This window comes from Streptomyces sp. NPDC001822 (assembly GCF_042892135.1).
GTDB lineage: Bacteria > Actinomycetota > Actinomycetes > Streptomycetales > Streptomycetaceae > Streptomyces.
Genome location: NZ_JBIATW010000006.1, coordinates 169,608 through 227,278, shown reverse-complemented (window position 1 = coordinate 227,278; position 57,671 = coordinate 169,608). Strand labels below are relative to the sequence as shown.

Here is a 57,671-nt window from a genome sequence, read left to right as displayed (position 1 = left end):
TCACCCGGTCCAGTCCCACCGCGCTGCTGGAGGTGAGCGGGCTCGGGGTGTCCAAGGCCAACACCCTCGCCGCCTGTTGTGCGCAGCGAGGCATCTCGGCGGACGAGGTGGTCGCGTTCGGGGACATGCCGAACGACGTGGAGATGCTCGGCTGGGCCGGAGCCTCGTTCGCCATGGGCAACGCGCACCCGGCCGCCCGTGAGGCCGCGACCGGCGTGACCCTGACCAACAACGAGGACGGCGTGGCCGTCGTCATCGAGCGGATCCTCGCCACTCGGTAACGGCCCCCGGAAACCGCGCGTCGGATCCTCAGAGCGGAACCTGCCAGATCACCGTCGTGCCGCCGGCCTCGCCCGGCCCGGCCTCGAACCAGCTCGCGCCGCCCAGGGACTCCGCGCGCCTGGCGAGGTTCCGCAGACCGCTGCGCCGTCCGCCCTCCGGAATGCCCACCCCGTCGTCGGCGACGGACAGCCTGACGGCCTCCCGCCCGCCGGGCAGCACCGCGGTCGCGTCCACGGTCACGTCGACGCGTGAGGCACGCGCGTGCCGGAAGGTGTTGGACAGCGCCTCCCGCAGGGCCGCGATGAGGTTCTTCCCGGCCAGCTCTCCCACGAGGGAGTCGACGGGGCCGAGGAACCGGTGCGTGGGCTCGAAGCCCAGCGGCACCGCCGCCATGTTGATCTCCCTCAGCACACGGGTCCGCAGACCCGACGGCGCCTCGGCCGCCTCCTGCTGCAGGGCGAAGATGGCGGTGCGGATCTCCTGGATGGTCACGTCCAGTTCGTCGACCGCCCGCCCTACGCCCTCCCGCACGGCGGGGACCCGTGACCGCCGCTGCGCTTCCTCCAGCACGATCCCCGTGGCGAACAGCCGCTGGATGACCAGGTCGTGGAGGTCCCGGGCGATCCGGTCCCGGTCCTCGTACACCGCGAGCCGCTGCCGGTCCCTCTGGGCCTCGGCCAGCTTCAGCGCGAGGGCGGCCTGCGCCGCGAAGTGGCTGGCCAGCGTCCGTTCGGTCGGCGAGAAGGCCCGGCCTCCCCGGCCCCTCGGGACGGCGAGCGCGCCGAGCACCCGCCCACCGCTCCGCAGGGGCAGCAGCATGTGGGGGCCGTACTGGTCGGCCAGCCCGGTGATCATGCGCGGGTCGGTGGCGGGGTCGCTGACGAAGACCTCCTCGCCTCGCAGGAGCGCGGCCACCACCGGGCTCTGCGGCGGAATGATCACCCCGAGGGAGGCGGACGGCTTGTTCCCCGCGACCGCCGCGATCTCCAGGCCACCGCCCTCGGCCGGCAGCAGGACGATGCCCGCTTCGGCGTCGGCCAGACGGCGTGCCTGTTCGGCGACGACGGTGAGCGCCTCGTCGGCGTCCCCGCCGGAGAGCAGGGCGGTGGTGACCGCGACCGAGCCGTCGATCCACCGCTCGCGCTGCCGGGCGGCTTCGTAGGTCCGCGCGTGGGCGATGGCGATCCCGGCCTCCGTCGCGAGCACGCGCAGCACGTGCAGTTCGTCGCGGCCGAACGCCTCACCGCCCCGCTTGTCCATCACGTAGAGATTGCCGAAGATCTCGCCCTGCACCCGGATGGGGACGCCGAGGAACGTCCGCGCCCTCGGGTGGCCCGGCGGGAAGCCCTCGAAACGCGGGTCGGCCTCCAGGTCCTCCAGCCGGATGGAGACCCCCTCCCGGATCAGGACGCCCAGCAGACCGGTGTGTCCGTCGGGCGGCCGCCCGACGGCCCGGGCCGTCTCCTCGGACACCCCGTGGGTGATGAAGTCGCAGAGGCTCTCGCCCGGCTTGTCGACGACTCCGAGGGCCGCGTAGCGGGCGTGTGCGAGCTCGGCCGCGGTCTCACAGATGCGTTCGAGGGTGGAGTGGAGTTCGAGGCCCGTCCCCACGGACCGGGTGGCCTCCAGCAACTGCGGCACGCGCGCGGTCAGCTCCGCGGAGAGCCCTTGCAGGCTGTCGGGCGTCCTCCGCGCGGCTTCGGTGGAGTCCTTCGGATCCGGCTCGGGCATGCTCTGAGCCTAATAACCGACGAATAGTCCGGAAAGTCGGATAAGGAGAGCGGGCGCGGGAGGGAGAGCGGATGCAGGCGGAGGGAGGGCGGGCGCGGGAGGGAGAGCGGGCGCGGGAGGGAGAGCGGATGCAGGCGGGGGAAGAGCGCGTGCGGCCCTCAGCTCCGTACGGACACCGCCTCCCGCGTCCGGGACTGCTCCGGCCCGGCCGCCGCCGGCCGCTCTTCGCGTTCGATCATGCGGCGCAGCGGCCCGTCCTGGGCGGCCAGCGCGGCGTACGCGCCCTGCTGCACCACCCGCCCGGCATCCAGCACCAGGACCTCGTCCACCTCGTCCAGCCCTGCCAGCCGGTGCGTGATGAGCACGGTCGTCCGGCCCTCCGTCGCCGCCAGCAGGTCCGCCGTCAGCGCGTCCGCCGTCTCCAGGTCGAGGTGCTCGGCGGGCTCGTCGAGCACGAGCACGGGGAAGTCCGCGAGCAGGGCGCGGGCCAGGGCCAGCCGTTGCCGCTGTCCCCCGGAGAGCCGCGCCCCGTGTTCACCCACCAGGGTGTCGAGACCGTCGGGGAGCGACCCGGCCCAGTCCAGCAGCCGGGCCCCGGCCAGCGCCTCCCGCAGCTGACCGTCCGTCGCCCCGGGACGGGCGAGCCGCAGGTTCTCGCGGATGGAACTGTCGAAGACATGGGCGTCCTGGGCGCACAGCCCGACGAACGACCGCACCGTGTCGCCGTCCAGCGCCGTCGCCTCGACCCCGCCGAGGCTGTACGTCCCCTCCCTGGCGTCCAGGAAGCGGAGCAGCACCTGGGCGAGCGTCGTCTTCCCGGAACCGGAAGGACCCACGACGGCCACCCGCTTGCCGGGGAACAGCGTCAGGCCGACCGAATCGAGGGCATCGCGCTCCGCACCCTCGTAGCGGGCCGACAGCCCCCGGACCACGAGCGGGTACGGAGTCGCGGGCGCCTGCGCGGCCTCGGCCGGCTCCACGACCGGCACGGGAGCGTCGAGCACCTCGAAGACGCGCTCCGCACTCCGCTCGACACGTCGGCGGTACTGCACGGCGAGCGGCAGCCCCGCCACCGCCTCGAAGGCGGCGAGCGGGGTGAGGACGACGACGGCGAGCTCGACACCCGCAAGGCGCCCGTCCCGGACCGCGGGCAGCGCCACGACCGCCGACGCCACGACGGTCAGTCCGCAGATCAGCGCGGACAGCCCAGCGCCGAGCGCGGTCGCGGTGGCGGCCCGCGAGGTGAGCCGGGTGAGCAGCGCATCAGCCCCGCGCACCTGCCGCCTGCGGCCGGGCAGCGCGCCCGCGACGGCCAGTTCCGCCGTCCCGCCGAGCAGGTCGGCGACACGGACGGCCAGCGCGGCCCGGGCGGGCGCCAGTTGGTTCTCGGCCCGCCTGGCGCACACACCGCTCAGCCACGGCACGCCCACACCGGCGAGGAGCAGCCCCGCCGCGAGGACGGCACCCGCCCCGGGAAGCAGCCACCCGGTGAACCCGACGGCGGCGGCCCCCACCGCGAGGGCGGTACCCACCGGCAGCAGCCAGCGGAGCCAGTAGTCCTGCAGCGTGTCCACGTCGGCGACCAGGCGGGAGAGCAGGTCGCCCCGCCTGGTCGTCCCGAGCCCGGCGGGCGCGACGCGCTCCAGTCCGCGGTACACGGCGACCCGCAGCTCCGCGAGCATCCTGAGGACCGCGTCGTGCGAGACGAGCCGCTCGGCATAGCGGAAGACGGCACGCCCGATGCCGAACGCCCGGGTCGCGGTGACGGCGACCATCAGATAGAGCACCGGCGGCTGCTCGGAGGCACGGGATATCAGCCACCCGGAGACGGCCATGAGCCCCACCGACGAGCCCACCGCGAGGCTGCCCAGCAGTGCCGCCAGTCCGAGCTTCCGGTACTGGGAACCGGCTGCCTCACGCACCCGCGCGAGCACCCGGCCGCCGGTGACCGGGGCCGTGTCCTTCAGCAGGACGGGATCCCCCGGCCGTCCCGCGCCGGCCGGGGCCTGCGGACCGGCGGGACCGGAAGCCGCGGACGGCGTACCGCCGGGACCCGGCTCCCTGTCGGCCGATCGCGGCCTCGGGGTCAGCGACACCACACGGTCCGCCACCGAGAGCAGCGCCGGCCGGTGGACGACCAGCAGTACCGTGCGCCCCGCCGCGAGCCTCCGTACCGCGTCGACGATGCCCGCCTCGGTGTCGCCGTCCAGGCTCGCGGTCGGCTCGTCGAGCAGCAGCAGCGGCCTGTCGGCGAGGAACGCCCGTGCCAGGGCCAGGCGTTGCCGCTGGCCCGCCGAGAGTCCGGAGCCGTCCTCGCCCAGCAGCGTCTTCCGGCCGTCGGGCAGCGCCTCGACGAAGTCGTACGCGCCCGCGTCACGCAACGCCGCCGTGACCGCGTCGTCGTCCGCGTCCGGGCGGGCGAGCCGTACGTTCTCGGCGATCGTCCCGGCGAACAGGTGCGGGCGCTGGGGGACCCAGGCGATCTGTTCGCGCCAGCGCTCGGCGGAAAGGGAGCGGAGGTCGGTTCCGCCGACCTCCACCCGGCCCTCGTCGGGGTGCGTAAAACCGAGCACGACGTTGAGGAGCGTGGACTTGCCGACGCCGCTGGGACCGACCAGGGCGACCGTCTCCCCCGGCTCGACGACGAGCGACGCGGCGTCCAGCGAGGGCTCGGTACGGCCCGGGTGCCGGACCGTCACCTCATCCAGTTCCAGCCGCAGCACCCCCGGGACATCCTGCGTGCCACCGGCCGCGGGCTCCGTCTCCAGAACCGCGAAGATCTCCTCCGCCGCCGAGAGCCCCTCCGCCGCCGCGTGGTACTGCGCGCCCACCTGCCGGATCGGCAGATAGGCCTCCGGCGCCAGGATGAGGATCACCAGCCCCGTGTAGAGGTCGAGATCCCCGTGGACGAGCCGCATTCCGATCGTCACCGCGACCAGCGCGACCGACAGAGTGGCCAGCAGTTCCAGGGCGAAGGAGGACAGGAACGCGATCCGGAGGGTCTTGAGCGTCGCGGTGCGGTACTGCGCGGTGATCGTGCGGATCGACTCGGCCTGCGCCTTGGCCCGGCCGAAGACCTTGAGCGTCGGCAGTCCGGCGACCACGTCGAGGAAGTGTCCGGAGAGCCTGGACAGGAGCCGCCACTGGCGGTCCATCCGGGACTGTGTGGCCCATCCGATCAGAACCATGAAGAGCGGAATGAGCGGCAGCGTCACCACGATGATCGCCGCCGAGACCCAGTCCTCGGTGACGATCCTGGCCAGAACCGCCACCGGCACCACGACCGCCAGCCCGAGCTGCGGGAGGTAGCGCGAGAAGTAGTCGTCGAGGGCATCGACCCCTCGGGTGGCCAGCGCCACCAGCGAGCCGGTCCGCTGCCCGCCGAGCCAGTCCGGTCCCAGTTCCGTCGCCCGGTCCATGAGCCGGCCCCGCAGCTCCGACTTGACCGCGGCGCTCGCCCGGTGGGCGGCCAGCTCGGTCAGCCAGGCGACGAACGCCCGCCCCAGCGCGACCGCGGCCAGCAGAAGCAGGGGAGTCCGGAGTCCGGCCGCGGTCAGCCCGTCCTCGAAGCCACCCACCACCACGTCGGCCACGAGCATGGCCTGGGCGATCACCAATGCCGCTCCGACCAGTCCGAGTGCCACCGCGGCCGCCAGGAAGAAGCGGGTGGCACGGGCGTAGCGGAGAAGGCGAGGGTCGATCGGTTTCACGTGAAACAGCTCCCCAGTGAGCTCATGTCGTCGGCATCAACGGGTTCGGCGCGCGGGTGGACCTTTGCGCACGGGCGGCGGCGCGGGGTGCGGGACCCGGTGCCCGCACCGGCGGCGGTGCGGGCACCCGGTTCAGTGCGCGTCGGCGATGTGGTGCGTACCGATGCGCTTGCGGAACACCCAGTACGTCCAGCCCTGGTACAGCAGCACCAGGGGAGTCGCGATACCCGCGCACCAGGTCATGATCCTGAGGGTGTACGGGGTGGACGAGGCGTTGGTGACCGTCAGGTTCCAGGCGTCGTTCAGCGAGGAGGGCATGACGTTCGGGAAGAGCGTCAGGAAGAGCATGGCCACCGCGGCCGCGATGGTCACCCCGGAGAAGGCGAAGGACCAGCCCTCCCGTCCTGCCGCGATGGCCGCGATACCGGCGGCCAGGGCCACCACGGCGACGATCATCGCCGTCAGGCTCCGGCCGTTGCCGTTCTCCGCCTGCGTCCACACGAGGAAGCTCAGCGCGAGTACCGCGGTGACGAGACCCAGCTTGAGCGCCAGTCCCCGGGCCCGGGCCCGGATGTCCCCGACGGTCTTGAGCGCGGCGAACACCGCCCCGTGGAAGGTGAAGAGGAACAGCGTGACCAGTCCGCCCAGGAGTGCGTACGGGTTGAGCAGGTCGAAGAGGTTTCCGACGTACTCCATGTCGGCGTCGATCTTCACGCCCCGGACGATGTTGCCGAAGGCCACGCCCCAGAGCACGGCCGGGATCAGCGAGGTCCAGAAGATCGCGTGCTCCCAGTTGGTCTGCCAGCGCTCCTCGGGGCGCTTCGCCCGGTACTCGAAGGCCACGCCCCGCACGATCAGGCAGAGCAGGATGACCAGAAGGGGCAGGTAGAAACCGGAGAACAGGGTGGCGTACCACTCCGGGAACGCCGCGAAGGTCGCGCCGCCCGCGCTGAGCAGCCACACCTCGTTCCCGTCCCAGACCGGTCCGATCGTGTTGATCAGGACACGACGTTCCTTGCGGTCGCGGGCCAGCAGTTTGGTGAGGACCCCGATGCCGAAGTCGAACCCCTCCAGGAAGAAGTAGCCGGTCCACAGGACGGCTATGAGCACGAACCAGATGTCGTGGAGTTCCATCTCTCAGCTCCGCTTGGGTCTCAGTAGGAGAAGGCCATCGGCCGGTCGGCGTCCTGGTCGTGGCCGCCGATCCGGGTGGGCGCGTCGAGGTCGGCCTCGGTGAGCTCGGGCGGCCCGGCCTTGACGTACTTCAGGAGCAGCTTGACCTCGATGACGGCGAGGACCGCGTAGAGCGCCGTGAAGACGATCAGCGAGGTGATGACCTCGCCCTGCGATACGCCGGGGGAGACCGCGTCGCGGGTCTGGAACACCCCGTAGACCACCCAGGGCTGGCGTCCCGTCTCGGTGAAGATCCAGCCCCAGCTGTTGGCGATCAGCGGGAAGAGCATGGTCCACAGGGCCGTGATCCAGTACAGGCGGGCGAGCTTCGGGCTCAGCACCCGGTTCTTGAAGAGCACCAGATTCGGCACCTCGTCCTCGCCGGTGCGCAGCGCCTCCGGGAGCATGAACCGCCTCCGTGTCAGCCACAGCCCCAGCAGTCCGAGGCCGAAGGAGGCCATGCCGAAGCCGATCATCCAGCGGAAGCTCCAGAAGGCCACCGGGATGTTGGGCCGGTAGTCCCCCGGGCCGTACTTCTCCTGCTCGGCCTTGTTGATGTCGTTGATGCCGGGGACGTACGAGGTGAAGGTGTCGTCCGCGAGGAAGGACAGGACCCCGGGGATCGAGACCTCGACGTCGTTGTGACCCTCCGCGACGTCCCCCACCGCGAAGAGCGAGAAGGGCGCGCTGTTCTGCCCCTCCCACAGGGCTTCGGCCGCCGCCATCTTCATGGGCTGCTGCTTGAACATCACCTTGCCGAGCACGTCTCCGCTCACGGAGGTGAGGAGGCCGGCGACCACCACGGTGACCAGTCCGACCCGCAGCGAGGTGCGCATCACCGGGATGTGCCGCTTGCGCAGCAGGTGGAAGGCGGCGATACCGACCATGAAGGCACCCCCCACGAGGAAGGCCGCCGTGATCGTGTGGAAGAACTGGGCCAGCGCGGTGTTCTGCGTGAGCACGTGCCAGAAGTCGGTGAGTTCGGCGCGGCCGCGTTCCTTGTTGATGCGGTAACCGACGGGGTGCTGCATCCAGGAGTTGGCCGCCAGGATGAAGAACGTGGAGAGGACGGTGCCGAGGGAGACCATCCATATGCAGGCGAGATGGATCTTCTTCGGCAGCTTGTCCCAGCCGAAGATCCACAGCCCGACGAAGGTGGACTCGAAGAAGAAGGCGATCAGCGCCTCGAAGGCCAGCGGGGCGCCGAAGACGTCACCGACGAACCGTGAGTAGTCGGACCAGTTCATGCCGAACTGGAACTCCTGGACGATGCCGGTGACCACGCCCATCGCGATGTTGATCAGGAAGAGCTTGCCCCAGAACTTCGTCGCCCTGAGGTACTTCTCGTTGTCCGTGCGCACCCAGGCGGTCTGCAGGCCGGCCGTGAGCGCGGCGAGAGAGATCGTCAGAGGGACGAACAGGAAGTGGTAGACGGTGGTGATGCCGAACTGCCATCGCGCCAGAGTCTCCGGTGCCAGAGCCATGTCCACGCCGCTTCTCCTTACGTCGCCGCGATCACAGCCGTCCTTCCGTCCCGGCGATCCACCCGATCACGGGAGGAAACGGGATGCGCTTGTGAACGCGTTCACATTCACAAGCCAGTATGGCGCACACGTCTTCGAGTCCTTTGCCCGGGGGGTGCTTTCCGGCCGCACCGGCCGGACCGGCCGAAACCGGACAGACCTGCCACCGCGTACGGCCCCGCCCCCGGCGGGAAACGCCGGTGGCCCCGGACCTCGACGATCGAGGTCCGGGGCCACCGGGGGCCGAGCGGCGAGCCCGCGGCCGCTACTGCGGGCTGTAGGACTCCGTCACCTTCAGGAAGACGTCGTTCGCCTCCGCCTCCCCGATCGTGACGCGCACACCCTCACCGGCGAACGGCCGCACGACCACTCCCGCCCGCTCGCAGACGGACGCGAAGTCGAGCGTCCGCTCACCGAGCCGCAGCCAGACGAAGTTGGCGTGGGACTCCGGCACGGTCCAGCCCTGCCGGACGAGCCCGTCGTACACGCGGGACCGCTCGCCCACGAGCGCTCCGACCCGGCCCAGCAGCTCACCCTCGGCACGCAGCGAAGCGACCGCGGCGTCCTGCGCGACCTGGCTCACGCCGAAGGGGACGGCCGTCTTGCGGAGCGCCGCCGCCACCGGCTCGTGGGCCACGGCGAAGCCGACCCGGAGCCCCGCGAGGCCGTAGGCCTTGGAGAAGGTCCGCAGCACGGCGACGTTGGGGCGGTCCCGGTAGATCTCTATGCCGTCCGGCACCTCGGCGTCCCGGATGAACTCCTTGTACGCCTCGTCGAGCACCACCAGCACGTCGCTCGGAACCCGGTCGAGGAATCGTTCCAGCTCGGCCCTGCGCACCACGGTGCCGGTCGGGTTGTTCGGGTTGCAGACGAAGATCATGCGCGTGCGGTCGGTGACGGCCCCGGCCATGGCGTCCAGATCGTGCACGTCGCCGGTGGTCAGCGGCACCTTGACCGACGTCGCCCCGCTGATCTGCGTGATGATCGGGTACGCCTCGAACGACCGCCAGGCGTAGATGACCTCGTCACCCGGGCCCGACGTGGCCTGGAGCAGCTGCTGGGCGACGCCCACCGAACCGGTGCCGGTGGCCAGGTGCGAGACCGGAACGCCGTGGCGGTCGGCCAGCTCGTTCACCAGGCGCGTGCACGCCATGTCCGGGTACCTGTTGAAACCGGCGGCGGCCGCGAGCACCGACTCCATCACCCCGGGCAGCGGCGGATAGGGGTTCTCGTTGGAGGACAGCTTGAAGGCGACCGGTCCGTCGGCGGCCGCCGGCTTGCCCGGCACGTACGCAGGGACGCCGTCCAACTCGGCGCGCAGCTTGGGGCTCGTCTCGCTCACCGCAGGTCCTCCTCGACCGTCCGTACACATCAATACTGCTCACCTTATGAGGATTGGGCATCCGTGCGAATGGCTCTGATGCGAAATCTCCGCGGGCGGCAGAACGGACCCCACTCGCACCCTCCCGACAGGCCCTGCCCCGGGGGAGCACTCGGCAACCTGGCGCACGCCCATCGCTCACTCCGTGGCGCGCATCCCTCGAACAGGTGAGTTGAGACCTCTTCGAGACCTGGACCACTGGCCAGGTTCATGCCCGTCGATGCATGACACATTGACCAAACGGGCCCCAACGCCCTTACATCACAAGGCATTTACTGTTCTATGATCATGCAGAAACGTGCCTGTCAACGCGTGCATATGCGACCGGCCCAACCCGGCGTCCGAGCCCTACTATCGGCTCGCCATGACAGCAGCAGGGAAGCACCAGGTGAGCCGGACAGAGACGCCCCGGCGCAGCGGCCGGCCGGGACGGGCGGGTATCCGGGACGTAGCCGCGGCGGCCGGAGTCTCCATCACGACCGTGTCCGATGCGCTCAACGGCAAGGGCAGGCTTCCGGATGCCACCCGCCGCCATGTCCGCGAGGTCGCCGAACGGCTGGGCTACCGCCCGTCGGCCGCGGCCCGCACCCTCCGTACCGGCAGATCGGGGCTCATCGGCCTGACCGTGACCACGTACGGGGATGAACCTTTCACCTTCACCGAGTTCGCCTACTTCGCGGAGATGGCGAGAGCCGCGACGTCGGCCGCGCTCGCCCGCGGCTACGCGCTGGTGATCCTGCCGGCGACCTCACGCCACGACGTCTGGTCGAACGTCGCCCTCGACGGCACGGTCGTCATCGACCCCTCCGACCAGGACCCGGTGGTCACCGAGCTCGTGCGCCAGGGCCTCCCCGTCGTCTCCGACGGGCGCCCGGCCGGAACGCTCCCCGTCACGGCCTGGGTCGACAACGACCACAGGGCTGCCGTGCTCGATCTCCTCGACCACCTCGCGGCCGCCGGAGCGCGCCGCATCGGTCTGCTCACCGGCACGACCACCGACACCTACACCCGGCTGTCCACCACCGCCTATCTCCACTGGTGCGAGCGCGTCGGGCAGGATCCGGTCTACGAGTCCTACCCGGCCCACGACCCGTGCGCCGGGGCCGTCGCCGCCGACCGCCTCCTGGCCCGCCCGGACCGGCCCGACGCCGTCTACGGACTGTTCGACCCGAACGGGACCGACCTGCTCGCCGCCGCACGCCGCTACGGGCTGCGCGTCCCCGAGGACCTCCTGCTGGTGTGCTGCAGCGAGTCCACCGTGTACGCCTCGACCGAGCCCCCCATCACCACGCTCTCCCTGAAACCCCGCAGGATCGGCACCGCGGTCGTCCAGCTCCTCATCGACGCCATCGAAGGGGTCGAGCACGACGGTCCGGTCGAGCAGGTGATACCGACGGAACTCATCGTCCGGACCTCCTCGCAACGGCGGCCACCCCGCACCACGGTCAGCCCACCGCGCTCACCCGCCGGGGACTGATCGGATTAATCCGGACCAAATGGTCGGTGAACCGCGAGTGCGTCCGGATTCACCACCCCTGGTGCGTCACAGAGCACGATCCGCATTCCTATGATGGGCGCACGACACCGCGGACCACCTCTACCAGGCACGGCCCGTCAGGTGTACGGCGGCGCGACGGTGGTGGAGGGGTCGATGACTCAGGGGGCCGGTCAGGAACCCGTGGTGCGGACAGCGACGTTGCGCGACTTCCGCGTACCGCCGTATGCACAGGCGCAGGCGCCTCTGCCGCATCCCGGTCACGCCGTGGTGGGCGACGAGCCGCCGGAGGGGTACACCCCCACCGAGCGCGATCTTCCCGTGATCACCCGCGGCGACACCCTCCAGGTCCCGGACGCCCGCCCGGCCCCGGAAGCGGGGCTCGGCCCCCTGTTCGTGGTCGGCGACGTCCACGGCTACCTCGACGAACTCATGGCGGCCCTGGGCGAGCAGGGACTGATCGACGCCGACGGCCGGTGGGCCGCCGGCAACGCCAGGCTGTGGTTCCTCGGTGACTTCACGGACCGCGGCCCGGACGGCATCGGTGTCATCGACCTCGTCATGCGCCTCTCGGCGGAGGCCGCAGCGGCAGGCGGGTACTGCAAGGCACTCATGGGCAATCACGAACTGCTGCTGATCGGCGCGAAGAGGTTCGGCGACACCCCCGTGAACTCCGGCGCCGGCACCGCGACCTTCCAGGCGGCCTGGCTGCTCAACGGCGGCCAGAAGACGGACATGGAGCGGCTCCAGGACGTCCATCTCCAGTGGATGGCCCGGCTCGACGCGGTCGTCGAGGAGGACGGGCACCTGCTGATGCACTCCGACACCACGGCCTACCTCGACTACGGGTCCACCATCGAGGACGTCAACGACACCGTCCACGCCATCCTCACGCAGAACGACGCGGACGAGTGCTGGGACCTCTTCCGCAAGCTGACCAAGCGCTTCGCCTTCCGCGACGAGGGCGGTGCGCAGGCCGTCCGGGAACTCATGACGACGTACGGCGGGCAGCGCGTCGTCCACGGTCACAGCCCCATCCCGTACCTTCTCGGCGAGGTCGGGTCGGAGGACGGCGAGGAGGCCCCCCGCCCGGTGGTCGACGGGCCGCACGTCTACGCGGAGGGGCTGGCCATCGCCATGGACGGCGGTGTGACCATGGCCGGAAAGCTGCTGGTCGTGCAACTCCCCCTGCACGGGTGACCTTTCGCGGGGGCAGACGCGCCACCACCTGACTCCGTCGACGGCCGGGCAATTTCTGGAAACCCTCTGTCACCGCACGCCGTATGCGCTCTACCATCGGCGTATCAGTAGCAGGCTCTCCTCCGTTTTCGCCCGATCACCCGGCCCACGCGGCGGTCAGGCCCTACGGAGCATCGGGGGATGCAGATGAAAAGCGCTCCGCACCTGCTGGCCGAGGACCGCCCCGAATACGAGCGGATCCTCGCCGACGCGCTGCGTCATGCTCACGAACGCCCCGATCTGGACGGTGTCGGCGACCGCCTCAACACGGAACAGCTCCGGACGATGGCGTTCGACGCCACAGCCCTGATCACGACCGCGGCCGCCACCGAGTACGACCACTACGTCAAGGTCCGCGGTGAACTGCGGGGCCCCGTCGACCCGGCGGACACCGACGCCGTCCTCGGGCCCGCCATGGACGACGACCCCGAGGGCGCGGGAACCCTCGCCGTGATAGCGGCGCTCGCCCCGGTCCTCGCGGGCACGGCGGCCCTGATATTCCTGCTGATCGGCTACCTCCTGAAGGCGGTCAGCTCAGCCTCGTTCGCAGGCCCGATGGTCACGGCGGGCTGGTTCTTCGCGGCCGTCGCGGCCGCGGCCATCCTCGTCGCCGCGATCGGGCTGCTCGTCACCGCGCTGCGCAACGGCGCCACCGCCCTGCCCGCCGTGGACGACGAGGAGGAGGAACTGCCCGAGGAGGTGGCACGCGCCCGGGAGGCCTGGCGCCACGCCCTTCTGGAGCGCGGCATCCTTCCCTTCCTGCGGGACGCGCTGGCCGACCCGACGGCCGGACCGGCCTCCCGTACACCGCACCGCTCGGCCCACCGCATGCCGAAGATCGGCTACAGCCGGCCGGACTTCACCGGGCCGGAGGACGGCCCGTCCGCCGGCCCGCGCCCCACGTTCACGAGCCCGGACTTCACCAGCCCCGACTTCGGCGGCCCCGAGCACCGGCCGGAGTGATCCGGCTCCCCGGCCGCTCCGTCGAGCCCCGGGGCCGCACACGGCAGAGGCCGGGGCGGCTCGCTGCCGCCCCGGCCTCTCTCATCCGCTGTGCGGGTGTGACCGGATCAACCGGCACGACCCGCGGTCCGCGAAGCTCAGACGCCCTGCGGGGCCAGCTTCGGGTTCGCACCGTACTCGTTGACCTCGTTCGAGCCCTCGAGGCACGAGAAGACGAGCAGGACGATGCCGCCGAAGGGGACCACGCCGAGGAGGATCCACCAGCCGGAGCGCCCCGTGTCGTGCAGACGGCGGACCAGGACGGCCAGGGACGGGATGATCACTGCCACGACGTAGATGAGGTAAGGGATCGTCGTGTCGACGGCGACGCTTATGCCCAGCAGGACCGCGAGCGCGATGATGTTGAACAGCGTGTACATCCAGTACTCCTTGCGGCGCGCTCGTCCGCTGAAGCCCGCGTAGTTCTTGAGTACAGCCAGGTACCAGCTCATGGTGCATTCCCTCCCCTGGCGCCCCCCGTTCGGGACGCACACTTTTTCGGCCAAGCACAGCGGAAGGTAAGGCACAGATAAGGACACGGTCAAGCACAGGCGTACTTCCGCCGAAACGTACATCCACCTGCCGCATTACCGTGTCCTTATCGACTCCGAACACCTGGTGAAACAGCGCCAGTTGGTGCTCAAGCGAAACAAATAGGCCACAGGGACCGCTTTCGCCATCTATCCGCTCAAGGCGAGACGCGGCTCGGCGGCGCCGCCGAGGGACCGGAACGGCCCAGGACGACACCGCCGAATCACCACAGAACCCACCCGCCAGGAAGCCCGCCGGGCGGGACCCGGCTCAGTCCGCGAGGGGCAGGTAGACCCTGTTGCCGGCGGCGGCGAACTCCCTGGACTTCTCCGCCATCCCCGCCTCGATCTCGGCCTGCTGGTCCCCGTGCTCACGCCGGATGTCGTGCGAGATCTTCATCGAGCAGAACTTGGGACCGCACATCGAGCAGAAGTGGGCGGTCTTCGCCGGCTCGGCCGGCAGCGTCTCGTCGTGGAACTCCCGTGCCGTGTCGGGGTCGAGAGCGAGGTTGAACTGGTCCTCCCAGCGGAACTCGAACCGGGCGTCCGACAGTGCGTCGTCCCACTCCTGGGCCCCGGGATGCCCCTTGGCCAGGTCCGCCGCGTGCGCCGCGATCTTGTAGGTGATGACGCCGGTCTTCACGTCGTCCCGGTTCGGCAGCCCCAGGTGCTCCTTGGGCGTGACGTAACAGAGCATCGCCGTCCCCCACCACGCGATCATCGCGGCACCGATGCCCGAGGTGATGTGGTCGTACGCCGGCGCGACGTCGGTGGTCAGGGGGCCCAGCGTGTAGAAGGGGGCCTCCTCGCAGATCTCCTGCTGGAGGTCGATGTTCTCCTTGATCTTGTGCATCGGGACGTGCCCCGGGCCCTCGATCATGGTCTGCACGCCGAACCGCTTGGCGACGGTGTTGAGTTCGCCCAGCGTCCGGAGTTCGGCGAACTGCGCCTCGTCGTTGGCGTCCGCGATGGAACCGGGGCGCAGGCCGTCACCGAGCGAGTACGTCACGTCGTACGCCGCGAGGATCTCGCAGAGGTCCTCGAAGTGCTCGTAGAGGAACGACTCCTTGTGGTGCGCCAGACACCAGGCAGCCATGATCGAACCGCCGCGGGAGACGATGCCGGTCTTGCGGCGGGCCGTCAGGGGGACGTACGGCAGCCGGACACCGGCGTGCACCGTCATGTAGTCGACGCCCTGTTCGGCCTGCTCGATGACCGTGTCCTTGTAGATCTCCCAGGTCAGCTCCTCGGCCCGGCCGTCCACCTTCTCCAGGGCCTGGTAGAGCGGCACGGTGCCGATCGGGACCGGACTGTTGCGCAGCACCCACTCGCGGGTCGTGTGGATGTTCCGCCCGGTGGAGAGGTCCATGACCGTGTCGGCCCCCCACTTCGTGGCCCAGGTCATCTTGTCCACCTCCTCCTCGATGGAGGAGGTGACCGCGGAGTTGCCGATGTTGGCGTTGACCTTCACGAGGAACCGCTTGCCGATGATCATCGGCTCGATCTCCGGATGGTTGACGTTGGCCGGAAGCACGGCCCGGCCCGCCGCGATCTCGTCCCGTACGACCTCGGGGGCGACGTTCTCGCGGATCGCGACGTACTCCATCTCCGGAGTGATCTCGCCCCGGCGCGCATAGGCGAGCTGGGTCACCGGGCTGCCGTCGCGGCTCCGCCGGGGCTGTCGCGGCCGGCCGGGGAAGACGGCGTCGAGATTCCGCAGGCCGCCGCGTGGCGACGTGTGCTTCAGCCCGTCGTCCTCGGGGCGCGCGGGGCGTCCCGCGTACTCCTCGGTGTCGCCGCGCGCGATGATCCAGTTCTCCCGGAGAGGGGAGAGCCCGCGCCGGACGTCGGTCTCGGTGGTGGGGTCGGTGTACGGCCCGGACGTGTCGTAGAGCGTCACGTCCTTGCCGTTGGTGAGGTGCACCTGACGGACCGGCACCCGGAGATCCGGGCGCGAGCCCTGGACGTATCCCTTGTGCCAGCCGATGGACTTCCCGGCCTCGGTGCTCTCGGTGCTCTCGGTGCTCTCGGTGCTCTCCGCGTATCGCGCTTGCTGCGCGTTCCGCTCCGAGGCAGGCGTGCGTGCGTCCGCTGTGGTCATCAGACCTACTCCCTACGCCGGCATTACCCGGTAACAGGTTCGGCGGTCGGCGCAGCTGTCCCGTACGGATATACGGAGGTCAGCGCCCTCTCAGCCCGGTGCTCCGAGCTCCCGCGTGTGCAAATGTGCCTCCACGCTAGCGGCCCGGCTGGCGTGCTGGCCAGAGGGCCTCCACCGTTCTTGGGATGATCGGCGTGTGACGTCCCCCGGAAGCGCTCCCGAACCGCACGGCCCCGCGTCAGGCAGCACGCAGAGTCATGCCCACGCCCACACGCACAGCCACGGCCCCGCCGCACCCGTCTCGAAGCACCTGCGCAAGGTCATCGCGGCCGTCGTGATCCCCTTCGCCACGGCCGTCCTGGTCGGCCTCGTCGCGTTCTGGCCGGGCGGGGCGCCCGCCCACGAACGCACGGGTGTCGGTTTCGACCGGCAGACCCAGGAGGGCAGGGTCGTCGAGGTCGTCAGGGTCGACTGCTCGGACGTCAACGCCGGGCAGGTCCCCCCGACCGGAGACACCTCCACGCTCTCGGGCAGGGAGGCCGTCAACGAGCAGTCGGGGCAGTGCAAGAAGGCGACCGTCGAAGTGACGACCGGCGAGGACGCGGGCCGCAGGTTCGTCGAGATCATCCAGCCCGACGCCACCCGGCAACTGGAGGAAGGGCAGGGCGTGATCGTGGCCTACGCCCCGGACGCGCCCCGCGATCTGCAGTACTCGGTGACGGACGTGGACCGCACGGTCCCCATGGCCCTGCTGGCGGGGATCTTCGCCCTCGCGGTGGTCGTGGTGGGGAGGATGCGCGGGCTGATGGCGCTGATCGCGCTCGCGGTTTCCTTCGCCGTGCTGACGCTGTTCATCCTGCCGGCGATCCTGCAGGGCTCGAATCCGCTCGTCGTCGCGGTGATCGGGGCCAGCGCCATCATGCTGATCGCCCTCTACACCTGCCACGGGCTGACGGCGCGTACGTCGGTGGCCGTCATCGGCACCCTCATCTCGCTGGTGCTGATCGGTCTGCTGGGCTCGCTCTTCATCGGCTGGGCGCACCTGTCGGGCAACACGGACGACAACACCGGCCTCATTCACGGTCTGTACCCGGAGATCGACATGAGCGGCCTCCTCCTGGCCGGTGTGATCATCGGTTCGCTGGGTGTACTCGACGACGTGACCGTCACGCAGACGTCCGCGGTGTGGGAACTGCACCAGGCGGACCCCACGATGGGCGTACGGCGGCTCTACCGCGCCGGCATCCGGATCGGGCGCGACCACATCGCCTCGGTCGTCAACACCCTCGTACTCGCCTACGCGGGCGCGGCCCTTCCCCTGCTCCTGCTCTTCTCGATCGCCCAGAGCAGTGTGGGCACCGTCGCCAACAGCGAACTCGTCGCGGAGGAGATCGTCCGGACACTGGTCGGCTCGATCGGGCTGGTCGCCTCGGTGCCGGTGACGACGGTGCTCGCGGCCCTGGTGGTCTCCGCGGACCGCACGGGGCTCGGCGCGGAAGCCGGAGTTCCGGCCCCCGCGCGGACCGGGAGGGGACGACGCCGCAAGGCGTGATCCGGGGGCGCCGGACACGTGGCCCCCGGGCGGCCGGTGTTCGATGACCGGCCGGGTTTTCCGGCTCAGCCGGCGTTCTGTTCCTTCGCCAGGATGCGCCCGAGTGCCTCTTCCAGATTGCCGTCGAAGTCACTCAGCGTGTGCTCCTGTCCCAAAGGCACCAGCTTGTCCGTCCGGTCGAGAAAGGCCACAAGGGGTGCGGTACCGGCCCGGAACAGCGCGCGGTCGGCGCCGACCTGCAGCCGGATGTGGACGTCCGAGAGCCCTTCGGGCTCGGTCGGGCCGATGTGCACATCGCCGTCACCGCTGGGGCTGTTGAGCCCGTCGAGCAGCAGCTCACGGCCGAACGCCCAGGTGACGGGGGCGTCACCGGGCAGGTGGAAGGTCATCCGGATCGCGTACGGATCGCTGACCTCGTATCGAAGCTCCACCGGAATACGGAAGGAAAGCTCCTCGGAGACGAGGAAGCTCATCATGACCTCTGCCTGAACCGACTCGCGCATCGTTCAACCCCGCAGTAGATGAATCTGGCCAGGAATGATCCCCCATGGCCCTATTGACGCCATCGTGGTGCACGCGCTAGCAGATCACAAGGAGTGATTTTTCAGATACTGATAGAGAACACGAACGAGCGCAAGAGCGCGGTCACTTCGCAGCGTAGTTGTTCGATTGCGGCGAGCAACCGTTCTTCTTGCTGCAGGGGGAGAGATACAGCCATGGCCGCCACGGCGGAGCCGACGGTGATCGGGATGGCGGCGCACACCGTTCCGATGGCGTACTCCTGGCGTTCGACGACCGGTTCCGAATGTTTCATCGCCCTGAGCCGGGCCAGGAGTGTCTGACGGTCCCTCACGGAGTAACGCGTCAGCGGCCTGACGGGATAGCGGTCGAGATGGTCCTCCCGCGCACGCTCGTCGAGCTGGCCGAGCAGACACTGTCCGATCGCGTGGGCGTGGCCGGCCTCACGGAACGCCACCCACTCCCGCACCGCGGGAGCGGCGGGCGAGTCGGCGACCGCGATCATCTCGATCTCGCCCTCCCGGTACAGGCCGCAGTACACGGGTGCGCCGACGACCTCCGCCCAGTGCGCGAGGGAGTCGACGATCACCCCGGGACGCGGGGTGGCGGGGCCACCGCCCAGCCGCTCGGCGGCCGCGCCGAAGAGGAAGACGCCGTTCTCCCGGCGGAGGTATCCCTCATGGGTCAGGGTGCGCAGCAGGTGATAGGCCGTGGGGAGGGGAAGACCGGCCTCCCGGGCGAGCTGCTTGGCCGGCGCCCCGTCCCGATGGGTGCCCACGGCCTCCATAAGTCGCAACGCCCGCTGGACCGAACCGATCAATGTCGGTACAGCGGTGCTCGATGCCGTGGTCACAGGTCGCCCCCAGGCATGGTGACGGGCTGTCAGCCCTCCCGTGGGGGCCGCCCCCACGGGCCCGCCGCGAGACTGGGGTCCTGAGACCGGACGGTCGCACAAACCACTGGGCAGGATGGTGACGAGCCGTCATTTCCCAGCTGGCGGCAGCGGTACGTCACTGTATCGGCACGATCTGCCACGGGAAGGTTTTCGTCCAGGACTTAGCTCCGCTGGGCTAACGCCCGGCCCATGACCGCCCGCCGGCCCTCGGAGCCGCCGCCCGGCGGGGCTCGGCGGACGACCGCCCGGGGCCTTCTACCAGTCGCTGCGGGAGGACGAGCCCGTGAACTTCCGCACGACGAAGACCAGGCCGCCCACCAGGACGACGAAGACCAACGCCTTGAACAGCAGACCGATGACGAACCCGACCACGCTGGCGATCAGGCCCCCGAACACGACGATCGCGATGAGAGGCACCGCGACCCACTTCACCCACCAGGGCATCCCCGCGAAAATCTCCCGCACCGCCATCGCCGCTACCTCGTCTCCGTGAGTTCCTGCCTCGATGCTAGAGGCGCCGGAGCGGCCGGCGGGGGGCCGGGAGCCCTTGGAGTCCCCTGAACGATCCCCTAGGGAATCGCGGTGGCCCGGGCCGGCGTTCCCTGGGGGGACGCGGCCGGGAGAGCCTCGGAGCAGGGAGCGCCGCTCAGGCTTCCGGGGGCGAGAAAACCACCATCACCCGCAGGTCCTCCGTGATGTGGTGGAACTTGTGGGCCGTCCCCGCCGGTACGTACACCACGCTTCCCCTCCCCACCTGTGTCGTCTCCATGCCGACGGTGATCGAGGCGCGACCGCTCACGACGAGGTACACCTCGTCCTGCTTGTGCGGCTGCTGGGGGTCGAGCGCTCCGGCGTCCAGGGCGTAGAGACCCACGGACATGTTGCGTTCCCGGACGAACTGCAGGTAGGCACCGTCGTTGGCGGCGCGTTCCGCCTCCAGCTCGTCCAGCCTGAATGCCTTCATCGTGCGTCCGCCCCTCGTGCCCGTACTCGTCTGTCCCGCCGGTGCCCGTCACCGATCACGTCTGCCACGATCAGACACATGAAGAATTTCGTAGTCAAGACGATCGCCAACGCGGGTGCGCTGGCCGTGGCCATCTGGCTGCTCCAGGACATCACGCTGACCGGCGACGACACCGGGCGCGAAGTGCTCACCCTGCTGCTCGTGGCCCTGCTCTTCGGCCTGGTGAACTTCATCGTCAAGCCGGTGGTGAAGCTGCTCACCCTGCCCCTGTTCGTCCTGACGCTCGGGCTGCTCACTCTGGTCGTCAACGCCCTCATGCTGATGCTGACCTCATGGCTGGCCGGCGGCGTCGACCTGAACTTCCATGTCGACGGCTTCTGGACCGCCGTCCTGGGCGGTCTGATCATCTCGGTCGTGTCGTGGGCGCTCAATGTGGTCCTCCCCGACGAGGACTGAGCCCTCGCCTGATGGCACAGTGCGGAGCGGACCGGTGGACACCGGTGGACTCCGGGGAGAGCAGAGGAACGAGCATGAGCACCATGGGCGACGGAACACGGGCCGTACGAGCGGGCCTGCCCGAACCGGAACAGTACGAACCCACACTCCCGGGTCCCGTCTTCGCCGCGCACTTCCACCTGTCCGGAGAGCCCGTCGGCCCCTACACGTACGGCCGGGACACGAACCCGACCTGGACTCATCTCGAACGGGCCATCGGCGAGCTGGAGGCCCCGGGGGAGCGGGTCGAGACCACCGTCTTCGCCTCGGGCATGGCCGCCGTCTCGGCGGTACTGCTGTCCCAGGCGCGCGCGGGAGACGTGGTGGTCCTGCCCGACGACGGCTACCAGGCGCTCCCCCTGGTGAGGGAGCAGCTCGAGGCGTACGGCGTCGAGGTCCGGACCGCACCGACGGGCGGCAACGCCCAGCTGGAGCTGCTGGAGGGCGCCAAGCTGCTGTGGATCGAGACGCCGTCGAACCCGGGGCTCGACGTCTGTGACGTACGCGAGCTGGTCGAGGCGGCACACGCCGCGGGCGTCCTCGTGGCCGTCGACAACACGCTCGCCACCCCGCTGGGCCAGCGGCCCCTCGATCTGGGGGCGGACTTCTCGGTGGCCAGCGACACGAAGGGCATGACCGGGCACGGGGACATCCTGCTCGGCCACGTGACCTGCCGGGACCCGGCGCTCGCCGCGGAGGTGCGGCGCTGGCGCAAGGTGGTCGGCGCGATCCCCGGCCCGATGGAGGCCTGGCTCGCCCACCGGTCCCTGGCCACGCTGCACCTGCGGATCGACCGGCAGTGCGCGACCGCGCTCACCCTGGCCCAGGCGCTCTCCGAGCGCGCGGACGTGACGGGACTGCGCTACCCCGGACTCCCCGGTGACCCGTCCTACCCGACCGCCGTGCGGCAGATGCGGCGCTTCGGATCGGTCGTCTCCTTCGAGCTGGCGGACGAACAGACCGCGGAGCGCTTTCTGGCGGCCCTGCGGCTGGTCGACGACGCGACCAGCTTCGGCGGCGTCCGCTCCACCGCTGAGCGCAGGGCCCGCTGGGGCGGGGACGCGGTTGCGGCGGGCTTCGTGCGGTTCTCCGTCGGCGCCGAGGACCCCGCCGACCTGCTCGCCGACGTGGAGAGCGCACTGGACGCGGCCGCACGGTGACCACCGCGCGCTGATGGTCGCAGCAGGACCGGTCCCGGGACTGGGCGTCCCCGTCCACCGGGCCGGTCCTGCTGGGGACGAGCGGCCCGAGTCTCCCCCCTCGTGACTCGGACCGCCCCGGCTCCTGCACGAAGAACCGCTTCGACAAGGCTAGTTGACTGTGCGTCAGTGTCCAATCACAGGAGCGGCAGCGACCTATCGACATATTTATAGTTGTGGCGGACGGACGACTGGACGGTTGAGGGGCGGACCATGGACCTGGCGCTGTTGCGTACGTTCGTCACGGTGCACCGGGCCGGTTCGTTCACCCGGGCCGCGGCACTGCTCGGGCTGTCCCAGCCCGCCGTCACCTCGCAGATCCGCACGCTGGAACGGCAGCTGGGCCGCCCTCTCTTCCTTCGCAGGGCGCGCGGCGTCACCCCGACCACCGTGGGCGACGAACTCGCCCACCGGGCCGCTCCGCACCTGGACGCACTGGTGGACATAGTCGAGGCCGGGCTGGACGACGCATCGGGGGTGCGAACGCTGCACCTGGCAGGACCTCCCGAGTTCACCTCGCTGCGCGCTCTGCCCGCCCTGGCCCCACTGGTCGCGCAGGGGCTCGCGTTGCGCGGCACCTTCCTCGCGAACACCGAGGAGGCGATGGAAGGACTGGCTGCCGGGCACCACGATCTGGCCATCACGACGGCGCGCCCGAGGGGCGGACCGCTGACCTCCACGACGCTCTGCGACGAGGAGCACGTGCTGGTCGCGGCACCACGCTGGGCCGGGCGGCTGGGGCCGGGGGCTCTGAAACACCGTGGGCCCGTCCTGCTGGAGCAGCTGCCCGTCGTCGAGGTGCACGAGAGCCTTCCCCTGGTCTCGCGCTACTGGGCCGCTGTCTTCGACAGCCGTCCCGCGGCTTCCGCCGCGGTCATCGTTCCCGACCTGCGCGCCGTGCTGGAATGCGCCGCGGCCGGCGCCGGTCTCGCGGTGCTGCCCCGCTACCTCTGCGCGGACGCCCTGGAGCGGGGCGAGGTCGTGGCCCTGCTCGACCCCCCGGTGCCCCCGCTCCGCACCTACTTCCTGATCGCGAGGACCGGCACACTCGGCCTCCCGCACATCGCGCGGGCCCACGAGTGGCTGACGCGCGCCGCCGTGGACTGGTGACCGGTCTGCCGACTGGAGTTTCAGAACGCCCTTCCTGGGCCACTCTCTTGCCATGACCGAACGCCCTGTGGTCAAGCGCACAGCCCGAGCCGTCCTGCTGGACGGCAATGACCTGATCCTCATCAAGCGCACGAAGCCCGGAGTCGACCCTTACTGGGTCACGCCGGGTGGCGGGGTCGAGCCGGAGGACTCCTCCGTCGTCGAGGCGCTCCACCGCGAGATCGACGAAGAACTCGGTGCCAAGGTCGTCGATGTCGTGCCGTGTTTCGTCGACACCGTCGAGCACATCGTCGGCGGTGGCGTGAAAGGCGTGAAGGTGCAGCACTTCTTCGTCTGCCGCCTGGCATCGATGGACCTCTCGCTCCGTCACGGTCCGGAGATCGACGAACCGTCCGGGGAGTACGAGATCGTGCGCGTGCCCTTCAGCCGTGTCGGCATCGCGGCGGTGCACCTGGTGCCGCTCTCGTTGCGGCACTACCTGGACGGCAACATCGAGGGAGTTCGCGCACTGCACGCCTCCGACCTGGGGTGATCTTCCGCTGCGCGGCCGGAGCGCGCCCGGGGCGCACGACGGGTGAAACGGTGCCCCGGCCGGAGCGTTCGGCGCAGGTGGAAGCGGAGCCATCGTGCGGGCGCGACGCGGGCACCACCGGGCGCGGTCAGCGTGTGCGCCGCGAGCGGGGTCCGCCATGTACGCCGAGGCCAGTAGCCGTGGATACTCCCGCCGTCGGATGACCCGGCGTCCCCCGCTTGGCACCGTGTTTCACGTGAAACCACTCAAGCGTCCCGTGCGCCGAAGCATCCTCGTCTCTCATGTAGCGGTGTCCGTGGGCTGGCTGGGCCTCACCGTGTGCCTGCTGGTCCTCGGCCTCGCCGCCTTCCTCACCGACGACCCGGGCATGGCTGTGGCCGCCACCCGTGCGATGAAGGTGCTCGCGGACTGGCTCGTGACGCCGGTCGCCCTGCTTTCCCTGGTCAGTGGGCTGATCCTGGCACTCGGCACTCCGTGGGGTCTGGCCCGGCATCGATGGGTCTGGGTGAAGTTCTGGCTGACGCTCATCGCCACGGGGCTGTCGGTCTTCTCGCTCCGTCCGGGCATCGACGAGGCCGTGGCCCGGGGTGCGGCAGACATCGATCTCGTCATCGCACCCTCGGTGGCCACGGCCACGTACCTCTTCGTCACCGCGATATCGGTAGTGAAGCCCTGGGGACCGACCCGCCGAGGCCGCCTCCGGCGACGGTCTCGGGAGACCGGTCGGCTGCCTGTGGGTCTCGGGTGAGCGTGCGGCGCTCCAGCATGCCGGAGAACGCCGCCAGGAGGAGAGCCGAGCCGGCGAGTACGGCACCGACCCAGTTGGGCGCGGTGTAACCGAACCCGGCGGCGATGACGATGCCTCCGAGCCAGGCCGAGAGCGCGTTGCCGAGGTTGAAGGCCCCGATGTTGACGGCCGAGGCCAGGGTGGGCGCACCCGCCGCCTGGTCGAGGACCCGCTTCTGCAGCGGCGGGACGGTCGCGAAGCCCAGGCCACCGATGAGGACGATGGTGATCGCTGCCGCGACCTTGTTGTGCGCGGTCAGGGTGAACAGGGCCAGGACCACGGCGAGCGCGCCCAGGGACACGTACAGCATGGGCATCAGGTGGCGGTCCGCGAACCTTCCGCCGAGGAGGTTGCCGCCGACCATTCCGAGCCCGAAGAGCACCAGCAGCCAGGTGACGGACGAGGTGGCGTACCCGGCGGTCTCCGTCATCATCGGCGTGATGTAGGTGATCGCCGCGAACACCCCTCCGAACCCCAGCACCGTCATGGCCATGGCGAGCAGCACCTGGACGTTGCGGAACGCGGCCAGCTCGTGCCGGATCCTGACGCCCTCGGGCTTCGGCTGCTCGGGGACCAGCCTGGCGACACCGGCGAGCCCGAGGGCCCCCAGTCCGGCGACGACCAGGAACGTGAGTCGCCAGCCGAAGTTCTGCCCGATGAAGGTCCCCAGCGGTACACCGACGACATTGGCGACGGTGAGCCCGGTGAACATCATGGCGATGGCACCGGCCTTCTTCTGCGGCGCCACCAGATCTGCCGCCACGACGGACCCGATACCGAAGAACGCTCCGTGGGCGAGGGAAGCGATCACCCGCCCCATGAGCATCACACCGAAGGTCGGAGCGAGCGCGGAGACGACGTTCCCGACGATGAACAGCCCCATCAGAACCATCAGCATGCGCTTACGAGTCACCCGGGTACCCAGCACCGTCATCAGCGGGGCACCGAGAACCACACCCAGGGCGTAGCCCGTGACCAGGAAGCCGGCGGTCGGGATCGAGACCTGGAAGTCCGCCGCGACATCAGGGAGAAGCCCCATGATCACGAACTCTGTCGTCCCGATGCCGAAGGCCCCTATGGCCAGGGCGAGGAGCGCGAGCGGCATGTGTGCCACCTTCCAAGAGATTGCGTCTGCGCTTTACGAGCGTTCACAATAATTGCAGGCGCAGGTTAATTGCAAACGCGGGCTATTGCGAACGTGCCCTATCCTTGAGGCAAGCAGCTCCCGCACGGAGGGAAGACCATGACAGCGACCGATCCCGCACTGACGGCCCTGGCCCAGAGCTGGTGCGCCCTCTCCCTGCTCCACGGAAAGATCGAGGCGCGCATCGAGCGGGCGCTGCAGTCCGGGCACGGCCTCAGCGCGCGGGAGTTCTCGCTGCTCGACGTCCTGAGCCGCCAGCACAGCGGCACAGGAGGACACCTGCAGATGAAGCAGGTGGCCGACGCCGTGGTGCTCAGCCAGAGCGCCACCACCCGGCTCGTCACCCGGCTCGAGGATCGCGGCCTGCTCACCCGTTACCTCTGCGACACGGACCGCCGGGGCATCTACACGGATGTCACGGCCGCGGGTCTCGAACTCCTCGGCGAGGCACGACCCACCAACGACACCGCGCTGCGCGCCGCTCTGGACGAAGCTGCCGAGAACCCCGAGCTCGCTCCGCTCGTCCGGACGGTCGAAGCACTCAAGGTGCCTGCCTGAAACCCGGCGCACGCGGGGGGCCTGCCATAGCCGTAGGACCCCTTCGCTCGAACCGGCTGGCCGAGCGTGATGAGCGCGCGCCCGAACCGACCGACTGAGGACGGTGCGGGCCGACCGGCTGAGCCGGCGGGCCGACCGACCCGGTGAGCCGTGTGCGGGCCGACCGGCCGGCCGAGCGGGGTGCGCGCTTCGAGGTCGGCGGCCCCGGGGCAAGCCCCCTCCCAGGAATCCGCGGCGCTCAAGGCCCTCTCCTGGGCCGGTGCATTGCGTACTCTGCCGATCATGAGCGATCTCGACATACGCCCTGCCGCACCCACGGACATCCCGGCCGTCGTGGCCATGCTCGCCGACGACCCGCTGGGGGCGCAGCGCGAGTCCCCGGACGACCTCGCGCCCTATCACGCCGCGTTCCAGCGGCTCGCCGACGATCCGAACCAGCATCTCGTCGTCGCCGTACGCGAGGGCCGCGTCGTGGGAACGCTGCAGCTCACAGTGGTCCCCGGCCTGTCGCGACGCGGGGCCACCCGCTCGCTCATCGAAGGAGTCCGCGTCCACGCCGACGAACGGGGCAGCGGTCTCGGCACCCAGCTGATCCAGTGGGCGGTCGACGAATCCCGCCGCCAGGAATGCCAGCTGGTACAGCTGACCTCGGACGCCACGCGCCTCGACGCCCACCGCTTCTACGAGCGGCTCGGCTTCACGGCAAGCCACGTGGGATTCAAACTCGCACTGTGAACCCGTAGGGCCCCGGGAAGTCCCCGACGCCGAGAGGGCAGACACATGTACCGCATCGACGACGAGCAGCGCAGAACCAGGCTGGGGCGACGTCATCTGCTGGCTGCGTCCGGGCGCACCGACTCGGTCGTGGCCGTGGCGGACGCCTTGGTGGCCCTGCACGCGACTGACGCCGCGACGCTCCACCTCTCCGTGTGCGCACGCCTGTCCGACCCCGGGACCGCCGTCGTCGAGCGGGCGCTCTACGACGACATCGCGCTGGTCCGTCTGCTCTCGATGCGGAACACCCTGTTCACCGTCTCCAGGGAGGTCGCGCCCTTCGTCGACGCGGCGAACGCACGCGCGGTGGCAGCCAGAGAACGCCGCAAGCTGCTCAAGCATCTGCGGGAGGACGGCAACGGCCTGGACGAACGGTGGCTCGCCGACACCGAGGCCGAGACGCTCACTGCCCTGGCCGCCCGAGGGCATGCGACGGGAAGCGAGCTATCCGCTGCCGTGCCGGCCCTGCGTACAAGGATCACGGTCTTTCCGGGCACGAGGCAGGAAGCGGCGCAGGGGGTCGCCTCCCGCGTCATCAGAGTGCTCGCCGCGGACGGCCGGATCCGGCGGGACCGGCCGCGCGGTTCGTGGACGTCCAGCCAGTTCCGCTGGACCGGCGCCGAACCGTGGCCCGCGTCGGAACCCGCCGGAGCACGGGCGGAGGTGGCCAGGCGCTGGCTGCGCTCCTACGGTCCCGCGACCGAGGAGGATCTGAAGTGGTGGACCGGCTGGGGCGCCCGCGACACACGTGCGGCTCTGGCCGCCGCCGGTGCGCAGGAGGTACTGCTCGACAGCGGGGCCGTGGGCCTGGTCGCCCCGGGTGATCACGACCCGGAACCACCTCCGGAACCCTGGGCCGCTCTGTTGCCCGGCCTGGACCCCAGCGCGATGGGCTGGGCCGACCGCGGCTTCCATCTCCCCGCCGAACACCGTGCCGCGCTTTTCGACCGAGCCGGCAACGTCGGCCCCACGGTGTGGTGGAACGGCACGATCGTCGGCGGATGGGCCCAGCGTGCGGACGGCGAGCTCGTGTGGCGGCTCCTGTCCGACGTGGGCGACGAGGCAGCCCGGCTCATCGAGGCGGAGGCGGCCCGGTTGTCGGCATGGGTGGGCGCGGCCCGGATCACTCCCCGCTTCCGTACCCCGCTGGAGCGCGAACTGTCGGGGTGACCATCCCGCTGCCCGTCCGAGGGGCGTGAGCGCATGTCCCTCGGAGGGCGCGGGCTGGACGGCGGCCAGGAGCGGCGCACGTCACGGCCAGGAGCGGCGCACGGCAGTCGCGGAGGACGTGCCCGACGGCGAGGAGTCACCGCCATCGGAGGGGACCGTCTCGGACGGCGAGGTGGCCGGCGTTTCACGTGAAACGCCGGCCGGGGCCCTCAGGTGGCGAGACCGCGCCAGCCTCCTTCGTCCACGCCGCCGGGAACGTCCGCGTCACGCTCGTACGGCTCCCGCGTGAAGGCGAACGATCCGAGGTCCAGGTGATCGACCGTGCCGTCGTCCGCGCGCACGATCCTGAGGGTCTCCCCCGCGTAGTAACCGTTCAGGCCCGTCCACGTCCCGTCGGGGCACGCCCGGAATCGGGCGGAACGACCGGGCCCGCGCAGCGGCAGGAGTTCCAGGCCCCGGTCAGCCAGCAGTTTCAGGCCGTAGACGTGAGTGCCCCAGTACCAGGGGCCCGTGAGCGCGAGCAGTTCCTCGTCGAACTCGGGGAGCGGGCGCCACGGTTCGGGAATCCTCGGCTCCGCGTCCGCGACGATATGCAGGAGGTCAGCGGCGATCGACCCCGTGAGGGGACCGGAGGTGGCGTTGGAGAGCACCACCGCAGCCACATCGTCCTCGGCGCTGAACCACAGAGCGGCGACGAAGCCCGGCAGCGATCCCGAGTGCCCCAGAAGGGTGCGGTCGTTCCTCCTCACGGCCTGCAGACCGAGTCCGTAGGTGGCAGCCCATTCCCCAGCTTCGGGCGGGGCGGCCGGTGCACGCATCTCCTCGACCGAGGAGACCCGAAGCACACGTTCGTCGCCCCCGGCCAGGAAGGCGGCGAAGCGGAGGAGATCGGTGGTGGTCGACCAGAGCTGGCCTGCCGGAGCCATGAGCCCGAGGTCCTCGGACGGCTCGGGCAGCATGACGTCCGCCCAGGGATGCACGGCCCACCCTCCGGCGTGCGGAGCCCGGGCCTCGGGAGTCGTGCGGTCCATGCCGAGGGGTTCCAGGATCTCCCGGCGCAGTACGTCGGCCCAGGGCTCTCCCCGGAGCTTCTCCACGAGCGAACCGAGCAGCGTGTAACCGGGGTTGGAGTAGTGATGGGCGTGGCCCGCGGGATGCATCAACGGCTTCTCACCCAGCACGTCGGCCAGTGCCGGCCGCATGTCCCCCGGCGTCCTCTCCCACCACGGCGCGGGCGTCTCGGCCCCCAGACCCGCACTGTGGCCGAGCAGTTGGAACACGGTCACCCTCCCCGCGTCCGTGCCGGGCAAGTACTTCTCCAGAGGGTCGTCCAGGTCCAGCAGGCCCTCGTCCCGCAGCCGCATCACCAGCACCGCGGTGAACGTCTTGGTGATGGAACCGATCCGGAACTGCGTATCGCCGTCCGGGGCATGGCCCTCCACACAGCTCCGGGCACCGCTCCAGGCGATCCGGCCGTCTCGCTGCACCGCGGCAACGAGCGAAGGGGCCCGCCCTTCGGACTGCGCGGTGGCCACACGATGGAGGAGGGCACGTCGAGTGCCGGGGAGCAGGGATTCGGAAGAGTTCATGCCCAAGGATGGCCCGTACGGCGATCACCGGGCGAACCGTTTCCCGGCGGCCTGGATCACCGGGGCTGATCGCACCGTCCGAGGTACCCGCGACGGATCTCACTGAGCAGCCGCCGTCGACTGTGGCAAGGGGCAAGCGGCAGGGGACGGACTTCCGGCTGCTGTGACCAGCCGTAAGCCGGTTGTGGCCCGATGTGCCGAGCTGGGATGCTCCTCGGGCGTCCCGCACGGACGAGGAACCCGCACCTGAAGCCTGCTGGACGCATGACGAAGGGACACTTCATCGATGCGCATCCTTCTGATCGGGCCGCCCGGAGCGGGCAAGGGCACGCAGGCAGTGCGCCTCGCCACGCATCTGTCGATCGAGCACATCTCCGCCGGTGATCTGTTGCGCGAGCACATCGACCGGGGCTCCGAGCTCGGGCGGGACGCCCGTACGCACATGCTGGCCGGCCTCCTGGTCCCGGACGAGGTCATGATCGAGGTGGTCGAGAAGCGCTTGGCCCGCAGGGACGTCGTGCAGGGATTCCTGCTGGACGGCTTCCCTCGCAATCGTGTCCAGGCGGAGGCACTGGACCGCATCCTGACCGGCTCGGAGTCGCGACTGGATGCCGTGCTGGACCTGGAGATCCCCGAGGCCGAGGTGATCAGACGTATCGCCGGGCGGCGGCTGTGCCGCCAGGACCGCCGGCACATCTTCCACGTCGACTACAGCCCGCCCGAAGCGGCGGGACGCTGCGACCTCTGCGGCGGTGAGCTGTACCAGCGGACTGACGATCTCGAGGTGACTGTCCGCAGGCGGCTGGAGGTGTACCGCAGCGAGACGGCCCCTGTCGTCGACCACTATCGGCCCCGAGGCCTGCTGACCACGATCTCCGCCCTCGGCGGGGTCCAGGAGATTTTGGACCGTGCGCTGGCCGCCATCAGCCGGGGCCCGGACGAAGCCGCGGACGAAACCCGGGACGCGTCGAGCAACTGACCCTCGACTCCGCCGGCCCCGCGCGTACGGCGCGTACCGGGCGGCCCTGTACGCCGACTGTAGGTTCTCACCTTCGGTGTCATATCGCGACGCTGTGACCTGCAGGTCTTGGCGATGTGTCACCCGGGTCGGCATGGGCGCTGCCTCACGGCCATGTCGTTTCGCGGATAGATCGCCGGCGTCGTCAGGATGGTCGAGCAGGGGCTCAAGCGTCGATGAGATCTCGCTCCATCGCCTGTCCCCGCCGAAGCCCCACATGTCCGACAGCGTGAACCCCTCAGCGTGGGTCAAGCGCTGGCGGAAGACGGTTTACCAGCCACTGGTCGCTGCACTTCGCGACCTGCACCGGGTTCCCGTACTCATGGGACGTACCGTTCATCGATCCGCTGAGCGACGGGCGATATCGCGTCTGCGGTCCTTCTCGTGGAACGGTCATCGGTGAATGCGACACCGCGGCAACTGCCATCGCCAGGGTGGTGGTCGCGCTTCCGGCCAACTGCGGGCCCGCTGTCGCAGGCACCGCAAACGATCAGCGTCAGGGCTGACTCGCGATCTGGCTCTGCATGATGCTGATGGTCGCGATGACCCTCTCGCCGAGGGAGTCAGTGTCATGGCCGCCGCGTTCGGCGCGTGCAGCAGTGCCTTTCCACGTTTGATGTAGGTCTCGCGGCTCGTGTCAGAGACCACCGCTGTGACCTGCGGCTCCCGGATCTGTCGCACGACGTGCCGGGGTTGATCAGTCTCACCACGGTGGCGGATCCCCAGGGCCGAGCTCGTCACCCGTCTTCATCGTCGAAGTCGTAGGGCGGGATGGTCCATCGCATCACCATCTCGCCCGCCTCGTCGGCTTCGAGCGTGACCGGATACACCTGGCCGGCGTCCCGCTCACCGCGGTGCCTGATCGAGTGGTCGCCCTGGTCCCATTCGATGCCGAGCACCTGGCAGCCGCCGACCTCGATCGCTCCGGCGCGGAGCGGGTGGTGCCACCCGGCTCGCCGGAAGCGGTGGTAGTCGGTGTGCTTGTCGATCGAGACCACGAGGCCCTTGCCGTGGAGGCGGTCGCACCAGGCGGCGAGTTCGGCCGCACGGGCGGCCGCCTCGGCCATCGGGAGGTCGAGCCACCCATGCGGTCCGTCGACGCCGTGCTGCGCGATCCGCTCGCCGCCGAACTCGGCGTGCGCGTCGTCCGCGTACCTGCCCCAGTAGAAGACGTCAGCGAGCCCATCGGCTGGCTCACCGTCCATTCCCGTCCACGTGTACAGCCCTGCGGCGTCGCCGATGACCATGCCGCACCGGTCAACGGGCAGGTCCCCCAGCTGGACCGGCACCGATCGATTCGCAGTCCCGGGCCACGGAAGGCCGGGGCTGATCTCCAGGGTCGCGATCGTCGGCTCTTCGTCGAACGGGGATGGCGAGGTACTCGCCCTCACCTTCAAGGGCCGGTCCGCGACGGCTGGGACCGCGACCGCCTCGCACAACCACTCGCGAAGATGGCCTCCTCCCGACGCCGCTGCCGCCCTGGCGCGCCCTGGCAAGGGCTGCCCGAGCTCCCGCCAGTAGTCGATCCATCCGGCCATGCCGAGCACCAGCACGCCAGACGGTGCGTTGACGGATCCCAGGTCAACGAAGGTCTCCTGCATGCGCTGATTGTGCCTTCCCCGTACGACAGGATTCTGTGCGAGCTACCGCAGCGACCTGCGAATCTCAGTTCAGTGTCCGATCCGGCTTCAATCCGACATCGACCGTGAGATTCCGACACGGGATTTGAGATCCCACATGTGAGAACCCGTACGACGACGCCTCAGGTCTGCGCCATGTCCACGAACCGCGAGTAGTGGCCCTGGAACGCCACGGTGATCGTCGCCGTCGGACCGTTACGGTGCTTGGCGACGATCAGGTCCGCCTCGCCCGCGCGCGGTGACTCCTTCTCGTACGCGTCCTCGCGGTGGAGAAGGATCACCATGTCGGCGTCCTGCTCGATGGAGCCGGACTCACGCAGGTCGGAGACCATCGGCTTCTTGTCGGTGCGCTGTTCGGGGCCACGGTTCAGCTGCGAGAGCGCGATGACCGGCAACTCCAGCTCCTTGGCCAGGAGCTTGAGGTTTCGGGACATGTCCGAGACCTCCTGCTGACGGCTCTCGGCCCGCTTGGCGCCACCGGACTGCATCAGCTGCAGATAGTCGATGACCACCAGCTTCAGATCGTTGCGCTGCTTGAGGCGACGGCACTTCGCCCGGATCTCCATCATGGACAGGTTGGGCGAGTCGTCGATGTAGAGCGGAGCCGCGGAGACATCCGGCATACGCCGTGCCAGCCTCGTCCAGTCCTCGTCAGTCATCGTGCCCGACCGCATGTGGTGAAGCGCCACACGTGCCTCGGCGGACAGCAGGCGCATCGCGATCTCGTTGCGCCCCATTTCCAGGGAGAAGATCACACTCGGCAGATTGCCCTTGATCGAGCAGGCGCGGGCGAAGTCCAGAGCCAGCGTGGACTTACCCATGGCCGGGCGGGCCGCGATGACGATCATCTGACCGGGATGCAGACCGTTCGTCAGGGCGTCGAGGTCGGTGAAACCGGTCGGCACACCCGTCATCTCGCCGCTTCGGGACCCGATGGCCTCGATCTCGTCGAGAGCCCCTTCCATGATGTCGCCGAGCGGGAGGTAGTCCTCGCTGGTGCGCTGTTCCGTGACGGCGTAGATCTCGGCCTGGGCGGAGTTGACGATCTCGTCGACGTCGCCGTCCGCCGCGTATCCCATCTGCGTGATCTTCGTACCGGCTTCGACCAGCCGGCGGAGCACGGCCCGCTCGTGGACGATCTCCGCGTAGTACGAGGCGTTGGCCGCGGTGGGAACCGACTGGACCAGGGTGTGCAGATACGGAGCCCCGCCGACCTTGGTGATCTCGCCGCGCTTGACCAGCTCGGCCGCGACGGTGATCGGGTCGGCCGGCTCCCCCTTGGCATAGAGGTCGAGGATCGCCGTGAAGACGGTCTCGTGGGCCGGACGGTAGAAGTCGTGGCCCTTGATGATCTCCACGACGTCGGCGATGGCGTCCTTGGAGAGGAGCATGCCGCCGAGCACCGACTGTTCGGCGTCGAGATCCTGCGGAGGCACCCGCTCGAAGCCGGACGATCCCCCGTCCCAGCCGCTCTCACGGCCGCGCTCGTGCTGCTCGTCGCGCCCCTTGCCCTCTCCGCGGCGCTGACGGGACACGGGCAGACGGTCACTGGGACCGACGTCGGCCCAGGGATCGTCCAAAGGCTCGGGAATGCTCACCGGGCCACCTCCTCCCGTCCGCGTCGCGGACCTAGCCGTGCCACTCTTTCTTACGGCACCGCACCGACAAACAAGACGCCCGACTCCGGTTCCGGCGCGTCTGGTTCTGCGGTTTTCCGAGCCGAGACGGAGTGCGGGCGCCGCACCACGGTAGGCCCGTCCGCACCGTCAGCCAATCTGGTTATCCACAGGGCATGTGGACGACGGACCAGATGCTGTGGAGAACTCGGCAGAACCTGTGCACGGACCGGGGGACAGCACTGTGGACAAACTCATACCGGATCCGCCGCATCCCGCATGACCTGGCCTTTCTCCGTCCACGGCCTGTGGGAGAGAAAAACTTTTGCCCGCAGCCCAAGATCACCGTAACCAGTCCCCGACAGAGGTCGTTACGACGAGTTGAGTAAGGATCCCTACGGGATTGCATCTCTTACCTGTGGAAGATTAGATTGGCCCCCATGACCCAGGCTCCCGCCGCCCGGCGGCCGTCCCGCCGCAGACATGATCGCGAGATCATCGCCCTCGCCGTACCCGCCTTCGGCGCGCTCGTCGCGGAGCCGCTTTTCGTGATGGTCGACAGTGCCATCGTCGGCCATCTCGGCACTCCTCAACTGGCCGGCCTGGCCATCGCGGCGGCCCTCCTGACCACCGCGGTCAGCATCTTCGTGTTCCTCGCCTACGCCACCACCGCTGCCGTCGCCCGCCGCGTCGGCGCGGGCGATCTCGCTTCCGCCATCCGCCAGGGAATGGACGGCATCTGGCTCGCCCTCATCATCGGCGTGGCGGTGGTCGCCCTCACTCTTCCCCTGGCTCCCTGGCTGGTGGATGCCTTCGGTGCGTCGGACACGGCAGCGCCGTACGCCAGCACCTACCTACGGATCTCCAGCCTGGGCATTCCGGCCATGCTCATCGTCCTGGCGGCCACCGGCGTACTGCGCGGACTGCAGAACACCCGCACACCTCTCTACGTCGCGATCGGCGGATTCGCGGTGAACGGCGCCCTCAATCTCGTGCTCGTCTACGGTGCGGGGCTCGGGATCGCGGGATCCGCGTGGGGAACGGTCATCGCACAGGTGGCGATGGCGCTCGTCTACCTGATCGTCGTCGTGCGCGGGGCGCGTCGGCACGGGGCCTCGCTCCGTCCGGACCTGGCGGGCATTCGTGCCAGCGCCCAAGCGGGTATCCCCCTGCTGGTCCGCACCCTCTCGCTGCGGGCGGTCCTGCTGATCGCCACAGCGGTGGCCGCGCGACTCGGAGACACGGACATCGCCGCCCACCAGATCATCCTGTCGCTCTGGAGCCTCGCGGCCTTCGCGCTCGACGCGATCGCCATCGCCGGGCAGGCCATCATCGGCCGGTACCTGGGAGCGAGCGACACAGAGGGCGCCCGGGAGGCCTGCCGCAGGATGATCCAGTGGGGAATCGCGTCGGGGGTGGCGCTGGGACTGCTGATCGTGCTCGCCAGGCCGCTGTTCGTCCCGCTGTTCACCGGCGACACCGATGTGCAGAACGCCCTGCTCCCTGCGCTGCTCGTGGTGGCTCTCTCCCAGCCGATCTGCGGTGTGGTCTTCGTGCTGGACGGAGTGCTGATGGGAGCGGGGGACGGCCGGTACCTCGCTTCGGCCATGCTCCTGACGCTGGCAGTCTTCGCTCCGTTCGCGCTCCTCGTCCCCAGCCTCGGAGGCGGTCTGACCGCTCTCTGGTGGGCGATGACGCTGATGATGGGAGTGCGGCTGATGACGCTCTGGCTGCGCATGCGTTCCGGTCGCTGGATCGTCACGGGTGCCACGCGTTGAAGGGCCCACACTCCCGCGCGACTCCGTTTCACGTGAAACCGGCCCGCGTTCCCCTCGCAAGCTAGCCCAGTCCCGCAACTCGGCTCCCTGAAAACAGGCCGTTACCTCTGCCCGTTTCACGTGAAACGGTCCACCCCGTCCGTTTCACGTGAAACGACGAAGGGCCGCACCCAAGGGTGCGGCCCTTCACCTAGCTCCACTGAGCTGTGCCCTTAGGCAGCAACGACCTCGATACCGAGCTTCGCGGCAACCTCGGGGTGCAGCCGGACGGACACCTGGTGTCCGCCGAGCGTCTTGATCGGCGAGCCGAGCTCGACGCGACGCTTGTCGACGTCCGGACCACCGGCAGACTTGATCGCGGAAGCGATGTCAGCCGGGGTGACGGAGCCGAACAGGCGGCCGGCGTCGCCGGAGCGAACGGCCAGCCGGACCTTGACGGCCTCGAGCTTGGCCTTGATCTCGTTGGCCTGCTCGATCGTCGCGATCTCGTGGATCTTGCGGGCGCGGCGGATCTGCGCCACGTCCTTCTCGCCACCCTTGGTCCAGCGAATGGCAAAGCCACGCGGAACCAGGTAGTTACGGGCGTACCCGTCCTTGACGTCCACGACGTCACCTGCGGCACCGAGGCCTGTGACCTCGTGGGTGAGGATGATCTTCATGATTCGGTCACCCTTCCCTTATCGCGCGGTAGACGTGTAGGGCAGCAGCGCCATCTCACGGCTGTTCTTGACTGCCGTGGCGACGTCACGCTGGTGCTGCGTGCAGTTGCCGGTGACGCGGCGGGCACGGATCTTGCCGCGGTCGGAAATGAACTTCCGCAGCATGTTCGTGTCCTTGTAGTCCACGTACTGGGTCTTGTCCTTGCAGAACGCGCAGACCTTCTTCTTAGGCTTGCGCACAGGCGGCTTCGCCATGGTGTTTCTCCTGTGTGATCAAGAAGTGGGGGTACGAGCAGCCCTAGAAGGGAGGCTCGTCCGAGTAGCCGCCGCCAGATCCGCCGGAACCGCCGGAGCTTCCGCCCCAACCGCCTCCGCCGCCCTGCTGGCCCCCGCCCTGCTGACCGCCGGCCGGCGCGCTGGTGGCCCACGGGTCGTCGGCGGGTGCACCGCCGCCGCCCTGCTGGCCACCGCCACCGGGACCGCCGCCCCAGTTGCCGCCGCCCTGCTGGCCACCGCCGTATCCGCCCTGACCGCCGCCCTGGCCACCGCGACCGCTGGTCTTGGTGACCTTGGCCGTGGCGCTCTTCAGGCTGGGGCCGACTTCTTCGACGTCCAGCTCGTAGACCGTGCGCTTGACGCCCTCACGGTCCTCGTAGGACCGCTGCTTCAACCGGCCCTGCACGATGACGCGCATGCCTCGCTGAAGCGACTCCGCGACGTTCTCCGCCGCCTGACGCCAGACCGAGCAGGTGAGGAACAGGCCTTCGCCGTCCTTCCACTCATTGGTCTGCCGGTCGAAAATGCGGGGAGTGGACGCGACACGGAACTTCGCGACCGCCGCACCGGACGGGGTGAAGCGCAGCTCGGGGTCGTCGACGAGATTGCCGACGACCGTGATGACGGTCTCGCCTGCCATGGGTGAACCTCTCGGCGGGGATTGCTTCTGGCTGCTTGCTACTCGAACCCGGGAACCACTGAGCTAGATGCTCAGTGGGTCTCGGGACGGAGGACCTTGGTCCGGAGGACCGACTCGTTCAGGTTCATCTGTCGGTCGAGCTCCTTGACGACCGCAGGCTCGGCCTGCAGGTCGATGACCGAGTAGATGCCCTCAGGCTTCTTCTTGATCTCGTAAGAGAGACGACGACGGCCCCAGGTGTCGACCTTCTCGACCTTTCCGTTGCCCTCACGGACGACGGAGAGGAAGTTCTCGATCAGCGGGGAGACAGCTCGCTCCTCGAGATCGGGGTCGAGGATGACCATCACTTCGTAGTGACGCATGTGGAACCCACCTCCTTTGGACTCAGCGGCCACGGTCGTTCCGTGGCAGGAGGGTCGTGATGCGTAAGCAACAGTGTCTCCGAGTAAAACAGCCGCCACTGACAGCGCCCGTCTTCGATGATCGAGGGGGAGCTGCTGTGCTGGCTCAAGGCAGACACGGGTGCAGACCGTACAGAGTACCCGCAGACGGGCTTCCGGTTGAAATCCGGTGTTCAGGGCGCACAATCGAGACAGTCGCGGTGTGATCGGCACAACATCGCACCGCTCTTCTGCCAGGAGGTGCTCCATGGCGCAGACAATGCGGTCCCCCGGTGGCCGAACCGCTCCCAGCCGCGTCGCCAACGCCCGTCCCGCCACCGGTTCGCTTTTCGCCACGGACGGCAGGCCCCATCCGCTCCAGGAAGGGCTGATGGCGGTCACAGGGGTGCTGGGGATCCTCGCCTTCGTGTCGGCGCAGTTCTACAACCTGCACCTGCTCAGCTCGTGGGCGGGCCTGATCGGCCTGCTGGTGGGCGCGTACGGGCAGTTCCACTCCAGGACGACCTGGCAGCGGTTCGGCTTCGTGATGGGCATGGGGTCCTCCGCCGTCGGTTTCTACCTGGGCATGGCGCACGGAGGCCTCTTCGGCGGCGTCATCACCTGACCGGCAGAGCCTCGGCCGACCACGGTCCGCCGCCCGCCGCAGCGCTGCGGCGGGCGATGCGACAGGGCGGTGGCCCGGCCCGGTCCCGACGGGGCCGGGCCGGGCGCCCGTCCGCCACAGTAGGCTTCGGCGCGAGAGCCGGAGCCCCTGACCGATGGGGACACACCTGCCGAGGAGCGCCCCATCATGAGCCTGACCCTGAGGACCATCAGCCGAGAACAGCATCTGGCGTACATCCAGAGCCTGCCCTCGGCCAGTCACTGCCAGGTCCCGGCGTGGGCTGATGTGAAGACCGAGTGGCGCTCCGAGAATCTCGGATGGTTCGACAAGAGCGGCGAGATGGTCGGCGCCGGCCTGGTGCTCTACCGCCAGCTGCCCAAGATCAAGCGCTATCTCGCCTACCTTCCCGAGGGCCCGGTCATCAACTGGTACGCCCCAAATCTGGACGAGTGGCTCCAGCCGATGCTCGCCCACCTCAAGCAGCAGGGCGCCTTCTCCGTGAAGATGGGCCCGCCCGTGGTCATCCGGCGCTGGGACTCGGCCGCCATCAAGTCGGGCATCCAGGATCCCGACGTGAAGCGGCTCCGTGACGTCGAGGCGAGCCACATCGAGCCCCGCGCGTTCGAGGTCTCCGACCGGCTGCGCAAGATGGGCTGGCAGCAGGGCGAGGACGGCGGCGCCGGCTTCGGTGACGTACAGCCGCGCTACGTCTTCCAGGTGCCCCTGGCCAACCGCTCCCTCGAGGACGTGCTGAAGGGCTTCAACCAGCTCTGGCGACGCAACATCAAGAAGGCCGACAAGGCCGGCGTCGAGGTCGTCCAGGGAGGCTACGAAGACCTCGCCGAGTGGCAGCGGCTGTACGAGATCACCGCCGTGCGCGACCACTTCAGGCCGCGCCCGCTCTCGTACTTCCAGCGGATGTGGACGGTGCTCAACTCCGAGGACCCCAACCGCATGCGGCTGTACTTCGCCCGGCACAACGGAGTGAACCTCTCGGCAGCCACGATGCTCGTCGTCGGTGGCCACGTCTGGTATTCCTACGGCGCCTCCGACAACATCGGGCGCGAGGTCCGCCCCTCCAACGCCATGCAGTGGCGCATGCTGCGCGACTCGTATGCCATGGGCGCGACCGTCTACGACCTTCGCGGCATCAGTGACTCCCTGGACGAGACCGACCACCTCTTCGGCCTGATCCAGTTCAAGGTGGGCACCGGCGGGGAAGCCGTCGAGTACGTCGGCGAATGGGACTTCCCCCTCAACAAGCTGCTGCACAAGGCGCTCGATATGTACATGTCGCGCCGCTAGGCGCACCCCGGTCACGATCACCACCAGCTCCTCTCCCTCATCTCACTTACACCGCAGCCACCAGAAAGGTTCCGGGCCGGCCATGGCGCTCTCCCTCTACGTCGACACCGCGCGCTGGCGGGCGCACCAGAAATCCGTGCTCGACCAGTTCCCGGGGCTCGTCCCCGTCTGCAAGGGCAACGGATACGGCTTCGGCCACGAGCGGCTGGCCGACGAGGCGATCCGCTTCGGGTCCGAGACCCTGGCCGTCGGCACCACGTACGAGGCCGCCCGCATCAAGGACTGGTTCAGCGGCGACCTGCTGGTGCTCACCCCCTTCCGCAGGGGCGAGGAGCCGGTGCCGCTGCCCGACCGCGTCATCCGGTCCGTCTCCTCCGTGGACGGCGTGCACGCTCTGGTGGGTGCGCGGGTGGTCATCGAGTGCATGAGCTCGATGAAGCGCCACGGCGTGAAGGAGGAGGAGCTCGGCCAGCTGCACGCGGCGATAGAGGACGTGCGTCTCGAAGGGTTCGCCCTGCACCTCCCCCTGGACCGCACGGACGGTTCGGACGCCGTCGAGGAGGTCATCACCTGGATGGACCGCCTCCGCGCCGCCCGGCTGCCCCTGCACACGATGTTCGTCAGCCACCTGCGCGCCGAGGAGCTGGCCCGCCTCCAGCAGCAGTTCCCGCAGACCCGCTTCCGTGCGCGCATCGGCACACGGCTCTGGCTCGGCGACCACGAGGCGACCGAATACCGCGGCGCCGTGCTCGACGTCACCCGCGTCGTCAAGGGCGACCGGTTCGGCTACCGCCAGCAGAAGGCCGCGTCCGACGGGTGGCTCGTGGTCGTCGCCGGCGGGACCTCGCACGGCGTGGGCCTGGAGGCTCCGAAGGCCCTGCACGGGGTGATGCCTCGCGCCAAGGGCGTCGCACGGGCGGGGCTGGCCACCGTGAACCGCAACCTGTCGCCGTTCGTCTGGGCGGGCAAGCAGCGCTGGTTCGCCGAGCCGCCGCACATGCAGGTGTCGATCCTCTTCGTGCCCTCGGACGCTCAGGAACCGAGGGTCGGCGACGAACTGGTGGCCCACCTGCGCCACACGACCACCCAGTTCGACCGCCTCGTGGACCGGTAGCCCGGCCCTCCCTCAGCCGGACGCCGTCCGGCCGGCGGAACCCCACTCCACCCGCGGTCCTTCGACCGCGGGTGCGGCGTTTCCGGCGCGGCGGTCCGCCGCGCCCGCGAGCGCGACCTTGTCCGGCGCGCCGTCGAGCACCCCGCCCGACGGGTCGTCGGCCCCGTCGCGCCGCACGGGGTCCTTCTCCGGCCTCAGGATGTCCCTGACGACCATGGCGCACAGGTAGAGCGTGCCCACCAGGTGCAGGAGGATCGCGACCTGGTAGCCCTCCTGCGGCAGCCCCTGGTGCTTGTCTCCGCTCGTCGTGTAGGCGAGGTAGAACCAGATGCCCAGGAAGTACATGACCTCGCAGGCCTGCCAGACGAGGAAGTCGCGCCAGCGGGGCCTGGCCAGCGCTGCCAGCGGAATCAGCCAGAGGACGTACTGCGGCGAGTAGACCTTGTTCGTCAGGATGAACGCGGCCACCACCAGGAACGCGAGCTGCGCGAACCGGGGCCTGCGCCGGGCACCCAGCGCCAGGCCGGCGATCCCCGCGCACAGCACGATCATCAGCGCCACGGAGGCGGTGTTGACCGTGTCCACCTCGATGGGCCGGCCGGTGCGCTGGGTGATGACCAGCCAGAACGAGCCGTAGTCGATCTGCCGTTCCTGGCTGAACGTGTAGAACTTCTTCCAGCCCTCGGGGGCGTACAGCATCACCGGCAGGTTCACCACCAGCCAGGCCGCGGCCGCGCCGAAGACGGCGGTACCGCACTCGCGCCACTTCCCGGCCCGCCAGCACAGGACCAGCACGGGCCCCAAAAGCAGCACGGGGTACAGCTTGGCGGCCGTCGCCAGGCCGATCAGGACTCCGAAGGCGAGCGGCTTGCTCCGGGACCACATGAGCATCGCCGCGGCCGTCAGCGCGACGGCGAGCAGGTCCCAGTTGATGGTCGCGGTGAGGGCGAGGGCAGGGGCGAGCGCGACGAGCAGACCGTCCCACGGGCGGCGCCGGTGCGTACGGGCGACGCACACCGCGATGATCACGGCGCAGATCATCAGCATGCCCGCGTTGACCATCCAGTAGATCTGCTCGCGCTGCTGGATCGGGTCCGAGGACGGCGTCAGCGTCAGCCAGGACGCGATCTGCATGAAAAGGCCGGTCAGGACGGGGTACTCGAGGTACGCCATGTCGCCGCTGAGCCGGTCGAAGTACGGCGTGAGGCCGTCGGCGAAGCCGCGTCCGAGGTAGAGGTGCGGGATGTCGGAGTAGCAGGCGTGGGTGTACTGCGAGCTGGTGCCGCGGAACCAGGCCCAGTCGTAGCAGGGGATCTTCTGCACCATGCCCAGCGCGAACATCCCGATCGCCAGGAGGGCGATCACACGCACCGGCGTGAGCGGCCCGGAACCGAACCGTGCCCAGCGACCCGCCGGCCCGCCGATCAGTTCGCTGCCCGCTGCGGCGATCTCGTCCTGTCGCGTGGGCGGTACGACGGACGGCTCCTGGTCCACGCTCGTGGCTTCTGCGCTTGGCATGCCCCACATCCTGCCGTACGGCGCTGTGTGCGGGCGTGGGACGCCGGCGGGACGCACGAGGGCCGCCGGCACCTGGCAGGTGCGGGCGGCCCTCTCACACGCGTCGGGCGGGCCCCGAAGGGCTTCCCGGTGGGCGGTGGTGGTGTCCACCGCCCACTGTGGCTCTATCCGCCGCCCCCGAAGAGCTGGCCGCCATTGCTCGAGTTCCCGTTGGTCGTGCCTTGCGTGTTGCCCTGCGTCGTGCCCTCGGTCGTACCGGTGTTGGTACTGCCCTCGGTGGTTCCGGCGTCGGTCCCCGCGTTCGTGGTGCCTTCGGTGGTGCCGGCGTTCTCCTGGCCCTTGGTCGTTCCACCGTCGTTCTTGCAGTCCCAGTCGAGCGGCGCACACGTGTCGCTCGGCGTGGGGGACGGGGTCGTCGGGGTGGGCGACGGCGTCTCGGGGGCCTTGGTGGTCTCCGAGGGCGAGGGCGTCGGACTCGGCGTCGGGCTGGGGCTGGCGCCGCCGCCGTACAGCGTGTCGCCGTACGGTTCGGGCTTCGGGAAGTTGACGACCTTCTTGCCCTTCATGGCCTCGGCCATGTAGTCGTGCCAGATCTGCGCCGGGAACGAGGCACCGTGGATCGACACCTCGCCGCCGGTGCCGTACATCTCCAGGAACTTGCGGTTCTTCTTCGTCTCGTCGTCGTCCAGCCTGAACATGCTGACGGCGGTGGACAGCTGCGGGGTGTAGCCGACGAACCAGGCCGACTTGTTGCCGTCGGTGGTACCCGTCTTGCCCGCCACGTCGCGACCCGGCAGCCGGGCCGGTGTGCCCGTGCCGTGCTCGACGACGTTCTTCAGCACGTCGGTGACGTTGTCCGCGATAGCGGTTTTGAACGCTCGCTTGGACACCGTGTCGTGCTGGTAGATGACCTCGCCCTTCTTCTTCACCTCGGTGACGGAGAAGGGTTCGTTCCGCATGCCGCTGGTGGCGAAGGTGGCATAGGCGCCGGCCATCCGGATGGCACTCGGCGAGGACGTGCCGATGGAGAACGAGGGGACGCTCGAGCTCGCCATGAACTCGTCGTCACGCAGTCCCGCGTCTATGGCCGCCTGCTTGACCTTGTCGGTGCCGATGTCCATGCCGAGCTGGACGTAGGGGGAGTTCGCGGACTCCTGCATGGCGTAGCGCAGGGTGACAGGACCGTAGTCGCTGCCACCGTCGTTCTTCTGGAGCAGCTCGGCCTGGTCCTCCCCGTGCCAGACCTCGCCGTTGTACTTCGTGATCCTCAGCTTGTTGTCGCCGTTGTAGATGCTCTTCGGCGACACGATCTTCCGGTCCGAGAGACCCTGGTCCTCAGGGAGTTTCGGGTCGCGCTTCCCGTACTGCATGGCCGCTGCCAGCACGAACGGCTTCCACGTCGAGCCGACCTGCGCACCGGTCGCATCCGCGTTGTTGGTGTAGTGCTTCGTCGCGTCCTGGCCGCCGTACGTGGCGACGATGGCACCCGTCTTGGTGTTCACCGACGCGCCGCCGAACTGGACGTGCGTGTCCTTGTCGGGACGCTTCTTCGGGTTGATCTTCGCCTTGAGTACCGTGTTGATCGACTTCTCGAGCTGGTCGACCTTCTTCTTGTCGAAGGTCGTGTGGATCTCGTAGCCGCCCAGGGCGAGTTCCTTGCCGGTGACGTGCCTCTTGTTGTGCGCGAGGAAGTACTTCTTGGCGAGGTCGACGAGGTAGCCGGTCTGGCCGCCCAGCTTGGCGTCCGTCTTCGGCTTCTGCGGCATGGGGAAGGTCGTGTACTTGGCACGCTCGGCCGCGGTCATCCGGTGGTCGTTGACCTCCTCGTCGAGGATCCACTTCCAGCGGTCCTTGGCCCGCTCGGTGTTCGCCTTCGCCGAGGCCTTCACCTGGTCGACCTCCGGGGCGCCGGCGGGGTCGTAGTAGCTCGCGCCCTTGAGCAGGGTCGCCAGGAAGGCGCACTCGCTCGGGTTCAGGTCCTGGGCGTCCTTGTTGTAGTAGGCACGCGCCGCGGCCTGCAGTCCGTAAGCACCACGTCCGTAATAGGAGACGTTGAGGTACCCCTTCATGACCTTCTCTTTGGTCTCCGTCTTGCCGACCTTGAGCGTGATGAAGAGTTCCTTGAACTTCCGGCTCAGGGTCTGGTCCTGGGAGAGCATCGAGTTCTTCACGTACTGCTGGGTGATCGTCGAACCGCCCTGGGTGTCACCTCCCTTCGCCATGTTGTAGAAGGCGCGGGCGATGCCCATGGGGTCGATGCCCCTGTCGTGATCGAACGACTTGTTCTCGGCGGAGATGACGGCGTTCCGCATCGCCGCCGGAATCTGGGCGTACTCGATCTCCTGGCGGTTGACGTCACCGCCCTCGGCGACCATCGGCGTGTTGTCGGCCCAGTAGTAGACGTTGTTCTGGGCGGTGGCGATGTCCTTGGGCTCCGGCGGCACCACCAGGGCGTAGGCGATGCCGGCGGCGCCCATCATGACGCCGAGGAAACCCAGGCACAGGCCGGAGAACAGCTTCCACGACGGAACCCAGCGCCGCGCACCGTACTTACCGGCTCGCGGGTAGTCGATGAGGCGCTTCTTGCCTGAATCGGCACGCCCCCTGCCACGGCCTTCAGGACCGCTGCTGTCCCCCCCTCCACGGCGCCTGCCTCCGCCCCGCTGGGCGGCGCGGCGCGCCTCGGCGCGGCCGCCGTACGACGACTCCTCGCCGTGCGCGTCGGAGGGTGATTCTGACGTTGCTCTACGTGACGCATCAGTGCGGCGTCCAGCAGGCTGTTGGGCGGCTCGTCTGGCCGCTGCGCGCCCGCCACCTTGCGGTTGGGACGCTTTGCGACGGTGCTCGCTCATCGAACGACTACTCCTCGGGCAGGCAAGAGTGCCTGGAAGCGGCAGTTGAGATCCGGTCCCCCCGAATTACGGACAAGCCCTGCGGAAGGCTCACCCGCGATACATCCGGCAGTCCGCGATAACGGACGCGCTGCACCGTCTCGCGGTTCCCGGTGGTCTGCATGCCGCACAGACTACGCACGGTCAAAAACCTCTGTGGACCGAACTTCACCCCAAATCACGCAAGTCGCTCGCTATGAATCCCTGATGTGACGCCGCTCACGAACCGTGCCCTTGTCGAACATCGCGGACCGATCTATCGTGCTGATGTATCGAGTCGATACATCAGCACGGCATAAGGTGGGGTCCAGTGGCCCCGCGGACGCAGGGCGAAGAAAGGACGGCGAAGGTGAGCAGACGCTCCGGCATCCTCGAATTCGCCGTGCTCGGCCTGCTCCGTGAGTCGCCGATGCACGGGTACGAGCTGCGGAAGCGCCTCAACACGTCGCTGGGGATCTTCCGCGCCTTCAGCTACGGCACCCTCTATCCCTGCCTCAAGACGCTGGTCGCGAGCGGCTGGTTGATCGAGGAGCCGCTGAGCGCCCCGGCGTCGCCGGCCACCACGGGCCGCGGGGTCGCTCCCGCGTCCTCGCTGGCGGGCCGGCGCGCCAAGATCGTCTACCGGTTGACGGCGGAAGGTAAGGAGCACTTCGAGGAGTTGCTCTCGCACACCGGCCCGGACGCCTGGGAGGACGAGCACTTCGCCGCTCGTTTCGCCTTCTTCGGGCAGACGGAGCGCGACGTGCGGATGCGCGTGCTCGAAGGGCGCCGCAGCAGGCTGGAGGAGCGCCTCGAGAAGATGCGCGCCTCGCTGGCCCGCACCCGGGAACGACTCGACGACTACACGCTTGAGCTGCAGCGGCACGGCATGGAGTCCGTGGAGCGCGAGGTGCGCTGGCTGAACGAGCTCATCGAGAGCGAGCGGTCGGGCAAGGATCGGAGACGATCCTCGCCCGAGGGCTCCCCTCAGCACGGAACATCAGGAGAGACGGGCGGCCTGCCCCGGCACGGGGACCCATCCCGGCCGGATCCGTCCGACGACACCAAGTGAAATCCCCGCAGAACCGCGTGCGGTACCGGGGAACACCGAGAACACAGGGAGCAATCGGCATGGGTTCGGTTCGCGTAGCCATCGTCGGCGTGGGCAACTGCGCCGCCTCACTGGTGCAGGGCGTCGAGTTCTACAAGGACGCCGATCCGGCCGGCAAGGTGCCCGGCCTGATGCACGTCCAGTTCGGCGACTACCACGTGGGTGACGTCGAGTTCGTCGCCGCCTTCGACGTCGACGCGAAGAAGGTCGGCCTCGACCTCGCGGACGCCATCGGCGCCAGCGAGAACAACACCATCAAGATCGCCGACGTGCCCAGCACCGGCGTGACCGTCCAGCGCGGCCACACCCACGACGGGCTCGGCAAGTACTACCGCGAGACGATCGAGGAGTCCACCGAGGCCCCCGTCGACATCGTCCAGGTCCTCAAGGACAAGCAGGTCGACGTCCTCGTCTGCTACCTGCCCGTGGGTTCCGAGGTCGCCGCGAAGTTCTACGCGCAGTGCGCCATCGACGCCAAGGTCGCGTTCGTGAACGCCCTGCCGGTGTTCATCGCAGGCACCAAGGAGTGGGCCGACAAGTTCACCGAGGCCGGTGTCCCGATCGTCGGGGACGACATCAAGTCGCAGGTCGGCGCCACCATCACGCACCGCGTGATGGCGAAGCTCTTCGAGGACCGGGGCGTCGTCCTGGACCGCACGATGCAGCTGAACGTCGGCGGCAACATGGACTTCAAGAACATGCTCGAGCGTGAGCGCCTGGAGTCGAAGAAGATCTCGAAGACGCAGGCCGTCACCTCGCAGATCCGCGACCGTGAGCTCGGCGCCGACAACGTCCACATCGGTCCCTCGGACTACGTGGCCTGGCTGGACGACCGCAAGTGGGCGTACGTGCGCCTCGAGGGCCGCGCCTTCGGTGACGTCCCGCTGAACCTGGAGTACAAGCTCGAGGTCTGGGACTCCCCGAACTCCGCCGGTGTCATCATCGACGCCGTGCGCGCGGCGAAGATCGCCAAGGACCGCGGCATCGGTGGCCCGATCCTCTCGGCCTCCTCGTACTTCATGAAGTCCCCGCCGGTCCAGTACTTCGACGACGAGGCCCGCGAGAACGTCGAGAAGTTCATCAGCGGCGACGTCGAGCGCTGATCGATCCGGGGCGACGCCTGTTCGCTTCCATGAGGGGTCCCCGGGCAATCCGCCCGGGGACCCCTCATGTGTGTGACCCTTGCGCACATGCCTGTCGTGCGTGATCTTCGCGTGCTCCTGCGCCTGAGGAACTTCCGTCGCCTGCTGGCCGTACGGCTTCTCTCCCAGTGTGCCGACGGCGTCTACCAGGTCGCGCTCGCCACCTACGTCGTCTTCTCACCGGAGAACCAGACGACGCCCGGGGCCATCGCCTCGGCCATGGCCGTACTGCTGCTCCCGTACTCGCTGATCGGCCCCTTCGCCGGAGTGCTGCTCGACCGCTGGCCGCGTCGCCAGGTCTTCCTCTACGGCAACCTCCTACGGGCCACCCTGGCCTGCTGTACGGCCCTGCTGCTCCTGAGCTCGGTCCCGGACTGGCTCTTCTACGTCTCCGCCCTCTGCGTCACCGCGGTGAATCGCTTCGTCCTGGCCGGCCTCTCGGCGGCCCTGCCCCGCGTGGTGGACACCGACCGGCTCGTCATCGCCAACTCGCTCTCCCCGACCGCCGGAACACTGGCCGCCACAGCGGGCGGAGGTCTCGCTCTGGCCATCCGGCTGCTGACCGACGGGTCCGACGCCGCTGTGGTCCTGTTGGGCGCCCTCCTCTATCTCCTGTCGGCCGTGGCTTCCCTGTCGCTGCCCCGCGCCCTCCTCGGGCCGGATCGGGACGAGCACCATGTCCGACTGCGCGAGGCACTGAGCGCCACGGCGTCAGGCCTCCTGGCCGGACTGCGCCATCTGGCGGAACGCAAGGACGCGGCACGGGCCCTGATCGCGATGACGGTGCTGCGCTTCTGCTACGGGGCGCTCACCGTGATGCTGCTCATGCTCTGCCGGTACGCCTGGTCCGACGGCGAATCCGACGGTCTGGCCCTGCTCGGCCTGGCTCTCGGCTCATCAGCCGCGGGGTTCTTCGTGGCTGCCCTGGTCACACCGTGGGCCGTCGGCCGGCTCGGCCGATTCGGCTGGATGGGAGGGTGCGCGGGAGCGGCCGCCCTGCTGGAACCGGCGCTGGGACTGTCGTTCGCTCCCGCCCCCATGGTCGCTGCGGCCTTCATCCTCGGCCTCATCACTCAGGGAGCGAAGATCGCAACCGACACACAGGTGCAGACATCGGTGGACGACGCTTACCGCGGCCGGGTCTTCTCGCTCTACGACGTGCTGTTCAACGTCGCCTTCGTCGCGGCCGCCGCGCTGGCCGCCCTCGTACTCCCCAAGGACGGCCGGTCCGTCGTCGTGGTGGTGACCGTGGCGGTCCTCTACGCCATGACGTCGGCAGCACTGCTGCGACGTCACGCGCACCTGACGTCACCGCGTGCCCGCACCAAGGAGTGAGGGGCACCGTTTCACGTGAAACAGTGCCCCTCCGGTTGGCCGTTCATCACCGGTCTTGTTTCACGTGAAACATGACCGGCCTCAGCTCGGTCGACCACGCCCGCGCACACGCTCAGGACCATGTCCCCCGTGCACACGCTCAGTCCTGAGCGGCCCACCACTCCTTCAGCGCGGCGACCGCGGCATCGCGCTCGACGGGCCCGTTCTCCAGGCGCAGCTCCAGCAGGAAGGCGTAGGCCTTGCCGATGACGGGGCCCGGCCCCACACCCAGGATCTGCATGATCTCGTTGCCGTCCAGGTCCGGCCGGATCGCATCCAGCTCCTCCTGGTCCTGCAGCTGCGCGATGCGCTCCTCGAGCCCGTCGTAGGTACGCGACAGGGCGTTCGCCTTGCGCTTGTTCCGCGTCGTGCAGTCCGACCGCGTCAGCTTGTGCAGCCGGTCCAGCAGCGGCCCCGCGTCCCGTACGTACCTGCGCACCGCGGAGTCGGTCCATTCACCGTCCCCGTAGCCGTGGAAGCGCAGATGAAGCTCCACCAGCTTCGAGACGTCCTTGACCAGGTCGTTGGAGTACTTGAGCTCCGTCATGCGCTTCTTGGCCATCTTGGCGCCCACCACTTCGTGGTGGTGGAAGGACACGCGGCCGTCCTTCTCGAAGCGCCGTGTCCTCGGCTTTCCGATGTCGTGCAGCAGGGCGGCCAGCCGCAACACGAGGTCGGGCCCGTCCTTCTCGAGGTCGATGGCCTGCTCCAGAACCGTCAGGGAGTGCTCGTAGACATCCTTGTGACGGTGATGCTCATCACTCTCCAGGCGCAGCGCGGGAAGCTCGGGCAGCACCCGGTCTGCCAGACCGGTGTCCACAAGCAGTCCCAGCCCCTTGCGGGGGTGCCCCGACAGCAGCAGCTTGTTGAGCTCCTCACGGACTCGCTCGGCGGAGACGATCTCGATCCGCTCCGCCATGTCGGTCATCGCCGTGACGACATCAGGGGCGACGTCGAAGTCCAGCTGGGCGGCGAACCGGGCGGCGCGCAGCATGCGCAGCGGGTCATCGGAGAACGAGGCCTCAGGTGTTCCCGGAGTACGCAGTACGCGCTGATCGAGGTCGCCGAGCCCGCCGTGGGGGTCGATGAACTCCTTCTCGGGGAGTGCGACGGCCATGGCGTTGACCGTGAAGTCGCGGCGCACGAGGTCTTCCTCGATCGAGTCGCCGTAGGAGACCTCCGGCTTGCGGGAGGTCCTGTCGTACGCCTCGGACCTGTAGGTGGTGACCTCGATCTGATAGCCGTCCTTCTGCAGGCCGACGGTGCCGAAGGCGATCCCGACCTCCCAGACCGAGTCGGCCCAGGGCCGGACGATCTTGAGTACGTCCTCCGGGCGCGCGTCGGTGGTGAAGTCCAGGTCGTTTCCGAGCCGGCCGAGCAACGCGTCGCGGACGGACCCTCCGACCAGGGCGAGGCCGAATCCGGCTTCCTGGAAGCGTCGGGCGAGGTCGTCGGCGACGGGGGAGACCCGCAGCAGTTCGCTGACTGCGCGGTGCTGCACCTGGCTCAGGGCACGGGGGCTGTCTTCGTTGGCGTTCGGCACAACAGAAAAGGGTACGTGCCCGGACCGGCCCGGGCGTCATCGTTTCCGGCGGCCCTGCGAGACTCTCCCGATCATGTGGATGGTCCCCGGCACTCAGTCCGCGGGCTCATCGTTACCATGCGTGGACGCAGAGACCGGCAGGACCGGCATCCAACCGACGACGAGGGACGGGTACGCGTGGCCGAGGCGGCAGACTTTCAGGGGACGAAACCCTCCCCTGCCCGCCGGTGGCTCCGGCGCACAGCCTCCTTGATCGTCGGAGCGCCACTGATCACCGGCCTCCTGGCCGGCCCGGCGGCACCTTCGGCGCAGGCCGGGGAGGCCGCCAAGGTCCCCACCGGATCACGCACCGTCGATGTGTCTCTGGACACGCTCTCCCCCAGCGCACCGGTCGAGGGCGACACCCTCAGCATCTCCGGAACCCTGACCAACAAGGGGAAGAAGGCGGTCACCGATGCCGAGGTCGACCTGCGGGTCGGACCGACGCTCTCCGGCAGGGGTGCGATCGACGAGGCGGCCAAGCGCACCGGGTACCTGCCCGGCAGTGACCCGGCCAAGCTCGGTGGCAAGTACGCGGTGAAGGTCTCCGAGCTCGACCCCGGGGTCAGCCGGGACTTCACCCTCTCCGTTCCGGTCGACAAGCTGGACCTGGACGCCGCGGGCGTCTACCAGCTCGGGGTGTCCCTCACCGGCAAGACCTCCGAGTACGCCTACGACCAGGTGCTCGGCATCCAGCGCACCTTCCTCCCCTGGCAGCCCGAGGACAGCAAGCACAGGACCAAGCTGACCTTCCTCTGGCCGCTGATCGCGTCGGCGCACATCACGGCCGAGACGGGATCGGACGAACAGCAGACGCCCGTCTTCTCGAACGACGACCTGGCCCTCGAACTCGCTCCGGGCGGCCGGCTGGAACAGCTGGTGTCACTGGGGAGCCCGCTTCCCGTGACGTGGGTGATCGACCCCGACCTCTTGGCCTCGGTCGACGCGATGACCAAGAACTACCGCGTCAGAGTCGGTGACGAGACCGTCGCGGGGACCAACCAGGCCATCGCCAAGAAGTGGCTCAACGACCTGGAGGGGGCGGTCAAGGACGGGAAGGTGGTGGCTCTGCCGTTCGCCGATCCGGACCTCGCCTCCATCGCCCACCGCGGCAAGAACGTCTCCGGCACCCTCAGCCACCTCCAGACGGCGACCGAGGTGGCCGGCAAGACCGTGGAGACTGTTCTGCACGTGAAGCCGTCGAGCGACTTCGCCTGGCCCGTGGACGGCGCGATCGACCCGTCCGTTGTGGATGTCGCCACGTCCGCCGGCGCGCACAAGGTGATCGCCCGCAGCGACAGCCTCGACGAGACGGGCGGCCTGCCCTACACCCCGACGTCGGCCCGGCCGATCGGTGGTGGCACCACCGCCGTCGTCGCGGACCACCGGCTGTCCACGGCGTTCACGGGCGACATGGCCAAGGCCGGCGCCTCCACACTCGCCGTCCAGAAGTTCCTTGCCCAGACGCTCGCGCTCACGGAGCAGGCATCCGACGACGAACGCAGCATCGTCGTCGCCCCCCAGCGCGCTCCCACCGCCGCACAGGCCCAGACCATGGCACGTGCGCTGCGGGCGCTCACCACAGAGCGCTGGACCCGGCCCCTCGACCTGGTGGCGGCCGCGGAGGAGAAGCCGGACGCCCGGGCCACCACCAAGGTGCCCGGGGCGTCCCAGTACCCCAGGAAGCTGCGCAGGCAGGAGCTGCCCACCCAGGCGTTCCAGGACATCAGGACGACTCAGGACTCGCTGAACAGCTTCCAGGTGATCCTCACCCAGCCCGACCGGGTCGTGACTCCTTTCGGTAACGCGATCAACCGCTCCGTCTCGACCTCCTGGCGGGGCAGGCCGCTGGAGGCCCAGCGGTACCGCGATTCGGTCCGGACCTATCTGCAGGGCCTCACCGACGAAGTGCAGCTGATCACGAAGTCGGACGTGACACTGTCCGGGCGCAGCGCGACGATCCCGGTGACCGTGCAGAACAAGCTGGTCCAGGGCGTCGACCACCTGGTGCTCCGTCTGACCTCGGACAATGCCACACGGCTGAAGCTCAACGACGGCGGGGCGGTGGCCGAACAGCCGATCCGGATCGGCGGCGGGCACAGCCAGTCCGTGAAGTTCGACGCCACAGCCAATGCCAACGGACAGCCACGGGTCACGGCACGGCTCTTCACGACGGACAATGTCCCGTACGGCGAGGCGATGACCTTCACCGTGAAGGTCTCGGAAGTCACACCCACGGTGCTTCTCGTCATCGCCGGCGGGCTGCTCCTGCTGGTCCTGGCGGGCATCCGGATGTATACCCACCGCAAGCGCGCCGCAGCCGATGGCACGGCGGAGGGCGGCGGCGGTGAACCCGAGCAGCCGAGTGACCCTCGGCCGGACACCGGTCCGGAAAGCGGGGCCCCGTCGGGCCCGGGTGAGAAAGTGGACCGTTGAGCGACATCTGTCGGGGCCGGTCGGCCGCGGACAATGAGGTGGGGTTTCGATGAACGCGCCGTACGACGGTGACCGCGGCCAGGGCGCGGGCGGGGCTGGTTCTTCCAGTGGTCCGCCGGTGCCGCCCGGCCCCGGCCAGGACGGGGAGAACCCTGACCCGTATCTGCAGCACGCGTACGACCACGATCCGTACCGCGCCCAGGACCTCGCCGCGCAGGACCCGGTGGCCGAGGCGCTGTACGACCGCGCCTCGCACCCGCCGCCGCCCCCTGGGACCTACCAGGAGCCGCAGCCCCTCTACCAGCAGCCTCCCGCGGCGCAGTACGCGCCCGACCCCCGGATCTGGGCCCAGACGCCGCCACCGGAGCCTGCCGGCCCCTCCCGGCACCTTCCCTACGGTGACAACGCCGCGACCACCCAGTACGTGGGGGTGGACGATCTGGTGACGCGAGCGTCGGACGACCGTGAAGAACAGGACGCCTTCGCTCACCTCTTCCGCGACCAGGAGGGATCGGGCCGCGCTCCGGGCACTCCCGCCGAACCGGAAGCCGCTCCGGCACCCATGCCACCGAAGTCCGGGGGCAAGGCAGCCGGGATACTGAAGTCGAGCGCCCTCATGGCCGCGGGCACCATGGTGTCCCGCCTGACCGGCTTCGTGCGCAGCCTCGTCATCACCGCCGCGCTGGGTGCCGCCCTGCTCGGTGACAGCTTCATCATCGCGTACACCCTGCCCACGATGATCTACATCCTGACCGTGGGCGGCGGTCTCAACTCGGTCTTCGTCCCGCAGCTCGTCCGGTCCATGAAGGACGACGCCGACGGCGGCGAGGCCTACGCGAACCGCCTGCTGACGCTGGTGATGGTCGCGCTGGGCGCGATCGTCGCGGCAGCCGTGTTCGGCGCTCCGTGGCTCATCCACCTCCTCTCCCCGACCATCTCGAACGATGCCGCGGCCAACAGCGTGGCTGTCACATTCGCCCGCTACTGCCTGCCGACGATCTTCTTCATGGGCATCCACGTCGTCATGGGGCAGATTCTGAACGCCCGCGGGAAGTTCGGCGCGATGATGTGGACCCCGGTCCTCAACAACATCGTCATGATCTGCACCTTCGGCCTCTTCATCTGGGTCTACGGCAGCGCGGCGGAGTCCCAGATGGGTGTCGAGACGATCCCGCCGGAGGGCGTGCGGCTCCTCGGAATCGGCACGTTGCTCGGCTTGGTCGTCCAGGCACTGGCCATGATTCCGTACCTCCGCGAGGCGGGCTTCCGCTTCCGTCCCCGATTCGACTGGAGGGGACACGGGCTCGGCAAGACGATCAAGCTCGCGAAGTGGACGGTCCTCTTCGTCCTCGCCAATCAGGCCGGCGTCATCGTCGTCACACAATTGGCCACCGCAGCGGGCGCTCACTCGGGCAAGGACGGAACGGGCTTCCTCGGCTACTCGAACGCCCAGCTGATCTGGGGCATGCCTCAGGCCATCATCACGGTGTCGGTCATGGCCGCCCTGCTGCCCCGCATCTCCCGGGCCGCCCACGACAACGACCCCGGGGCCGTCCGCGACGACATCTCGCAGGGGCTGCGCAACTCGGCCGTGGCCATCGTCCCGGTCGCCTTCACGTTCCTCGCGCTCGGCCTGCCGATGTGCACCCTGCTGTACGCGTCCAGCGGCACCGAGGCCGCACGGTCCATGGGCTTCATCCTCATGGCGTTCGGTCTGGGCCTGATCCCGTACTCCGTGCAGTACGTCGTGCTGCGCGGCTTCTACGCGTACGAGGACACCCGCACCCCCTTCTACAACACGGTCATCGTGGCTGCGGTCAATGCCGCGGCATCGGCAGTCTGCTACGTGGTTCTTCCCGCGCAGTGGGCAGTCGTGGGTATGGCGGCCTCGTACGGGCTCGCCTACGCGGTGGGCGTCGGCATCGCCTGGCGCCGGCTGAGCAACAGGCTCGGCGGCGGGCTGGACGGCGCCCGGGTGGTACGCACCTACGCCCGTCTCTGCCTGGCGGCGCTTCCCGCGGCCATCGTGGGCGGCGCTGTGGGCTTCGCACTTCTCGCGGCCCTCGGCGACGGGGCCGGCGGTTCGGTGGTGGCGCTGGTCTGCGGCAGTGTCGTCCTGATGGGCATCTTCTTCGTCGCAGCCAAGAAGATGCGCATCGAGGAGCTCAACGGCATGGTCGGCATGGTCCGGGGACGACTCGGACGCTGAATGCACGCCGGACCGCACAACCATCGCTGGACACCGCGTGTCGTGCATAGCGCCGGAGTGTGGGCACAATTGGCGTGATGCCGAGCGGGCAGGCATCGCGCAACGGATGGGGAGGCAGGAACGACGGTGGCGGAACGTAGCACGGCCGCTGTCGACGTGGCCGACAACAGCGGCGACGAGCCGCTGACCGCCAAGGCGGAAGCGGCCACGACCGACGGGACGGCACGAACCCAGGATTCAGAGGGCACGGGCTCGGAGAGCGACGGGCGCGAGGAATCGGCCGGCGTCCCCGCGACGCCCGACCTGCACAGCGGTCACAAGCTGGCCGGACGCTACCGGCTCGAGGAGTGCGTCACCCGGCTGGACGGATTCAGCAGTTGGCGCGCCGTCGACGAGAAACTGCGTCGAGCGGTCGGCGTGCATCTGCTGCCCGCCGACCATCCGCGCGCCCGCTCGGTGCTCGCCGCTGCCCGCTCCTCGGCCCTGCTGGGCGACCCTCGCTTCGTCCAGGTACTGGACGCCGTGGAGGAGGACGACCTCGTCTACGTCGTCCACGAATGGCTCCCGGACGCCACCGAACTCACCGCCCTGCTGGCCGCGGGACCTCTGGAGGCCCACGACGCGTACCAGCTCGTGAACCAGATCTCCCAGGCCATGGCAGCGGCCCACCGCGAGGGCCTGTCGCACCTGCGCCTCACCCCCGGAGCCGTACTGCGCAGTTCGACGGGGCAGTACCGCATCCGCGGGCTGGCCGTGAACGCCGCTCTTCGCGGCATCACCGCCGAAAAGCCTCTGCGTACGGACACCGAAGCCATCGGAGCGCTCCTCTACGCGGCTCTGACCCGTCGCTGGCCCTACGAGAGCGACGCGTACGGTCTCACCGGACTCCCCAAGGACCTGGGCCTCATCCCCCCGGACCAGGTGCGGGCGGGTGTGCACCGCGGGCTGTCCGAGATCGCCATGCGCGCACTGGCCAACGACGGTGCCACCGCGTCGCGCCAGGAGCAGCCCTGCACCACTCCGGACGAACTGGCCAAGGCCGTCGCCGCCATGCCGCGGATCCTGCCTCCGGAGTCGACTTTCACCGCACCGCCCGAGTACCAGCGCACCACCTATCAGCAGGGCACGTACGGGCGCCCGTCGGCTCGCCCCGCATCCGCCACGCAGCCGGTCATCGCGGTTCCTCCGCCCCCCTTGCAGAGCCGCACCGGCAAGGTGCTCAAGTGGGCCGTCTCCGCTCTGCTCATCGCCGCTCTGGGGCTGGGCAGCTGGCAGCTCGCGGAAACCCTGCTCGACAGGAACAAGGATTCCGGAGAGCCGACCCCCACCCAGACCCACACGACCGACTCCGGCGACGACAACAACGCCATCGAGCCCAGCAAGCCCGTGAAGATCGTGGGTGCGCAGGACTACGACCCGCTCGGTTCGGACGGCTCCGAGAAGCCGGCCTCGATAAAGAACGTCTACGACGGTGACCTGGGCTCCTACTGGAACACGGACGGCTACTACAGCGCCGACTTCGGCAGGCTCAAGGAGGGCGTCGGTGTCGTCCTCGACCTCGGTGAGGTCCAGCAGGTCGGCAGCGTCGATGTGTCCTTCCTGGGCGGAGACACATCCGTCGAGCTGAGAACGACGGAGGGCACGTCCGTGCCTCCCATGCCGGACGGCTTCACCAAGGCGGCCAAGGCAACCGGAACAAAGGTGTCCCTGAAGCCCGACAAGCCGGTGCGGGCGCGGTACCTTCTGGTCTGGCTGACCAAGCTCCCCCCGAGTGACGGCGGGAACTACCGAGGCAAGATCGCGGACATCAAGGTCACCAGCTGACCGCACCACGGGAGGGGGCTCACCGTTGGACGACGCCGGTTTCGCCGACACCAGCGACCAGGATCTACTGGCCCAGCATGTCGCAGGCGACGCTGACGCCTTCGGTGAGCTCGTACGCCGGCACCGCGATCGGCTCTGGGCCGTGGCGCTGCGCACTCTGGGCGACCGCGAAGAGGCTGCCGATGCGGTGCAGGACGCACTCGTGTCCGCCTTCCGAGCCGCGCACACCTTCCGTGGCCAATCCGCCGTCACGACGTGGCTGCACAGGATCACGGTCAACGCCTGCCTCGACCGCGCGCGCAAGACGGCCTCTCGCAAGACGGCGCCGGTCGACGACACGGAGCGACTCGACCAGCTGATGGAGCCGCACGAGTCCGCTGAGGCTCCTGCGGAACGGCAGGATCTTCATCGCGAACTCCTGGCGGCCCTGGCCACCCTGCCGGCGGAACAACGCTCGGCTCTCATCCTGGTCGACATGCAGGCCTATCCCGTTGCCGAGGCCGCACGCATCCTGGACGTCCCCACGGGCACCGTGAAAAGCCGCTGTGCCCGAGGCAGGGCCAGACTCCTGCCACTGCTCACACACCTGCGCGGCAGCAGAGCGGACGACAAGGGCAGCGTCATGGAAAGGAACCGGACGCCAGGGACATCCGTCCCATCTCCATCAGGACCGAAAGATGCCGGTGGCAGCAGTCCCGCGGCTGTGAAGGGAGGCGGGCTCGCATGACATCCACGGCCGACACGGCTCAGCACCCGGACGTCTCGGAGATCTCCGATCTCACAGAAGGCCTGCTCACGCCGTCCCGTGCGACAGCTCTCCGTCAACACCTCTCCGGCTGCGAGGAGTGCTCCGAGGTCCACGCCTCGCTGGAGGAGATCCGCGCGCTGCTCGGGACCCTTCGGCTCGATGAGCCGATGCCGGAAAGTGTCGCCACTCGCATCGACGCGGCCCTGGCGCAGGAGGTGGCCGCTCCTGCGGAGACTCCGGCCGCAGCTCCGTATGTTTCACGTGAAACATACGGACAGCCGCCGGAGAGCACGGCCGCATCACACCCCGCTGGACGTCCTCGCGGCGCCACCGGCCCTGGCAGGAGCCCGG

General features: G+C 69.2%; 48 protein-coding genes, 1 pseudogene and 1 riboswitch (2 of these 50 cut by a window edge). Of the genes and pseudogenes, 27 read left to right on the top strand and 22 right to left on the bottom strand.

Translation table 11 applies throughout. The features are described 5' to 3' along the window. Positions 1-281 carry the 3' portion of a Cof-type HAD-IIB family hydrolase gene (locus ACFYY2_RS16570; protein ID WP_388742894.1) on the top strand. The gene continues 565 nt to the left of window position 1, outside the view, so the window shows 281 of its 846 coding nt (coding positions 566-846); its start codon lies off the left edge, out of view; it ends in the stop codon at positions 279-281. A 28-nt stretch (positions 282-309) separates the two neighbouring features. Here the strand turns inward: ACFYY2_RS16570 and ACFYY2_RS16565 are convergent, their stop codons facing one another. From ACFYY2_RS16565 to hisC, 5 genes are all read right to left on the bottom strand, one after another. Continuing rightward, positions 310-2,013 (bottom strand): GAF domain-containing protein, encoded by a 1,704-nt coding sequence (locus tag ACFYY2_RS16565; RefSeq protein ID WP_388742892.1) that lies wholly within the window; start codon positions 2,011-2,013, stop codon positions 310-312. Positions 2,014-2,171: 158 nt separating this feature from the next. Then, complete coding sequence (gene cydD, locus ACFYY2_RS16560; RefSeq protein ID WP_388742889.1) at positions 2,172-5,723, bottom strand: thiol reductant ABC exporter subunit CydD; 3,552 nt, start codon at positions 5,721-5,723, stop codon at positions 2,172-2,174. A 132-nt stretch (positions 5,724-5,855) separates the two neighbouring features. Further along, entirely contained in the window at positions 5,856-6,857 is a 1,002-nt protein-coding gene (gene cydB, locus ACFYY2_RS16555; protein ID WP_388742886.1) for a cytochrome d ubiquinol oxidase subunit II, read from the bottom strand. A gap of 20 nt (positions 6,858-6,877) precedes the next feature. Then, positions 6,878-8,386: a cytochrome ubiquinol oxidase subunit I gene (locus ACFYY2_RS16550; RefSeq protein ID WP_388742883.1), complete on the bottom strand. Its 1,509-nt coding sequence runs from the start codon at positions 8,384-8,386 to the stop codon at positions 6,878-6,880. A gap of 298 nt (positions 8,387-8,684) precedes the next feature. Continuing rightward, complete coding sequence (gene hisC / locus ACFYY2_RS16545; RefSeq protein WP_388742881.1) at positions 8,685-9,761, bottom strand: histidinol-phosphate transaminase; 1,077 nt, start codon at positions 9,759-9,761, stop codon at positions 8,685-8,687. A 403-nt stretch (positions 9,762-10,164) separates the two neighbouring features. Between hisC and ACFYY2_RS16540 the strand changes: the two genes are divergently transcribed. The 3 genes from ACFYY2_RS16540 to ACFYY2_RS16530 all read left to right on the top strand — a co-directional run bounded on the left by ACFYY2_RS16540 (position 10,165) and on the right by ACFYY2_RS16530 (position 13,497). Further along, positions 10,165-11,277, top strand: a complete 1,113-nt coding sequence (locus ACFYY2_RS16540; protein ID WP_329039190.1) for a LacI family DNA-binding transcriptional regulator — start codon at positions 10,165-10,167, stop codon at positions 11,275-11,277. A gap of 174 nt (positions 11,278-11,451) precedes the next feature. Further along, a complete protein-coding gene (locus ACFYY2_RS16535) occupies positions 11,452-12,495 on the top strand; it encodes a metallophosphoesterase (protein WP_388742878.1) in 1,044 nt (347 codons plus the stop codon). Between the two features lie 180 nt (positions 12,496-12,675). Further along, positions 12,676-13,497: a hypothetical protein gene (locus ACFYY2_RS16530; protein ID WP_388742875.1), complete on the top strand. Its 822-nt coding sequence runs from the start codon at positions 12,676-12,678 to the stop codon at positions 13,495-13,497. A 137-nt stretch (positions 13,498-13,634) separates the two neighbouring features. On the opposite strand, the gene ACFYY2_RS16525 is transcribed toward ACFYY2_RS16530, so the two are convergent. After that, positions 13,635-13,988: a DUF805 domain-containing protein gene (locus ACFYY2_RS16525; RefSeq protein WP_388742873.1), complete on the bottom strand. Its 354-nt coding sequence runs from the start codon at positions 13,986-13,988 to the stop codon at positions 13,635-13,637. 349 nt (positions 13,989-14,337) lie between these two features. Beyond that, positions 14,338-16,167, bottom strand: coding sequence for a phosphomethylpyrimidine synthase ThiC (gene thiC, locus ACFYY2_RS16520; RefSeq protein WP_388742870.1), 1,830 nt, complete (start codon positions 16,165-16,167; stop codon positions 14,338-14,340). Continuing rightward, positions 16,160-16,292, bottom strand: a riboswitch (TPP riboswitch). Its footprint overlaps the gene before it by 8 nt. Before the next feature lie 71 nt (positions 16,293-16,363). Between thiC and ACFYY2_RS16515 the strand changes: the two genes are divergently transcribed. Further along, a complete protein-coding gene (locus ACFYY2_RS16515) occupies positions 16,364-17,719 on the top strand; it encodes a YibE/F family protein (protein WP_388742865.1) in 1,356 nt (451 codons plus the stop codon). Between the two features lie 65 nt (positions 17,720-17,784). On the opposite strand, the gene ACFYY2_RS16510 is transcribed toward ACFYY2_RS16515, so the two are convergent. The 4 genes from ACFYY2_RS16510 to ACFYY2_RS16495 all read right to left on the bottom strand — a co-directional run bounded on the left by ACFYY2_RS16510 (position 17,785) and on the right by ACFYY2_RS16495 (position 20,097). Beyond that, the gene (locus tag ACFYY2_RS16510) at positions 17,785-18,222 is read right to left on the bottom strand and encodes an SsgA family sporulation/cell division regulator (RefSeq protein WP_327116726.1); all 438 of its coding nucleotides are present in this window, start codon (positions 18,220-18,222) and stop codon (positions 17,785-17,787) included. A gap of 101 nt (positions 18,223-18,323) precedes the next feature. Next, positions 18,324-19,091, bottom strand: coding sequence for an IclR family transcriptional regulator (locus tag ACFYY2_RS16505; RefSeq protein WP_388742863.1), 768 nt, complete (start codon positions 19,089-19,091; stop codon positions 18,324-18,326). Between the two features lie 297 nt (positions 19,092-19,388). After that, positions 19,389-19,598: a DUF5326 family protein gene (locus ACFYY2_RS16500; protein WP_388743422.1), complete on the bottom strand. Its 210-nt coding sequence runs from the start codon at positions 19,596-19,598 to the stop codon at positions 19,389-19,391. Positions 19,599-19,779: 181 nt separating this feature from the next. Next, entirely contained in the window at positions 19,780-20,097 is a 318-nt protein-coding gene (locus tag ACFYY2_RS16495; RefSeq protein ID WP_327116730.1) for a cupin domain-containing protein, read from the bottom strand. Between the two features lie 78 nt (positions 20,098-20,175). On the opposite strand from ACFYY2_RS16495, the gene ACFYY2_RS16490 reads away from it, so the two are divergent. The 5 genes from ACFYY2_RS16490 to ACFYY2_RS16470 all read left to right on the top strand — a co-directional run bounded on the left by ACFYY2_RS16490 (position 20,176) and on the right by ACFYY2_RS16470 (position 24,181). Further along, entirely contained in the window at positions 20,176-20,553 is a 378-nt protein-coding gene (locus tag ACFYY2_RS16490) for a phage holin family protein (RefSeq protein ID WP_388742860.1), read from the top strand. A 74-nt stretch (positions 20,554-20,627) separates the two neighbouring features. Beyond that, a complete protein-coding gene (locus ACFYY2_RS16485) occupies positions 20,628-21,752 on the top strand; it encodes a cystathionine gamma-lyase (protein WP_388742858.1) in 1,125 nt (374 codons plus the stop codon). Between the two features lie 252 nt (positions 21,753-22,004). Continuing rightward, complete coding sequence (locus ACFYY2_RS16480; RefSeq protein ID WP_388742856.1) at positions 22,005-22,901, top strand: LysR family transcriptional regulator; 897 nt, start codon at positions 22,005-22,007, stop codon at positions 22,899-22,901. 52 nt (positions 22,902-22,953) lie between these two features. Next, the gene (locus ACFYY2_RS16475; protein WP_388742853.1) at positions 22,954-23,433 is read left to right on the top strand and encodes an NUDIX domain-containing protein; all 480 of its coding nucleotides are present in this window, start codon (positions 22,954-22,956) and stop codon (positions 23,431-23,433) included. A 235-nt stretch (positions 23,434-23,668) separates the two neighbouring features. Next, complete coding sequence (locus ACFYY2_RS16470) at positions 23,669-24,181, top strand: DUF2269 domain-containing protein (protein ID WP_388742850.1); 513 nt, start codon at positions 23,669-23,671, stop codon at positions 24,179-24,181. On the opposite strand, the gene ACFYY2_RS16465 is transcribed toward ACFYY2_RS16470, so the two are convergent. Continuing rightward, the gene (locus tag ACFYY2_RS16465; RefSeq protein ID WP_388742847.1) at positions 24,081-25,325 is read right to left on the bottom strand and encodes an MFS transporter; all 1,245 of its coding nucleotides are present in this window, start codon (positions 25,323-25,325) and stop codon (positions 24,081-24,083) included. The two genes, ACFYY2_RS16470 and ACFYY2_RS16465, sit on opposite strands and share 101 nt — an antisense overlap. A 138-nt stretch (positions 25,326-25,463) precedes the next feature. Here ACFYY2_RS16465 and ACFYY2_RS16460 point away from each other — a divergent pair, with 138 nt between their 5' ends. The 3 genes from ACFYY2_RS16460 to ACFYY2_RS16450 all read left to right on the top strand — a co-directional run bounded on the left by ACFYY2_RS16460 (position 25,464) and on the right by ACFYY2_RS16450 (position 27,866). Next, entirely contained in the window at positions 25,464-25,922 is a 459-nt protein-coding gene (locus tag ACFYY2_RS16460; protein WP_388742845.1) for a MarR family winged helix-turn-helix transcriptional regulator, read from the top strand. A 282-nt stretch (positions 25,923-26,204) separates the two neighbouring features. Beyond that, entirely contained in the window at positions 26,205-26,657 is a 453-nt protein-coding gene (locus ACFYY2_RS16455; RefSeq protein ID WP_388742842.1) for a GNAT family N-acetyltransferase, read from the top strand. A gap of 45 nt (positions 26,658-26,702) precedes the next feature. After that, entirely contained in the window at positions 26,703-27,866 is a 1,164-nt protein-coding gene (locus tag ACFYY2_RS16450) for a winged helix DNA-binding domain-containing protein (protein ID WP_388742840.1), read from the top strand. A gap of 209 nt (positions 27,867-28,075) precedes the next feature. Here the strand turns inward: ACFYY2_RS16450 and ACFYY2_RS16445 are convergent, their stop codons facing one another. Continuing rightward, entirely contained in the window at positions 28,076-29,455 is a 1,380-nt protein-coding gene (locus ACFYY2_RS16445) for a serine hydrolase domain-containing protein (protein ID WP_388742837.1), read from the bottom strand. 286 nt (positions 29,456-29,741) lie between these two features. On the opposite strand from ACFYY2_RS16445, the gene ACFYY2_RS16440 reads away from it, so the two are divergent. Both ACFYY2_RS16440 and ACFYY2_RS16435 read left to right on the top strand, forming a co-directional pair. Further along, positions 29,742-30,434 (top strand): adenylate kinase, encoded by a 693-nt coding sequence (locus ACFYY2_RS16440; RefSeq protein WP_388742835.1) that lies wholly within the window; start codon positions 29,742-29,744, stop codon positions 30,432-30,434. A 320-nt stretch (positions 30,435-30,754) separates the two neighbouring features. After that, positions 30,755-30,979, top strand: a pseudogene (locus ACFYY2_RS16435) (DUF6193 family natural product biosynthesis protein); the annotation flags it as partial. Between the two features lie 231 nt (positions 30,980-31,210). Here ACFYY2_RS16435 and ACFYY2_RS16430 read toward each other — a convergent pair. Beyond that, complete coding sequence (locus ACFYY2_RS16430; protein ID WP_388742833.1) at positions 31,211-32,074, bottom strand: hypothetical protein; 864 nt, start codon at positions 32,072-32,074, stop codon at positions 31,211-31,213. 161 nt (positions 32,075-32,235) lie between these two features. After that, positions 32,236-33,693, bottom strand: a complete 1,458-nt coding sequence (dnaB, locus tag ACFYY2_RS16425) for a replicative DNA helicase (protein WP_388743420.1) — start codon at positions 33,691-33,693, stop codon at positions 32,236-32,238. A 476-nt stretch (positions 33,694-34,169) separates the two neighbouring features. Here dnaB and ACFYY2_RS16420 point away from each other — a divergent pair, with 476 nt between their 5' ends. Continuing rightward, positions 34,170-35,507, top strand: a complete 1,338-nt coding sequence (locus tag ACFYY2_RS16420) for an MATE family efflux transporter (protein ID WP_388742830.1) — start codon at positions 34,170-34,172, stop codon at positions 35,505-35,507. 212 nt (positions 35,508-35,719) lie between these two features. Here the strand turns inward: ACFYY2_RS16420 and rplI are convergent, their stop codons facing one another. From rplI to rpsF, 4 genes are all read right to left on the bottom strand, one after another. Beyond that, positions 35,720-36,166, bottom strand: coding sequence for a 50S ribosomal protein L9 (gene rplI / locus ACFYY2_RS16415; protein ID WP_014155197.1), 447 nt, complete (start codon positions 36,164-36,166; stop codon positions 35,720-35,722). An 18-nt stretch (positions 36,167-36,184) separates the two neighbouring features. After that, positions 36,185-36,421: a 30S ribosomal protein S18 gene (rpsR, locus tag ACFYY2_RS16410; protein WP_003967857.1), complete on the bottom strand. Its 237-nt coding sequence runs from the start codon at positions 36,419-36,421 to the stop codon at positions 36,185-36,187. 43 nt (positions 36,422-36,464) lie between these two features. Continuing rightward, entirely contained in the window at positions 36,465-37,082 is a 618-nt protein-coding gene (locus tag ACFYY2_RS16405; protein WP_388742826.1) for a single-stranded DNA-binding protein, read from the bottom strand. 71 nt (positions 37,083-37,153) lie between these two features. After that, entirely contained in the window at positions 37,154-37,444 is a 291-nt protein-coding gene (gene rpsF / locus ACFYY2_RS16400) for a 30S ribosomal protein S6 (RefSeq protein ID WP_006604399.1), read from the bottom strand. Between the two features lie 286 nt (positions 37,445-37,730). Here rpsF and ACFYY2_RS16395 point away from each other — a divergent pair, with 286 nt between their 5' ends. From ACFYY2_RS16395 to ACFYY2_RS16385, 3 genes are all read left to right on the top strand, one after another. After that, positions 37,731-38,087, top strand: a complete 357-nt coding sequence (locus ACFYY2_RS16395) for a hypothetical protein (protein WP_388742823.1) — start codon at positions 37,731-37,733, stop codon at positions 38,085-38,087. Between the two features lie 186 nt (positions 38,088-38,273). Continuing rightward, positions 38,274-39,392: a peptidoglycan bridge formation glycyltransferase FemA/FemB family protein gene (locus ACFYY2_RS16390; protein WP_329039144.1), complete on the top strand. Its 1,119-nt coding sequence runs from the start codon at positions 38,274-38,276 to the stop codon at positions 39,390-39,392. An 82-nt stretch (positions 39,393-39,474) separates the two neighbouring features. Further along, complete coding sequence (locus ACFYY2_RS16385) at positions 39,475-40,506, top strand: alanine racemase (RefSeq protein ID WP_329039142.1); 1,032 nt, start codon at positions 39,475-39,477, stop codon at positions 40,504-40,506. 12 nt (positions 40,507-40,518) lie between these two features. On the opposite strand, the gene ACFYY2_RS16380 is transcribed toward ACFYY2_RS16385, so the two are convergent. Continuing rightward, positions 40,519-42,033, bottom strand: coding sequence for a glycosyltransferase family 87 protein (locus ACFYY2_RS16380; protein WP_388743417.1), 1,515 nt, complete (start codon positions 42,031-42,033; stop codon positions 40,519-40,521). Between the two features lie 155 nt (positions 42,034-42,188). After that, positions 42,189-44,876: a transglycosylase domain-containing protein gene (locus ACFYY2_RS16375; protein ID WP_388742819.1), complete on the bottom strand. Its 2,688-nt coding sequence runs from the start codon at positions 44,874-44,876 to the stop codon at positions 42,189-42,191. A gap of 388 nt (positions 44,877-45,264) precedes the next feature. Between ACFYY2_RS16375 and ACFYY2_RS16370 the strand changes: the two genes are divergently transcribed. The 3 genes from ACFYY2_RS16370 (at position 45,265) to ACFYY2_RS16360 (ending at position 48,482) form a co-directional block, all read left to right on the top strand. Beyond that, positions 45,265-45,966 (top strand): helix-turn-helix transcriptional regulator, encoded by a 702-nt coding sequence (locus ACFYY2_RS16370; RefSeq protein ID WP_388742816.1) that lies wholly within the window; start codon positions 45,265-45,267, stop codon positions 45,964-45,966. 59 nt (positions 45,967-46,025) lie between these two features. Next, positions 46,026-47,108, top strand: coding sequence for an inositol-3-phosphate synthase (locus tag ACFYY2_RS16365; RefSeq protein ID WP_388742813.1), 1,083 nt, complete (start codon positions 46,026-46,028; stop codon positions 47,106-47,108). 87 nt (positions 47,109-47,195) lie between these two features. Beyond that, a complete protein-coding gene (locus ACFYY2_RS16360; RefSeq protein WP_388742811.1) occupies positions 47,196-48,482 on the top strand; it encodes an MFS transporter in 1,287 nt (428 codons plus the stop codon). A 139-nt stretch (positions 48,483-48,621) separates the two neighbouring features. Here the strand turns inward: ACFYY2_RS16360 and ACFYY2_RS16355 are convergent, their stop codons facing one another. Then, on the bottom strand, positions 48,622-50,064 hold the full coding sequence (locus tag ACFYY2_RS16355) for a CCA tRNA nucleotidyltransferase (protein WP_388742808.1): 1,443 nt from the start codon (positions 50,062-50,064) through the stop codon (positions 48,622-48,624). Between the two features lie 177 nt (positions 50,065-50,241). Here ACFYY2_RS16355 and ACFYY2_RS16350 point away from each other — a divergent pair, with 177 nt between their 5' ends. The 5 genes from ACFYY2_RS16350 to ACFYY2_RS16330 all read left to right on the top strand — a co-directional run. Beyond that, positions 50,242-52,539, top strand: a complete 2,298-nt coding sequence (locus ACFYY2_RS16350; protein ID WP_388743414.1) for a DUF6049 family protein — start codon at positions 50,242-50,244, stop codon at positions 52,537-52,539. Between the two features lie 49 nt (positions 52,540-52,588). Then, the gene (gene murJ / locus ACFYY2_RS16345; RefSeq protein ID WP_388742805.1) at positions 52,589-54,748 is read left to right on the top strand and encodes a murein biosynthesis integral membrane protein MurJ; all 2,160 of its coding nucleotides are present in this window, start codon (positions 52,589-52,591) and stop codon (positions 54,746-54,748) included. Between the two features lie 126 nt (positions 54,749-54,874). After that, entirely contained in the window at positions 54,875-56,572 is a 1,698-nt protein-coding gene (locus tag ACFYY2_RS16340) for a serine/threonine protein kinase (protein ID WP_388742802.1), read from the top strand. A 25-nt stretch (positions 56,573-56,597) separates the two neighbouring features. Next, positions 56,598-57,299, top strand: a complete 702-nt coding sequence (gene sigM, locus ACFYY2_RS16335; RefSeq protein ID WP_388742800.1) for an RNA polymerase sigma factor SigM — start codon at positions 56,598-56,600, stop codon at positions 57,297-57,299. Then, positions 57,296-57,671: the beginning of an anti-sigma factor family protein gene (locus ACFYY2_RS16330; RefSeq protein ID WP_388742797.1), read on the top strand. 548 nt of this gene lie beyond the right edge of the window; the window shows 376 of its 924 coding nt (coding positions 1-376); its start codon is at positions 57,296-57,298; its stop codon lies off the right edge, out of view. The genes sigM and ACFYY2_RS16330 overlap by 4 nt, the downstream gene beginning before the upstream one ends.

Coding starts and splice junctions, on each gene's coding strand:
- ACFYY2_RS16565 (WP_388742892.1), bottom strand. CDS start 2,013: ATGCCCGAGCCGGATCCGAAGGACTCCACCGAAGCCGCGCGGAGGACG.
- cydB (WP_388742886.1), bottom strand. CDS start 6,857: ATGGAACTCCACGACATCTGGTTCGTGCTCATAGCCGTCCTGTGGACC.
- ACFYY2_RS16540 (WP_329039190.1), top strand. CDS start 10,165: ATGACAGCAGCAGGGAAGCACCAGGTGAGCCGGACAGAGACGCCCCGG.
- ACFYY2_RS16535 (WP_388742878.1), top strand. CDS start 11,452: ATGACTCAGGGGGCCGGTCAGGAACCCGTGGTGCGGACAGCGACGTTG.
- ACFYY2_RS16530 (WP_388742875.1), top strand. CDS start 12,676: ATGCAGATGAAAAGCGCTCCGCACCTGCTGGCCGAGGACCGCCCCGAA.
- ACFYY2_RS16525 (WP_388742873.1), bottom strand. CDS start 13,988: ATGAGCTGGTACCTGGCTGTACTCAAGAACTACGCGGGCTTCAGCGGA.
- thiC (WP_388742870.1), bottom strand. CDS start 16,167: ATGACCACAGCGGACGCACGCACGCCTGCCTCGGAGCGGAACGCGCAG.
- ACFYY2_RS16510 (WP_327116726.1), bottom strand. CDS start 18,222: ATGCGCGAGTCGGTTCAGGCAGAGGTCATGATGAGCTTCCTCGTCTCC.
- ACFYY2_RS16495 (WP_327116730.1), bottom strand. CDS start 20,097: ATGAAGGCATTCAGGCTGGACGAGCTGGAGGCGGAACGCGCCGCCAAC.
- ACFYY2_RS16490 (WP_388742860.1), top strand. CDS start 20,176: ATGAAGAATTTCGTAGTCAAGACGATCGCCAACGCGGGTGCGCTGGCC.
- ACFYY2_RS16485 (WP_388742858.1), top strand. CDS start 20,628: ATGAGCACCATGGGCGACGGAACACGGGCCGTACGAGCGGGCCTGCCC.
- ACFYY2_RS16480 (WP_388742856.1), top strand. CDS start 22,005: ATGGACCTGGCGCTGTTGCGTACGTTCGTCACGGTGCACCGGGCCGGT.
- ACFYY2_RS16475 (WP_388742853.1), top strand. CDS start 22,954: ATGACCGAACGCCCTGTGGTCAAGCGCACAGCCCGAGCCGTCCTGCTG.
- ACFYY2_RS16465 (WP_388742847.1), bottom strand. CDS start 25,325: ATGCCGCTCGCGCTCCTCGCCCTGGCCATAGGGGCCTTCGGCATCGGG.
- ACFYY2_RS16460 (WP_388742845.1), top strand. CDS start 25,464: ATGACAGCGACCGATCCCGCACTGACGGCCCTGGCCCAGAGCTGGTGC.
- ACFYY2_RS16455 (WP_388742842.1), top strand. CDS start 26,205: ATGAGCGATCTCGACATACGCCCTGCCGCACCCACGGACATCCCGGCC.
- ACFYY2_RS16450 (WP_388742840.1), top strand. CDS start 26,703: ATGTACCGCATCGACGACGAGCAGCGCAGAACCAGGCTGGGGCGACGT.
- ACFYY2_RS16445 (WP_388742837.1), bottom strand. CDS start 29,455: ATGAACTCTTCCGAATCCCTGCTCCCCGGCACTCGACGTGCCCTCCTC.
- ACFYY2_RS16440 (WP_388742835.1), top strand. CDS start 29,742: ATGCGCATCCTTCTGATCGGGCCGCCCGGAGCGGGCAAGGGCACGCAG.
- ACFYY2_RS16430 (WP_388742833.1), bottom strand. CDS start 32,074: ATGCAGGAGACCTTCGTTGACCTGGGATCCGTCAACGCACCGTCTGGC.
- ACFYY2_RS16420 (WP_388742830.1), top strand. CDS start 34,170: ATGACCCAGGCTCCCGCCGCCCGGCGGCCGTCCCGCCGCAGACATGAT.
- rplI (WP_014155197.1), bottom strand. CDS start 36,166: ATGAAGATCATCCTCACCCACGAGGTCACAGGCCTCGGTGCCGCAGGT.
- rpsR (WP_003967857.1), bottom strand. CDS start 36,421: ATGGCGAAGCCGCCTGTGCGCAAGCCTAAGAAGAAGGTCTGCGCGTTC.
- ACFYY2_RS16405 (WP_388742826.1), bottom strand. CDS start 37,082: ATGGCAGGCGAGACCGTCATCACGGTCGTCGGCAATCTCGTCGACGAC.
- rpsF (WP_006604399.1), bottom strand. CDS start 37,444: ATGCGTCACTACGAAGTGATGGTCATCCTCGACCCCGATCTCGAGGAG.
- ACFYY2_RS16395 (WP_388742823.1), top strand. CDS start 37,731: ATGGCGCAGACAATGCGGTCCCCCGGTGGCCGAACCGCTCCCAGCCGC.
- ACFYY2_RS16390 (WP_329039144.1), top strand. CDS start 38,274: ATGAGCCTGACCCTGAGGACCATCAGCCGAGAACAGCATCTGGCGTAC.
- ACFYY2_RS16385 (WP_329039142.1), top strand. CDS start 39,475: ATGGCGCTCTCCCTCTACGTCGACACCGCGCGCTGGCGGGCGCACCAG.
- ACFYY2_RS16380 (WP_388743417.1), bottom strand. CDS start 42,033: ATGTGGGGCATGCCAAGCGCAGAAGCCACGAGCGTGGACCAGGAGCCG.
- ACFYY2_RS16375 (WP_388742819.1), bottom strand. CDS start 44,876: ATGAGCGAGCACCGTCGCAAAGCGTCCCAACCGCAAGGTGGCGGGCGC.
- ACFYY2_RS16365 (WP_388742813.1), top strand. CDS start 46,026: ATGGGTTCGGTTCGCGTAGCCATCGTCGGCGTGGGCAACTGCGCCGCC.
- ACFYY2_RS16360 (WP_388742811.1), top strand. CDS start 47,196: ATGCCTGTCGTGCGTGATCTTCGCGTGCTCCTGCGCCTGAGGAACTTC.
- murJ (WP_388742805.1), top strand. CDS start 52,589: ATGAACGCGCCGTACGACGGTGACCGCGGCCAGGGCGCGGGCGGGGCT.